Source organism: Brevundimonas sp. DW-iso22 (genome assembly GCF_058725425.1).
Genome location: NZ_JBZXEB010000003.1, coordinates 1 through 57671 on the forward strand (window position 1 = coordinate 1; position 57671 = coordinate 57671).

Genomic DNA, 57671 nt, shown 5'->3' on the forward strand with positions numbered 1-57671 from the left:
CGCCGCCCGCCTTCGGAAACGAGGGCGGGCGGTGTCGTTTGGCGCGGGTGGTCAAGGACATGAAACCATCGGCTCCCGATCGCCGTATAGGATGAGGTGACGCCCCGTCGCAGGAGTCTTCCTATGGGCACTCGTCTTTCCGCCGCTCTATTCGCCATCGCCGTAGCGGCATGTTCTCCGGGAGAACCGGCCCAGAGTGCGCCCACATCTGCAACCGGCACTCAGGCTAACGACAGTGGGCGCCGGGAAGTGGCTGTCTTCGCCGGGGGATGCTTCTGGTCGGTAGAGGCCAATTTCGAGGCGATACCGGGCGTCGTATCTGCCGTTTCCGGCTTCTCTGGGGGACGCGTTGCAAACCCGACCTATGACCAGGTGGTCCGCGGGAATACGGGCCACCTCGAAGCGGTCCAGGTGACGTTCGACCCGGCCCGGATTACCTATCGCCAACTGGTTGATCGGTTCTGGCGAACGATAGACCCTACCGACCCGGACGGCCAGTTCTGCGACCAGGGCGCGCCCTATGCCACGGCTGTGTTCGCGACCGCCGCCCAGAAACCGGCAGCCCAAGCCTCACGCCGCGCCGCCGCGCCGCCGCGCCGCCGCGCAGCTTATCGGCAATGCGCGTTTTGTCACACCCGTGCGTGATGCCGCACGCTTCTGGCCCGCAGAAGCCTATCATCAGGATTTCGCACGCCTGAATCCCACACGCTATGGCGGTTATACCCGGTTCTGCGGCCGTGCCGCACGGCTTCGGGCCGTATGGGGCTCGGCGAATCGTTAGGCGTTCAAGGGGGTGTGGCCCTTCGGCAACCCCCGGTCACTGTCACACCGCTGTCACATGACTGTCGTCGCAGCTTCCCATCCCGGCCCTAGACGGAGCGTGATTTAGACGGGCCGGTCAGCGGCGCGTGGGCGCTTTCGCCCGAGCCATCTGGGGATAGATGATAATGATGAACCGCAAACGCGCGTTCTGGGCGACGACCGCCCTGTTCAGCGGCCTGCTTATGGCCGGTGCCGCTTCGGCCCAATCGACGGGTTCGGAAACGACAGAAGCCACCGAGCTGAGTGAAGTCGTTGCGACGGGTACGCGCGGACCGCGCAATATCGACGGCCTGGCCACAGCCGAGACCGTTTCGAAGACCCGTAACACGATCAGCCAGGAATTCATCTCGACCCAGACGCCGGGCCAGACGATCCTGCAGACGCTGAACCTGACGCCGGGCCTCAGCTTCACCAACACCGACTCTTACGGTTCGTCGGGCGGCAACATCCGCCTGCGCGGCTTCGACGGCAACCGCGTCTCGCTGACGTTTGACGGTATCCCGCTGAACGACACCGGCAACTATGCCACCTACACCAACCAGCAGCTGGACCCGGAACTGATCGAGCGCGCTACGGTCAACACCGGTTCGACCGACGTCGACAGCCCGACGGCTGCGGCCACCGGCGGCACCATCAACTATGTGACCCTGCGTCCGACCGCCGATTTCAGCGGCTGGGGACAGGCTTCGTTTGGCGATTTCGACTACCGCCGGTATATGTTCCTGATCAACTCTGGCGAGTTCGGCCCTTGGGGTACCTCGGCCTGGTTTGCCGTCTCCAAGACCGACTACGACAAGTTCAAGGGTCTGGGCGATCTGCAAAAGACGCAGTTCAATGCCCGCATCTATCAGCCGCTGGGCGACAACGGCGACTTCCTGTCGCTGTCAGGTAACTACAACGAGAACCGCAATAACAACTACCTCGGTCCGAACCTCGGTACGGCGACCGGCTCGATCCTGCCGCAGGTTGAAACCGACCCGCGCGGTTGGGACGTCGATTTCGACACGACCTACATCGCGCCAACCTTCCGCAACGGCTTGGCAGACAACGACGCCAACGGCTCGAACTTCTACGGTCTGCGCGTCAACCCCTCGAACACCGGCAGCATCCGTGGCCAGTCGCGCTTTACCCTTGCTGAAAATCTGGTCCTGACGGTTGACCCGTCATTCCAGTACACCTTGGCAAACGGCGGCACCCAGCAGGCCGTCCTGGCAGAAAATGACGCCCTGCTGCGCGGGTCCTTCGCCACCGGCGGCGTAGACCTGAATGGTGACGGGGACATTCTGGATCGCGTTCGCGTCATGACGCCGTCCAACACGAACACCCACCGCTATGGTCTGAACACCTCGCTGATCTGGGACCTGAACGACAACCACCGTCTGCGCGCCGCCTATGCGCTCGACTTCGGTCGTCACCGCCAGACCGGTCAGTACGGCCGCGTGAACTTCTCGAACCCGACCAACCCTCGCTTCGTCGACTGGTTCGGCGGTCGCAACGACGAGAATAACCGCGTGGTGAACCTCGACGGCTACGAGCTTCGGTCGCGTGACCGTCTCTCGATCGCCGAGTTGAACCAGTTCTCGGTTGAGTACCGTGGTCAGTTCATGGATGATGCTCTGACCCTGAACATCGGTGTCCGCGCTCCATTCTTCACCCGTGAGCTGAACAACTTCTGCTACACGCAGAACTCTTCGTCGAATGTGCGTTGCACCACCGAAACGCCAATCACGACCTTCCTGCCGGTTGGCGGCGTAGCCGCTCCGATCCCGTTCGGTGACGTCCGCTTCGGCACAAGCAATACAGTCTACATTGCGCCCTATTCGCGCGAAGTGAAGTACGACGACATCCTGCCCAACTTCGGTGCCTCGTACCGTTGGGGCGAAGGTCACTCGGTCTATGTGAGCTACGCCGAGACCCTGTCGGCTCCGCGTACGGACAGCCTCTACGGCGTTCGCCGCTTCGCCGACGGCTCGATCGGTAACCCGACCGTTCAGCCGGAGAATGCCCAGAACTTCGACCTGGGCTACCGCTACTCGAACCCGACCCTGGTCGGCACCGTCTCGGTGTTCGCCAACAACGAAGAGAACCGTATCGTCAGCTCCTTCGATGAGGATCTGGGTCAGTTCGTCGACCGTAACGTCGGTGCGGTCGAGCGTATCGGTGCCGAAGGCTCCATCGGCTGGTCGCCGATCGAAGCCCTGAGCCTGTATGGTTCGGCCACTTGGATCAGCACCGAAGTGCAGGACGATTACGTCAACAACACCGTTGGCGGCGTTCCGCAGATCGTTGCCACCAAAGGCAAGGAACTGGTCGAGACACCGGAGTGGATGCTGGCAGCACGCGCCAGCTACCAGTTCACCCCGTATCTGGAAGCCGGCATTCAGGCCAAATATACCGGCGAACGCTGGGTGACCGACGTCAACGACTTCAAGGTTGACGCCTTCACCACCGTCGACGCCAACGTCCGGTTCGACCTGGCGCAGTTCGGCTACGAAGGAACGTTCATCCAGGTGAACGCCGACAACATCTTCGACGAGCAGTACTACGCCAACCTGGGCACGCGCGCCTCGGCGACCCCGGGCACGCCCGGCTTCAGCCAGCCCTTCGCTTCGGTCGGCGCTCCGCGCACGATCTCGGCGACCCTGCGGGTGGCCTTCTAAACCAACCCAAACGTCGACTGAATGAACTGAGGCGGTCCGGAAACGGGCCGCCTCTTTTCTTTGCGCTGATGCCTGCCACGGGATCGCCCGCAGACCGCGCGAGTTGAAGTCCCGGGCTGGGGTGTCTATCTGGCGCAGTCCGCACACGGTCTGCCCGCCGACGTTCCAAGGATCAGCTTTCGCCATGACCACCCCCATACCCGCCGAATGGGCACCGCACCGGGCCATGTGGGTCGGCTGGCCCAGCCATGCCGAGCTGTGGGTGGACAATCTGGAGGAGGCACGCGCCGAGGTGGAGGCTCTTGTACGGGCTCTGGCGGGACCTGGACGCGAGCAGGTCAAGCTGATGACCGGACATCCGGATGTATTTCCTGAAACGAAGGCGCGGTTCGCCGATGTCGCCAATGTCGAGGTCGTGGACGGTCTGTTCGGGGACATCTGGCTGAGGGACACCGGCCCGATCTTCAAGGCGGGATCGACCCGTGCAGCCGCGTTCCAGTTCAACGGCTGGGGCGGCGAGTTCGAGATGGAGCACGACGACACGGTCGCCACCCAGATCGGGGCGGCCTCGGGCGTGCCGCTGGATCGCAACGACTTTATTCTGGAAGGCGGGGCACTGGATCATGACGGTCAGGGCACCGTCCTGACCACACGCCAATGCCTGCTGAACCGCAATCGCAATGCCGACTGGACCGAGGAGAAGGCCGAGGCGGCGCTGGCCGAGGCGATTGGCGCACGCAAGGTACTGTGGCTGGGCAACGGCTTGCTGAACGACCACACCGACGGCCATGTCGACAATCTGGCCCGGTTCGTCGCGCCGGGCGTGGTCGCGCATCCTGTGGCCTGGGGCCGGGGCGATCCCAATGACGACGCCTATGCCGATCTGGCGCGGACGCTGTCGACCATGACGGATGCCGAAGGTCAGCCGATCCGCCTGCTGCCCCTGCCCTCGCCCGGCTTCGTCGCCGATGCCGACGGCAGGCCCGTGCCGGCCAGCCACATGAACTTCCTGATCGCCAATGGTGCGATAATCGTGCCGACCTATGGCGACGCCCGCGCCGCTAACCTGGCGTGTCAGGGACTGGCGACGGTCTTCGCCGACCGCGAGATCATTCCCCTGCCTTCGATCAACATCCTGACCGGCGGCGGGTCGTTCCACTGCATCTCCCAGCAGGAGCCCGCCTGATGCCCCGCACGATTTCCGTCGCCGCCATCCAGACCTCCTATGGCACGGACATGCAGGAGAACATCGACAAGACGATCGCTCTGATCCGTCAGGCCGCAGCCAAGGGCGCACAGGTCATCCTGCCCAGTGAACTGTTCCAGGGGCCTTATTTCTGCGTCAGCCAGGAGGAGCACTGGTTCGCCACCGCCTATCCGTGGCGCGAGCATCCGGCGGTCGTCCAGTTGCAGCCGGTGGCGCGGGAACTGGGCGTGGCCATCCCCGTCTCGATCTTCGAGAAGGAGGGCCACCACTATTTCAACTCTCTGGTCATGCTGGACGCCGACGGCGAGGCACTGGGCGTCTATCGCAAGAGCCATATCCCCGACGGCCCAGGCTATCAGGAGAAGTACTATTTCCGGCCAGGCGATACGGGCTTCAAGGTCTGGGACACCCGCTTCGGCCGGATCGGCGTCGGTATCTGCTGGGACCAGTGGTATCCGGAATCGGCGCGGGCGATGGCCCTGCTGGGTGCCGACATCCTGATGTATCCTACCGCCATTGGCTCGGAACCGCATGACGAGACCCTGGACACCGCCCTGCCCTGGCAAAGGGCGATGCAGGGTCATGCCGTGTCGAATGTGACGCCCGTGGTCGCCGCCAACCGCATCGGCCATGAGACGGTGACCGAGGTGGGTCAGACCTTCTACGGCCACTCCTTCATCGCCGATCACCGCGGCGATCTGGTCGAGCAGTTGAAGGATGAGGAGGGCGTGCTGGTCCACACCTTCGATCTGGATTTCCTGGATCGTTACCGCGCGGCCTGGGGCTTCTTCCGCGACCGCCGTCCAGAGTTGTATGGGGCATTGTCCAGCCCACGACCGGCCTGAGACCTAGTCCCCCAGAATAGCCTGACCCTGCGCCAAGGCCAGACCTTCAGAGGCACACCCGGGGTTGGTCAGGCCCTCGGCACGCGCAGCGATGAGCTCGGCACGCGCCGCCTCCAGATCGAGCGCGAAATCGTCCTCGGTCGATGAAGCCTCGTAAAGAGCGACGCCGAGGGCATGGCCTACAGCGACATCAGAGGGCCAGTTGGTCGCGCAGACGGCACGGCTGAAGCCGATCTCCTGTCCCATCTGACGGGCGGTAAGAGCACGGTCCGGGGCCAGGTCGGCGAACATCTCGCCGTAGGCCGCGCCTGCGACGGCGGCTACGGACGGATAACTGGTGGCCCCTAAACGGCTTGCCTCGTTCAGCCGCTGGCAGGATCGTCGCTCCGGCACAGCGAGCGGTCGCAGCCGTGGATGGCGCGCAACCAGATCAACGGCAAGACGCTTGGAATCGACCAGCAACCGCCCCATTACGCGGTCGAGCGCGGGGCGCGGCTGTTCGGCCAGACGCGTGCCCAGGGCGCAGTCGAAATGCTGTGCCGCTTCCGGCGGCCGGACCTCGGCATGGGCCGTAGCCATCCACCAGCGGTCTGTGTCTTCCAGCGCGCGAAAGCGCTGGGATAGAGCGATATCGCGGGCCTGTTCCGGGCTGTTGGCGGATGGGGCTTTGGGTACGGTTTCTGCGAGCGCAGCGGACTGATCCGCGCTCAAATATCCTGCCACCCAGTCAGTCTGACCCAGGGGGGTCGAAGCACAACCGGCGACCAATACCGCCCCAATCAGCGGCACCGCCAGTCGGCCCGCCAAGGGTTTCACCGCCCGGCGGTCCAGCTCAGTTGCACATTGGTGGGACCATCTTCGCCTGGCGTGGCGACAACGCTCAGCAGTTTGCCGGTCCCGTTGGCACCGTCTCCGGCTGAATAGGCCCGAGCCCCGCCCTGGTTCATCGAGGCAATGGTTGTCAGGCCCGTCGCTTCGGCCTGCTCACGATAGAAGGTCACAACCGCATCAGGTTCGGCCTCAGTCGTGAATGTCAGTATGCCGCCCGGCCCAGTCGGTCCGCGAGCGATCGTTGCCGGGCCGACTGTCGTCGCATCAGGGTAGAGGACGGCAAAGTCCGGCGCGTTGGGTGCTGCGGGCACGGCCGCAGAGACCGCAGTCGTGCCGGAGGAGGCTTCTACAGTGGAAGTCGCGGCTGCGGGGGTCGCCACATCATCCGTCGCAGGGGCCTTGGGTTCGGCATCTCCGCCACAGGCTGTCACGGCCAGGGCCGCCAGTACTGCGCTGCCCGCGAAAATGCGCTTCATTCCTTACGTCCCTGGTTATTCTATTGTTCCGCTCACCGTGGCCCAAGGGTGGGGCGGCGGCAAGGCGGCTTGGCGTTCGCGCGGTGTCTGGATGCTGACGGCGCGGCGAGTGTGTTCAGCCGGTCGCAGCGTCGGCTTCGCCCTTGGCGGATTTGTCGTCGCCGGTGTTGTTCACAGGGTCCGGGTCTGCCGGGCGGTCAGCATTGCGCTCTGCCGAGGCCCGGCCTTCACTGGCCAGCGCCTTGTTGATGATGTCAGAGTCCGGATCGTCATCCGAACCGGACGCCGCGCCGCCTTGCAAAGAACCCGCACGCGTATCGGAGCCCGAATCCGTTCCTGACAAGGCCCTGTCCAGGGCCTCGCGCATGCCGTCGGGCGTGCGTCCCAGATCGGGTTTCTCGCCCATGGAGTCGGCCTCAGCGGCGTCGTCGGTCTGGGGCTTGGGATCGGGCTGTTGATCGGTCATGGCGCGCTCCTTGGTGTCTCCGACAAAGCGCGATGGCAGCGCAGGGGTTCCCCTCAGGCGGCGACCTTGCGCCTCAGTCGCGCGATCCGGCGCAGGCGGCGCCAGAACCGGCCACGGTCAGGCTCAGGATAGGGCTGCAGGTTCTCGACGAACTGCTCCGCCGAGGCCCGCCAACTGAACTTTTCGGCATAGGCGCGGACCGTCGCACGATCACACTCCAGAGCCTTGAGGCAGGCAGTCTTCAGATCATCGTCGATGGCACCGGCGCTGGAGCCCGGGATAATGTCAATGGGGCCGTGGGCCGGATAGGCGGCAACCGGCGTGCCCGTGCCCATCGCCTCCAGGATCACCAGGCCGAAGGTGTCGGTCCAGCTGGGGAAGACAAAGACGTCGGCGTCACGGAAGCACCGCGCCAGCTCTTCGCCGAACTTCGCGCCCAAGAACTTGGCCTGCGGGTATTTTTCTTTCAGCTCGGCGCGCGCCGGGCCGTCACCAACGATGATCTTGGTGCCGGGCAGATCCAGCTCCAGGAAGGCTTCGATGTTCTTCTCGACAGCGACGCGGCCGACGTTGAGGAAGAACGGGCGCGGCCAGTCCTTGCCTCCCAGTTCGTCATAGATGCGTTCGAGGTCCGGATTGAACTGTTCGGTATCCACGCCCCGCGTCCAGGGCGAGACGTTGCGGAACCCGTGCGCCATCAACTCATCGCGCAAGGTTGGCGTCGCCACCATCAGCCGCCCGGACGGCTTGTGGAACCACTTCATATAGGCGTAGCCGACCTGCACCGGGATCGGGAATCGGGCCGAGACGTACTCCGGGAATTTGGTGTGATAGCTGGTCGTGAACGGCAGTTTCCACTCCACGCAGATGCGCCGCGTGGCGATCCCGATAGGCCCTTCGGTGGCGATGTGGACCGCCTCGGGCTCAAAGGCGCGCAGGCGTTCGCGGATCTCTTCTTCAGCACCCAAAGCCAGGCGGATTTCCGGATAGGTCGGGCAGGGAATGGTCTTGAATTGACTGGGCTCGATGACCTCGACCTCATGGCCCATGCCGCGGCATTCCGCGATGGTCCGGGTCAGGGTACGGACGACGCCGTTGACCTGGGGCTCCCAGGCGTCGGTGGCCAGAACGATGCGCATGTGGGCCAGTTGGCTCCGCCGTTGATCGGAGGGACGGTCTAGCGGTTTGCGGTGACGTTGGCGAGACTGGGTCAAAGCGGCAAGGCCGTCGTCGACTTCACCTCTTCGAGGACGGCATAGGTTCGCGTCTCGCGCACGCCCGGCATCTTGACCAGAACGTCTCCCAGAAAGGCGCGATAAGCCTCCATGTCGCCGACGCGTGCCTTGATCAGATAGTCGAAACCGCCCGCCACCATATGGCACTCCAGCACTTCGGGCTGACGGCGTATGGCCTCGGCGAAGGCTTCGAACATGTCGCCCGTCGTGCGGTCCAGCAGCACCTCGACGAAGATCATCAGGCCGCGCCCGACCTTGGCCGGGTTGATCAGGGCCGCATAGCCGGTGATGACCTTCTTCTCGCGCAGCCGCCGCATCCGCTCGAAACAGGCGGCGGGTGACAGGTTACAACGCCGGGCCAGCTCCGCATTGGAGATACGGCCATCGTCCTGAAGGACTCGCAACAGGCGGCGGTCCACGGCATCCAGAGCTTCCATCGGCGAGAGACCCTTTTGCCGGAACATCCTTCGTTTCAGCCGCTTATCATACGATGCACATTCGGTCATCTCCGCCATATATGCGCCGTGACACCAGGACAATTTCAAGCATGACCACCGCCGACTTCTCCCCCTCAAGCGTCGCCGGATGGGACACGCTGGACCACGGCAAATTCTCCGATGAGCGAGAGGCCGTGGCCGCCAATCTCGCCCGTATTCCTCTAGACTCCGCCGAGCGGGCCAAGGTGCTGGAGGTCGCGACCCGACTGGTCGAGGGCGCACGTGAATCGGCCGATCAACAGGGCGTGGTCGAAAGCTTCTTGCAGGAGTTTTCGCTGGGGACCCGCGAAGGGCTGGCGCTGATGTGTCTGGCAGAGGCCCTGCTGCGCGTGCCGGACGAGGAGACCCGCGACCGGCTGATCGCCGAAAAGATCGGCTCGGCCGACTGGGCCAAACATCTGGGGCAGTCCGACAGCCTGTTTGTCAACGCCTCGACCTGGGGCCTGATGCTGACCGGTCGTCTGGTCGATGTGGATGAGGATGCCCGTCGCGACCTGCCCGGCTTCCTGCGGCGCGTGGCGGGCCGCATCGGCGAGCCGGTGATCCGTCAGGCCGTCGCCGCCGCCGTGCGCATGATGGGCGAGCAGTTCGTCGTCGGCCGCACGATCAACGGGGCGCTGAAGCGGGCCAATCGTGAGAAGTGGCTGTGCAGCTTCGACATGCTGGGCGAGGGTGCCCGCACCGTTGCCGACGCCGAACGCTATGAAAAGGTTTATGCCGAGGCCATCCACGGCGTCGGCAAGGCCATGCCGTCGCGGCCGGACATGCGCGGGCCCCAGACGGGCCACGGCGTCTCGGTCAAGCTGTCGGCCCTGTCGCCCCGCTATGAGGCCACGCACGAGGCGCGCGTCTGGGAAGAACTGTATCCTCGCGTCAAACGCCTCGCCCTGATCGCGGCCTCCTATGACATCAACTTCTGCATGGATGCCGAGGAAGCCGACCGTCTGGCCCTGTCGTTGAAGCTGCTGGACAGGCTGGCCAACGACCCGGACCTGGGTGAGTGGAAGGGACTGGGCCTGGCGGTCCAGGCCTATCAGAAGCGGGCCCCCGAGGTGATCGCGCGCGTCGCCGCCCTGGCCGAAACCTCGGGTCGCCGGATCATGGTGCGGCTGGTCAAGGGGGCATACTGGGATACCGAGATCAAGCGGGCCCAGGTCATGGGCCGTATCGATTATCCCGTCTTCACGACCAAGGCCGCGACCGACCTGAACTATCTGGTCTGTGCCCAGGCCATACTGGACGCCTCGCCGCATCTGTATGGCCAGTTCGCCACCCACAACGCCACGTCCCTGGCCGCCGTCCACTACATGGCCAATCGCGCCGGGGTGAAGATGGAGTTCCAGCGCCTGCACGGCATGGGCGAGGCGCTTTACGATGCCGCAGCCGAGATGTGGGGCGCGGAGAAGATCGTCGTGCGCGGCTATGCCCCCGTCGGCGGGCATGAGGAACTGCTGCCTTATCTGGTGCGCCGTCTGCTCGAGAATGGGGCCAACTCCTCCTTCGTGCATGCCCTGCTGGACGAGCGCATCCCTGCCTCCACCGTCGCCGCCGACCCCATCTTCGAGGTCGAGGCCCATCCCGACCGCCACGCCAAGATCCCCACCCCCAAGGACATGTACATGGACCGCCAGAACTCGCTGGGCCGCGACTATTCACAGAGCGCCGACCGCGAGCGCCACGCCCTGGCTCTGGCCGAGGTCGACAGCGAGAAGTTCAACTCGGGCCCGCTCATCGGCGGTCGGCTTCAGGCCGGGACCGACCCTCAGGACGTAACCAATCCACTGGATCGCCACCAGGTGCTGGGCCATGTGTCCGAGGCCACGCCGGCAGAAATCGACACGGCCCTGAACGCCGCTGCCAAGGCCCAGGTCGCCTGGGATCGCAAGGGCGGCGCAGGCCGCGCCCCGATCCTGCGCGCCATGGCCGATGCGCTGGAGGCCGACATGGACCGGCTGATCGCCCTGCTGGCCCGTGAGGCGGGCAAGACCCTGAACGACGGCGTGGCCGAGGTGCGCGAGGCTGCCGACTTCTGCCGCTACTACGCCATGCTGGCCGAACGTGATTTCGGCGGACGCGAGGAGCTAAAAGGTCCGGTCGGGGAGATCAACCAGCTGGTCCTGCACGGTCGCGGTATCTTTGCCTGCATCAGCCCCTGGAACTTCCCCCTGGCCATCTTCACCGGCCAGATCGCAGCCGCCTTGGCCGCCGGGAATGCCGTCCTGGCCAAGCCCGCAGAACAGACCCCTCTGATCGCTGCCGAGGCCGTACGCCTGTTCCACAAGGCGGGCCTGCACCCCGACCTGCTGGCCCTGGTCCCCGGTCGTGGCGAGACGGTGGGCGCGACGCTGGTTTCCCATCCGGCCATTGACGGCGTGGCCTTCACGGGCGGCACCGACACCGCCTATGCGATCAACCGCGCCATCGCCGCGCGGCCCGGTGCCATCATTCCCTTCATCGCCGAGACCGGTGGTCTGAACGGCATGTTCGTGGACTCCACCGCCCTGCGCGAACAGGTCATCGACGACGTCATCAACTCGGCCTTCGGCTCTGCGGGCCAGCGCTGCTCGGCCCTGCGCATCGTCTATGTGCCCAAGGAGGGTGCCGATGCCCTGATCGAGGGGCTGAAGGGCGCTCTGGCCGTTCAGGTCGTAGGCGACCCGACCGATCCCGCCACCGACATCGGCCCGGTCATCGACGCCGAGAGCCGCGCCCTGCTGGAGGCCCACGTCGCCCGCCTGCGCAAGGAGGCCAAGGTCATCGCCCGCGCCACCCTGCCCTCAGGTTCGGAACGCGGCGACCTCTTCGCCCCGACCATAGCCGAGATACCCACGCCAGACTTCCTAGAGCGCGAGGTCTTTGGCCCGATCCTGCACATCTATCGCTATGAGCCCAAGGACCTGAAGACCGTCGCCGGCAAGCTGGCCGCGCGCGGCTATGGCCTGACGCTCGGTGTGCACAGCCGTATCGAAGCCTTTGCCGAGGAAGTGATCCGCCTGGTTCCCGCCGGCAATGTCTACATCAACCGCTCGATCACCGGCGCGGTCGTGGGCGTCCAGCCCTTCGGCGGCGAGGGCCTGTCCGGCACCGGTCCGAAGGCCGGCGGCCCCAACAGCCTGATCCGCTATGCGGCGGAAAAGGCGATCAGCAACAACATCTCGGCGCAGGGCGGCGACCCGGCGCTGTTGAATCTCTGAACGACGAAAGCCGGCTCCACTGGCGTGGAACCGGCTCCCGTCATCCCTTGACGCACACCACCTGACGCAGGGTGTGCACGACCTCGATCAGGTCGCTCTGTGCCGCAATGACCGCGTCGATATCCTTGTAGGCCATCGGCGTTTCATCGATCACCTCGGCGTCCTTGCGGCACTCGACGCCTTCGGTGGCGCGGACGTGGTCCTCGATCGTGAAGCGGCGCTTGGCCTCGGTCCGGCTCATCGCCCGACCAGCACCGTGTGAGCAGGTGCAGAACGAGTCCGCATTGCCCTTGCCGCGCACGATGAAGGATTTCGCCCCCATCGAGCCGGGGATGATGCCCAGTTCATCCAGCTTGGCCGACACCGCACCCTTCCGGGTCAGGAACACGTCCTTGCCGAAGTGGCGCTCCTTCGAGACGTAGTTGTGGTGGCAGTTCACCGCTTCCTTCGTCGTCTCCAGATCCGGCCAGAACGCGCGCAGCACGTTCAGGACGCTGTCCATCATCACCTCGCGGTTGGCGCGGGCATACTTCTGCGCCCACGACACCGCCTTGACGTAGTCGTTGAAGCCCTCCGAGCCTTCCGGGAAGTAGGCGAGGTCCTGATCCGGCAGGTTCAGAAACCAGCGCCGGGCTTCATGCTTGGCCCGCTCGATGAAATAGGTCCCGAACCGGTTTCCCACCCCGCGCGAGCCAGAGTGCAGCATCACCCACACGTCGCCCGCCTCATCGAGGCAAAGCTCGATGAAGTGGTTGCCCGTGCCCAGAGTGCCCAGGTGGCCAAAGCCACGCGGATGCGCGGCCTTGGGGTGTTTATCCACCACGGCGTCGTAGCCGGCCTTGAGGTCCGCCCAGCGGGTGACCGCCGAAGCCGGCGGCCCGCCGGCCCATGCACCCTTGTCGTTTCGCCCGCCATTATCGGTACGGCCGTGCGGAACAGCCGCCTCGATGGCGGAGCGGATGCCCGACAGATCGTCCGGCAGGTGTTCGGCGCGGATCGAGGTCCGCACAGCCATCATGCCGCAGCCGATGTCCACGCCCACGGCGGCCGGGATGATGGCCCCCACGGTTGGGATCACGGATCCCACAGTCGCGCCCATGCCCCAGTGCACATCGGGCATGACCGCGACGTGTTTGTGGATGAACGGCAGCGAGGCCACGTTCTTCAGTTGTTTGAGCGCCGCATCCTCGATGGGCACCCCACGGGTCCAGGCCTTGATCGGCACATGGCCCGGGTCGTCGATCACGTCATAGCCACGCATGGCCGACGTCTCCTTCTCTGTCTGATCCTCTCGGACCGACCGTCAGGCGCCTTGCGGATACAAGAAACCCCTCCGGCCGATGGCGAGAGGGGTTGCTGGAAAAACCGAAGTCGATGGACCTCTGTTCCTATGCTTCCTCCACACGCGCGCCATTGCCCTCGACCGGCTGGCGGTCGAGCTGCATAGGCAGGCTTGCATTGGAGCGATAGATGAACATGGTCGTCTCGTTTTCGGGAGGCCGCTGATATCCGAAGCCTGTTGAGAAAGCCAGCCCGAAAATCCTTCAGCCATTCGGCCAGCCCCCGGCCCGACTGAGCGCGCTCGGGGCCGGGCGGCCGATCTTGTCGCCGATCCAGCGGGCCGTCTCGATCAGGGCATTCAGATCGTAGCCGGTGGTGAACCCCGCACGCTCCAGCATATAGACCAGGTCCTCGGTGGCGATATTGCCGGTGGCCCCCGGCGCGAAGGGACAGCCGCCTATGCCGCCAACCGAGGCGTCCAGCACGTCCACTCCGGCCTCGACACCTGCATAGGCATTGGCCAGACCGGTGTTGCGGGTGTCGTGGAAATGCAGTCGCAGGGTCGTATCCGGCGCGGCCTTGCGGGCCGCCTCGACCATGCGGGTCACGGCCCACGGATTGCCCACGCCGATCGTGTCGGCCAAGGCGATTTCGGCGACGCCCATGGCCGCGATCCGGCCGACGAGCTCGGCGACCTGATCCACCGAGACCTCGCCGTCGAACGGGCAGCCCCAGACGCACGACAGGGTCGCCGACAGGGACGGCGTCCCGCCGGACGAGCTTTCGCCATTGGCGCGGCCGGCGACGATGTCGGCCAGCATCTGGACCTGCTGATCCACCGACAGCCCCTGATTCTTGAGGCCAAAGCCGTCGGTGGCACTCATGGCCACATTGACCTCGTCCACCGCCGTACCGAGCGCGCGGTCATAGCCCTTGCCGTTCAGTACCAAGCCGATGCGGCTGCGTCCCGGCTGATGAGGCAGGGCGGCCATGACCTCTTCGGCCCCGGCCATCTGCGGCACATACTTCGGATGGACGAAGCTGACAGCTTCGATCCGCCGCGCGCCCGCCCCCTCGAGCCGTCGGACCAGATCGGCGCGGACAGCGGGTTCCAGCACCGCCTTTTCGTTCTGAAGTCCGTCGCGGGGACCGACCTCGACGATAGTGACAGGCCGGCTCACCGAGCGGACTCTGGCGTGGCAGCGGGCGGCGGAGCCGGTGTTGGTCCCGCAACAGGAGCCGGGGCCGGTGCAACGGCCTGACCCGGCGCAGGCACGATGACCACAGGAGGCTCGTCCGGCCCGGGCGCAGGCACCAGGGCAGTCTCGGGCGGGTCTTCGGTGATGGAGGCCGGATCGACGCCGTCCTCGGTGGTCGTCTCGACCTCCAGCGGTGTCGGAGCGGATCGCCGCAGGGTCGGCCGGACCCGTTCCGGCGGCGCATAGACGGTCAGAGTCACGTCATCGCCCTGCGAATAGTTGTGGCCGCGCACGACCCCGACCTCCCGCCCGGTGACGTTCAGGGCAGTGCTGGCGGCCCGGAAGGCATCGGCGTCGTGGGCCTCAACGATGACAGGTCGCCCCTCGGCCAGGGCGGCAGCGGCCCCCGCCGCGTCCGTCAACTCGGTATCTTTCCCGGTCAGGAAGACGAAGCTGGGCTCGTGAAAGCCGGTGATGGCGACCGGCCCATTACGACCCTGACTGGGCAGCAGGTCGGCATTGCCCAACACCTCGACCAGTTGCGGCGCGATGGCCAGCGGTTTGAGCTGGCGGATGGTCCCAGCCAGCCCTGCATGGGCCACCAGGCCCAGGGTGATCGAGATCAGCACCGCCGTCACCGCCGCCCGGTGCATCAGCAGGAATGCCCCGACCAGGGCCGCAAGAGCCGCAAAGACGATGGTCAGGGTTGCCCAGGTCTGGGCCGTCGACCGTCCGAACTCTGTCAGGCCATAGACGGTGATGAGGACGACGACCAGGCCGGCTAACAGCGCCAGCGCTGCCCCCGTGATGCGCGACACCTTGCCGATCGGCTGGGTCAGGGCGGCCGCCGCCAGCAGGGCGATCGCGCCGAAGGTCGGCAGGGTGTAATGCGCCAGCTTGGTCGGCGTCAGCTCGAAGATCAGCCAGGCCGGCACCAGCCAGCAGACCAGGAACCGCACAGCGGGCTCGGCGCGTCGATGCCAGCAGGTCGACAGGGCCGCGGGCAGTACCAAGGTGGCCGGGAACAGCAGGACCGGGGCCAGCAGCAGGAAATAGCCCGGCCAGGCCCCGTGGCTTTCATGTCCGCCCGCGATCTTGGGGGCCAGGTCGCCGACGATAGCCTCGCGCCAGAAGCCGCCATCGGTGGCGATGGTGATGGCGATGGCCCACGGCCCGACGATCAGGGCGACCAGCGGCAGACCCCAGCCCCAGCCCAGGCTGCGCAGCCATTTGAAGTCGCGGTCCCAGATCGACAACGCGATTATGGCCGGCGCTACGACAATCAGGCCGATCGGCCCCTTGATCAGTATCGACAACCCCAGCCCGAACCAGAACATCAGCTTGTGCGGTCTCAGGGGTATCTCGCCCGCCCGCCGCGCCAGATACACACGCGCCAGACCCGCCATCGACAGGGTCACGGCGGCGCAGAGCATGGCGTCGGTCTTGGCGATCCCCGCTTCGGTCGACAGCAGGAAACTGGCCCCCAGCATCGCTCCGGCCAGGAACCCCGCGCGCTGGCCGAACATCGCCGCCCCCGCCCAGGCGCACGCGGCCGCCGCCAGCATGGCCGCCAGCAGCGAGGGGATGCGATAGGCCGAGATGTCTCGTGCCTCGACGCCCGAGGTGACAGACACGGCCACCGCCTGCATCCAGTAGATGCCGACCGGCTTTTTCCAGCGCGGATCATCCTGAAAACGGATGTCGACATAGTCACCGCTTTGCAGCATCTGCGACGTCGCCTGGGCATAGCGGCTCTCATCGCGATCCAGCGGCGGCAACAGCATGACCACCGGCAGGCCGGCGAACAGGGCCACAAAGGCTGCGAGCAGCGGGCCACGCCAGCCGGCGATGTAACGATCAAAGTCGAGACGCATCATGATGAACGTCCTTACACGCCCCTCCGGCCTTCGTCATGCCTGCACATTCCGGCCCCTCCCCCACGCGCCCGAACTCGGCTAGACACGGTTGATGAACGAAGCCCTGCCCGACATTTCCGTCGTCGTCCCTGTCCATAACGAACAGGGGGCGGCCGCGCCGCTGGCCCGCGAGATCGCCGAGGCCTTCGAGGGCCGATCCTACGAGATGGTCTTCGTCGACGATGCCTCACGCGACGACACCCTGGCCGAACTGCGCAGCCTGATGGCCGAACTGCCGACGCTGCGGGTGCTCAGCCACGCGACCAATGCGGGCCAGAGCCGGGCCGTGCGTACGGGCGTCCTGGCGGCTCGCGCGCCCATCGTGGTGACCCTGGACGGCGACGGCCAGAACCCCCCGGCCGATGCCCCCCGACTGGCCGACCTTCTGGCCGCATCACCCGCCACCGTCGGCCTGGTGGGCGGTGTGCGATCAAATCGTCAGGATTCGGAGGCCAAACGCTGGGCCTCGCGCTGGGCCAACCGCATCCGCAAGAAGCTGCTGGCCGACGATGCCGACGATACGGGTTGTGGGCTTAAGGCCTTTCGGCGCGACCTCTTCCTGCGGCTTCCCTATTTCGATCACATCCACCGCTACCTGCCGGCCCTGATGATCCGCGAGGGCTATCAGAACCTGTATCTGGACGTGGACCACCGTCACCGCGAGGTCGGCCAGTCGAAATACACCAACTGGGGACGGCTGATGGCCTCGGTCTCGGACCTGATGGGCGTGGTCTGGCTGAAATCGCGCTCGCGCCAACCGGGGTCGATCTCGGAGTTTTGAGGCCAATGGCGAAGGGCATCGCCTTGCGTTAAGCATGGCTCTTGGACGCGGCGCTCGCGTCCATGCTCGGGGAGCCTGTCATGCTGATCGCCCTGCCGCTGCTGGTCATTCCGGTGGTGCTCTACAACATCGTGGTCCTGAGCGGACTGATGGGCGACGGCGGCATGGGCGCAGGCGCAGATGCCATCCTGCGCGATCCGATCTTCTCCATCCCCATGGCCTCGGGCGCGGACTGGAGCGTGGGTGCCGGCGATCTGATCCTGCTGCTGTCGCTGGTGCTGCTGTTCTTCGAGCTGTTGAAGTCGACGTCCAGCCAGCGGATCGCCATCGTCAATCACGCCCTGTCGATGATCCTGCTGGTGGTCTGCCTGGTCGAGTTCCTGCTGCTGCGCGGGTTCGCGACCTCGACCTTCTTCCTGATCGGAACGATGGTCCTGCTGGACGTGCTGGCCGGGTTCATCGTAACGATCATCTCGTCGCGCAAGGACCTGGACTTCGGCGCGGGTCGGTGACGCTGCGCAGTCGCCCTCAAGTAGCCGCTAGGCGATAGGGCTAAATCAAGAAAAGCCGACGAACAGCACCGCAACCACGGTCACATCAAAGGCGCGGGCGAGGAAGGTGAGCATGGCGGGTGTCCGGCAGATGGGCGATCAGCCCCATCACCAGCAAGGACCGTGCCGCGATCAGATGTCGGTGTCGGTTGCCTTGCCCGGCAGCGGCCGCCGCTCCGACGGTCCCGAATATTCCGCGCCCAGATAGGTGTTTCGAGCCGCGCCCAGCACAGGCGGGCCACCCTTCAGCCCACGCTTCTGACCTGACTGGCCCAGCAGCTGGGCGGCAAAGGCGGCAGGCGACGCATCGACGGGCGACGTAGGGGCAGGTCTTGCCGGGCTGGGTTCGTGATCCATGACGGGTCCGACCGGAACCACCTCACGGCGCGCCTGCATCGCTTCGGCCCGGCGCTCCTCGCCCCGTCGCTGGCTGGATCGACGCTCGCGCGGCTGGACCGCAGAGATGGGGCGAACGTCGTCGCTCATGTCATTCCGCCTTGCCCGGCTTTACCCCCGCCAGTCGATCCAGTTGATCGCGCATCTCTTCCATCTGACGCTGCATCATGGCCAGGGGGTCGGTCATGGGCGGCGGGGTTTCGGAGGCGGCCGGAGCCTTGGGCATGACGGCACCGAAACCGGGCCACATCTTCATGGCCTCGCTGAACATGGCCATGTTGCGCTTGACGGCCTCGTCCATCAGGCCTGCGCCCGGCGTCGCCCCGAAGGCCTTGGAGAACTGACCCCTGATCTGCTCCTGCTGGCGGGTGAAGCTGTCCAGCGACATCTCCAGATAGCTGGGCAGCACGCCCTGCATCTGGCCGCCGTAGAAGCCGATCAACTGACGCAGGAACTGTACGGGCAGCAGAGCCTCGCCCCGGCTCTCTTCTTCGAAGATGATCTGGGTCAGGATCTGACGGGTCAGGTCGTCCTCGGTCTTGGCGTCATAGACCACGAACTCGACGCCATCGCGGACCATCTTGGCCAGATCTTCCAGCGTCACATAGGCCGAGGTTGCGGTGTTGTAGAGCCGACGGTTGGCGTATTTCTTGATGATGACGGTGCCGTTCTTGTCGGTCCCGGATTTCTTGTCGGCCACGCTGCGTTCCCTGACATTTTATTGTTCTGGCGCGCACTATCCCGCAGCGCGAAGGCCAGCGCAAATCACCTGACCAAATCGTGTGCCGATGCGATCAGGTGCCGAGCGCAGCCGGGGCCAGGACGACCCCAACCAGAACCGCCGCCCAGTGCGTCATCGCCCCGGTCACGACGAAGCCATGCCAGATGGCGCGACGGAACTTCACCTTCGGGCTGATGAAGACGAAGACGCCCGCCGTATAGATCAGGCCGCCCGCCACCAGCAGGCCCAAGGCGATCGGATGGACTGTCTCCATCATGGGTTTCAGCGCCAGCACCGCGACCCAGCCGAAACCGACATAGACCGCGCTCCAGATCGCGTCGGACAGTCGCGGCAGAGCCAGTTTGGCGAATACGCCCCCGAACGCGATCGCCCAGACCAGAACCGAAAATCCGATCGACCAGGCTCCCTCGAAACGCTGGGTCGTGAAGGGGGTATAGCTGCCGGCGATCATCAGAAAGATCGCTGCCTCGTCCAGCCGCCGCAGGATCGGCCGCGCCGCGCAGGGCCTGATCTGGTTATAAACCGTCGAGATCGACAGCATGGCGATCAGGCACAGTGCATAGATCGCCGTCGCCACCGTCGCCCCGATGCCGGAATAGGCCGCCGCCAGTACAGCCAAAACGATACCGCCGATGGATGCGAGGACCAGCCCAACGATATGGACCCACAGGTCGGCCCGTTTCTCGGCAGGCGTCCTGTAATGCTCGACCATGTCGAGCTCATCGGGTTGGCACACCCGGGTGAACAGTCGTTTCAGTCTCATCAGCATGGCTCCTTCAAGCCGCCGAGCGCTGGGTTCGTTCCCTCAAAGTCTCACGACGTGGTGACTGGCTGCTGAACGGGTCATGTCGCACGTGACGAAGGCGCTGCGATGCGGCACAAGCGCCACACGTCTTTTCTCCCCGAAAGGAAAACTCATGACCGACGTCGTCATCGTCTCCGCCGCCCGCACGCCCGTGGGATCCTTCCTCGGCGGGCTGTCCAGCCTGCCGGCCTCCAAACTGGGCGAGATCGCCATCAAGGCCGCGCTGGAGCGCGCCGGTGTGTCCGGTGACGAGGTCGACGAAGTGATCCTGGGCCATGTGCTTCAGGCCGCCGCCGGTCAGGGCCCCGCGCGTCAGGCCGCCGTCGGCGCGGGCGTGCGCAAGAAGGCGGCGGCCTGGAGCCTGAACCAGATCTGCGGCTCGGGCCTGCGCGCCGTCGCCATCGCGGCCCAGCAGATCGCCCTGGGTGACGCGAAGATTGTCGTCGCCGGGGGTCAGGAAAGCATGAGCCAGGCCCCGCATGCCCAGGCGCTGCGCAACGGCCACAAGATGGGCGACGTCAGCCTGATCGACACCATGATCAGCGACGGGCTGTGGGATGCCTTCAACGGCTATCACATGGGCCAGACGGCCGAGAACATCGCTGACAAATGGTCGATCAGCCGAGAGGCCCAGGACGATTTTGCCCTGGCCAGCCAGCACAAGGCCGAGGCGGCCCAGACTGCGGGCAAGTTCGACGCCGAGATCGTCCCGGTCGTCATTCCCGGCCGCAAGGGTGACGTCACCGTCGACAAGGATGAATACATCCGCCACGGCGCGACCATCGACGCCATGCAGAAGCTCAGACCCGCCTTTGCCAAGGAGGGCAGCGTCACCGCCGCCAATGCCTCCGGCCTGAACGACGGCGCGGCCGCCTTGGTGCTGATGAGCGCGGACGAGGCGAAGGCGCGCGGGCTGGAACCGCTGGCCCGCATCGTCAGCCACGCCACCGCCGGGGTCGATCCCTCCATCATGGGCACCGGCCCCATCCCGGCATCCAAAAAGGCGCTGGAGAAGGCGGGTTGGACTGTCGCCGATCTGGACCTGGTCGAATCCAACGAGGCCTTCGCCGCCCAGAGCCTGTGCGTCGTCAAGGAACTGGGCCTCGACCCGGCCAAGGTGAACGTCAACGGCGGAGCCATCGCCATCGGCCACCCTATCGGGGCCTCCGGCGCGCGTATCCTGACCACCCTGCTGCACGAGATGAAGCGGTCAGGAGCGAAAAAGGGCCTGGCGACCCTGTGCATCGGCGGCGGCATGGGCGTGGCCATGTGCGTGGAGCGCGACTGACCCGGCCTGCCCCCCCGTTATTGAAAAGGCCCCGCCTCCAGTCCGGAAGCGGGGCCTTTTCCTGATGTCAAGGAGAGGGGTTACTTTCCGAACAGCTTCGCCCAGCGGCGCTTGTCGCGGGTCTTCCAGGCACCCCGATGATACGCGTCCGAGCCGATCAGCGGCACCACCGTGGTCGCCTCGGCGAAGACCATCTGTTCGTGGGTGGTCTGAACCTTGCCCCAGGAGGCGGCCTCCTTGAGCGTCGAGGACGAGCAGGCTCCGTCGCGCACGTCGGCGACCGTGATCTGGACCGCATAGCGGTGCATCTCGGCCTCGATGCCCAGGATTTCGGCACAGACGACCGTGTCCTGGGCGAAGTTCTTCGGAACGCCGCCGCCGACCATGAACAGGCCGGTGACGCCCGCCGCGATCTTGATGTCGGTCAGTTCGCGGAAGTCGGCGACTGCGTCGATCATCAGATAGGGCTGGCCCGCCGCGATCCGCTCCTTCTGGTGCTTGACCAGGCCGAAGCCGGCCGATGAGTCGACGAAGGCCGGGCAGAAGATCGGCACGCCTTCTTCATAGGCAGTCTGGATCAGGCTGCCTTCCTTCTTGGCGTTCCCTTCGGACAGCCACTTGCCCATCTCCCAGATGAACTCGCGCGAGGAATAGCCGCGCGGCTCCAGCCGGTTGCAGATCTCCAGGATGGTGTGGTCGCAGGCCTGGAGTTCTTCCTCGTCGATATAGGTGTCGTAGATCCGGTCGATGTAGTTTTCGCGCAGAACGTTGTCGTCCACCTCGCCGGCGGCCTGGTAGTGTTTGCAGCCCAGGGCCTCGAAGAAATCCATGTCGACGATGGAGGCACCGGTGGCGACCACGGCGTCGATCATGCCGAACTTCACCATGTCGCGGTACACATGCATGCAGCCGCCGGCCGAGGTCGAACCGGCGAGGATCAGCCAGGGCGAGCAATCCGCATCCTCGATGGCCATGGAGAAAATGTCGGCAGCGCGGGCGGTATCGCGGCTCGAGAACGACATCTTGCGCATGCTGTCGATGATCGGCCGCGCGTCAAAGGACGTGATGTCGATGTGCTCGACCACATTCTGGAGGAGCTGCGCCTTGGCGTTGGACGGGACGGGTGCGTTCATCTCTCGGGTTTCCCTCTGGTGAGCGCCCGTCGTCAACAAAAACAGCGGCCCGGACGGAGCGACGGGCCGCTGTTGTCTAGTGTGCACGGATGACGGTTTAGCGCCGACGCTGCTTGCGCTGACCGGCCTTGCCCTTGGGACGGCTCAGACGAACCACCTTGCGCGCCTGCTCTTCCGCCGTGGTGCGCACGGTCGGAATGGAGCGGGGAGCCAGGCCGTACAGCGACGCCATCGGGGCATCCTCGACCGCAGCCAGCTCATGCTCGCCATAGCCGTTGAAGCCCGTCGACATGGCCACGCCGTAAGCGCCCAGCATGCCGATCTCGATGAAGTCGCCTTCCTGCACATCGGCCGGCAGCCAGAACGGGCCGGGCATGTGGTCGATGCTGTCGCAGGTCGGGCCGTAGAAGCGGAAGGGCTTCAGCTCATTGGCACTGTCGCCGTCCCGGACCAGCTTGGTCGGGAAGGGCCAGCGCGAATGAGTGGCATCGAACAGCGAGCCGTAGGAGCCGTCGTTCAGATACAGGGCGTCGCCCTTGCGCAGATCGACGCGGCACAGGACCGAGGACGACTCGGCCACCAGCGCCCGGCCAGGCTCGCACCACAGCTCGGTCGTTTCCGACACCGGCATTTCGTTAAAGCCGCGATGGATGGCGTCGGCATATTCCTGCATGTCCGGCGGGACCATGCCCGGATAGACCGAGGGGAAGCCGCCGCCGACATCGACGATGTCCACGAACACGCCTGCACGGCTGATCGCGCGGCCGACCTGGGCCATGGCAGCCTCATAGGCGGACGGACGCATGCATTGCGAGCCAACGTGGAAGCAGACGCCCATCAGGCCGTCGGTCACCGCCTGGCGCGTGGCCAGCAGCAGCGATGGGGCGTGATCCGGCGTGATGCCGAACTTGCCCGACAGCGAATAGGCCGCGCCGTCCGCCGAGACCGCCATGCGGACCAGCAGGTTCAGATCGGTCGCACCGCCCGTCGCGTCGATGATCTTGGCCAGCTCGTCGTGGCTGTCCAACGAGAAGGTGCGGACGCCATATTCGAAATATGCCTTGGTGATCGCGCCGCGGCTCTTGACCGGATGCATGAAGGCCAGGCGCGCGTCGGCGCTGACCGAACGCACCAGTTCGATCTCGGCGATGGAAGCGACATCGAAGGCCGTGACGCCAGACTCGACCAGGGTCTCGATGACCCAGCGCGAGGGATTGGCCTTCACAGCATAGAAGACGTCGGCCTTTAGATTATCCTGGAACCAGCGCGCCGCTACGGAAACCGAACGCGGCCGCACGAGGGCGACGGGACGTTCAGGGGACCGCTCACGGACCAGGTCCAGGGGAAATTGGTACGTGCGCAATTCACGTAACCCCCTGCTAATTGTTAAACCCAGACCGGCGTTAGCGGCGCAGACAGGACCTACGGGGTCCGCCGGAAGACGCGATATGGGGATATCGCACTGTCATGTAAAGCGGTTTTTTGAAGGCAGGCCTGAGCGCGGTGCCTGTCAGCGCGGCAAAAACCTCCGGATTCGGACCGCGTTTGAAACCTTGGCCGTTCGGGTGGGTTAGCCCGTTGCGCGGCATGACTTCGTGCGTGGGGGATGACGATGAACCGCTGGCTCTACTACTGGAAACGGCTGACAGGACAGCTCTGGGCGACGGTCAGCCTCTACGGACTGGCGGGCGTCCTGCTGGCGCTGGCTGCCGTGCTGTTCGCACCGTTTGTGTCCGAGGAAGCGGCTGACCGGTTTGGCAAGTTCGAGGCGGTCGAGGCTCTGCTGACGATCCTGGCGTCCAGTCTGCTGGCGGTGGCGACGTTCTCGCTGGGGGCGATGGTCAGCGTCTATACGGCCGTCAGCACCGCCGCCACACCACGGGCCACCGCCCTGGTCGTGGCCGACCCTCGAACCAAGAAGGCGCTGTCGACCTTCATCGGCGGCTTCCTGTTCTCGATCGTCGCTCTGGTGGCGGTCGAGGCCGCCTATTACGGCGCCCAGGGGCGTGCCATCATCTATTTCGGAACCTTGGCCCTGATCATGGTTCTGGCCTGGACACTGCTGCGCTGGACCGATCATCTGGGCCGGGTCGGGCGGATGAGTTACATCCTGGATCGTGTCGAGCGCGAAGCCGCCTCTTCGATGGACGACCGCATCGCGGCACCGCGGCTGGGAGCCTGTCCGATCGATCCCGCCGAAGCCGCCGTCTTTGATCAAACCATCAGCGCCACCGCCACTGGCTATGTCCAGAATATCGATACCCCCCGATTGCAGGACCTCGCCGAACGCCACGACCTGATCCTGAAACTGACCTGCCTGCCCGGCACCTTCGTGACGGACCAGCATGCGGTAGCGCGGGCTTGCGGCACCGTTTCAGACGATGTTGCGGAGGAAATTCAGGCGGCCTTCTCCATCGGCCATGCCCGCACCTTCGATCAGGATGTGCGCTTTGGCCTGATCGTTCTGGGCGAGATCGCGGGCAAGGCGCTGTCGCCCGCCGTCAATGACCCGGGCACGGCCATACAGGTGACGGGCATCGCCGTCCGATTGCTCAAGCGTTGGGGCGAGGCCCGAACGGAGCCCTGCGAAGTGCGCCACTCGCGTCTGCGAGCCCCGGTATTGAAGTCATCGGATCTGCTGGACGATGTCCTGGGCCCGATATCGCGCTTCGGAACGTCAGACGTGGCCGCCTCAGTCCGCCTGCAGAAGGCTCTGGTCGTGCTGAAACACAGCCCGGACACCGATCTGGCGCAGGCGGCGACACACATGGCGCGCGTCTCGCTGGAGCGCAGCCGGGCCAGTCTGGTCGTCAGTGACGACATCGACCGCATCGCCCGGGCGGTCGCCGACGAGCACGCCGACCTGAGCTGAGACCCGGGGTCGGGAACGGATCGTAGCCCCGGAACCACGGGCGCTGGACGTCATCGCGCCCGGCGTGTCATTAAGACTTGCCTCGCACCCGGTTTTCGGGCGATGCGGCGCGCCCTTTGTTCAATGGCCTCCAGCGAGATCCATGACCGCATCCACCGCCGTCGCATCCGTCAGGGATGTGTCCAAGACATTCGGTGCCCGCAAGGCCCTCAACGGCGTGTCCGTCGAGGTGGCCGCCGGCGAAATGGTAGCCCTGATCGGGCCGTCCGGTTCCGGCAAATCGACCCTGCTGCGCTCCATCACAGGCCTGCAGTCGATCGACAACGGTCCCGGCGTGATCGAGGTGTTCGGCACCGTGGTCCAGAAGAACGGCCGCACCACAAGTGCCGCCCGCGCTGCACGCCAGACCCTGGGCATGATCTTCCAGCAGTTCAATCTGGTCGGACGGCTGTCACTGTTTTCCAACGTCATGCTCGGCGCGCTGGGCCGCGTTCCCGGCTGGCGCGGTCTGGCCGGGGCCTGGCCTTCGGAAGACAAGACCCGCGCCATGGCGGCTCTGCACCGCGTCGGCGTGGCCGACTATGCCGCCCAGCGCGCCAACACCCTGTCGGGTGGCCAGCAGCAGCGTGGAGCCATCGCCCGCGCCATCGTCCAGGGAGCCAAGGCGATTCTGGCCGACGAGCCCGTCGCCTCCCTCGATCCCGTCTCGGCCCGCAAGGTCATGGAACTGCTGGTCGAACTGAATCAGCGCGACGGCCTGGGTGTCATCGTCACCCTGCACCAGGTCGACTATGCCATCCGCTACTGCAACCGCGTCGTGGCGCTGAAGGCCGGGAAGATCGTCTATGACGGCCCATCCAGCGGCCTGGACACCAAGACCCTCATCGACATCTACGGTCCCGAGTTCGAGGATGCGTTCTGGGAGGCCAAGGCATGAGCCGTCTTCGTAGCCTGGCCGCCGGCATCCTGGCCGGTGCCACCCTGCTTCTGTCAGGCCTCGCGCCCGCCGTCGCCCAGACCGAACAACCGCGTCAGCCCGACAAGCTGGTCTTCTCCATCCTGTCCGCCGAGGGTCAGGCCAACTCCGGCCCACTGTGGCAGCCCCTGCTGGACGATCTGGAGCGCGCCATCGGCGTGCCGGTCGAGCCGGTGTTCGGCTCCAACTATTCGGTCCTGGTCGAGGCCATGCGCGCCGACCAGGCCCAGATCGGCTGGTTCTCGGCCCTGCCCGCCGTCCAGGCCATCGACCGCGCCGAGGCCGAGGTCATCGCCCGCACTGTCGATGTCGAGGGCAAGGATTCCTATGTTTCGTCGCTGATAGTTCAGCGCGGTTCTGGCATCACGATTGACGACGTGGCGGCGTGCGGGAAAAAATACACATTCGGCATCGGCGACGCCCAGTCGACGTCCGGCACTCTGGCACCGCTAACCTATTTCTTCGGGCCCCGGAACATCAACCCGACCACCTGCTTCTCGACGGTACGATCCGCGAGTCATCAGGGTAATTCATTCGCTGTCGCCAACGGACAGGTTGATATCGCGACCTCGAACTCGGTCAACACCGTCTTCCTGACGCGTCAGAATCCCGAGGTCGCCCGCCAGATCGAGGTGATCTGGGAATCACCGCCCATTCCGGAGTCCGGCATCCTGGTGCGGGGTACTCTGCCTCCCGAACTGAAGGCCCGAATCCGCGAGTTCTTCGTCAACTACGGCCAGGGCTTCGGCCCCGAGGCCGACCGCCAGAAGGCGGTCATGGACCAGCTGAACTATTCCCAGTTCCGCGCCGCCGACAACAGCTACCTCAACCCCATCCGCGAGATGAAAGCCGATCAGGCGCGACGCGAAAACCGGCCCTCGGATGTCGCTCCGCCCGTCGTCAGCCCCTCGCAGAGGATCAAACAGGTTGGCCCGTTCGCCCTGATCGGCCTGCTCGTGCTTGGCGCGATGCTGATGAATCTGCGCAGGAAAAGGGCTCCGGCAGCTCTGGCCGACGGTCAGATTCCGGCACCGCCAGAGAAGTCCGCTGCCGCCTGGTCGCTGGACATCCTGCTCTGGGGCGGGTTCGCGATCATTCTGATCGCAGCCTTTGGCACGGTGGGCCTGCCCAATATCGGCAACCTGTTCTCCAATCCGGAGCGCATGCAAACCTATGGCCGCGACTTCCTGAACCCGGACTTCAGCGAGTGGCGTCAGCTGGTCGGCCTGATGTGGCTGACCGTCCAGATCGCTCTATGGGGTACGTTCCTGGCCGTTTTCCTGGCCGTGCCGCTCAGCCTGATGGCGTCGCGCAACCTGTCGCCCGCCTGGCTGGTCTGGCCGGTGCGCCGGGTGATGGACATTATGCGGTCCATCCCTGACCTGGTCATCGCCACCCTGTTCATCGTTGCTGTGGGCCTGGGCCCTCTGGCCGGTGTACTAGCCATCGCACTCAACACTGCCGGTGTTCTAGCCAAGCTGTTCTCCGAAGCGGTCGAGTCGATCGATCAAGGCCCCATCGACGGGGTCAAGGCGACGGGGGCCGGGCGTCTGCATGAGATCACCTGGGGCGTCATCCCGCAGGTCGCACCGCTGTGGACCAGCTTTGCCCTGTATCGCTTCGAATCCAACAGCCGGGCGGCTACCATTCTGGGCCTGATCGGCGCGGGCGGTATCGGCCAGGCCCTGTTCGAGAACCTGCAAGCCTTCGAGTATCGGACGGTCTCGACCATCGCCATCATCATCATCGTGGCGGTCACCCTGATCGACATGCTGTCCCAGGCGATGCGCAAGCGCCTGCTGTAGGCAAGGGCGTCCCATGACCGACCGCGCCGTCCGCCACTCCCGCCGGGGGTTGATCATCCCCTTCCTGATCGTCGGCCTGGCGCTGGCGGTTTGGAGTGGGTGGTGGCTGTATCTGTCCGATCAGGTGCGGACGCGGCTGGACACTCAGGTCGCGGCCCTGCGCAGCGACGGCTGGATCATCACGCATGACGCCACGGACATCAGCGGCTACCCGTTCCGTGTGCGGGTCGCCCTGCCGCAGGCCGACATCCTGGCCCCGTCCGGCCACGGTATCGCCGCGCCGGAGCTGGTAGCCGAGGCCAATGCCTGGAACCCCGACCACTGGGTCATGATCGCGCCCGATGGCCTGACCCTGACCCGCGCCGCCAAGGGCCGGGTGAAGATCGGCAGTGACGGCCTGCGGCTCAGCATCAGCGACCTGCGCGCCCGCTTCCCCGACCTGCGCGTCGAGATGATCCGCCCGACCTTTACGCCCCTGCTCGGTGCCGAACCCTTCCCCATCGCCTCGGCCCGCCACATCCAGCTGGAGACCCTTCCAGCTCAATCACCGACGGCGGGTGACGATTCTGTCGACGTGCTATTCCGTCTGGTCGAGGCCAAGGGCCGTCCCGGCGGCCCGGTCGAGGGCGCGACACGCCAAGGCGAACTCAGCCTGGATCTGGAGACCACGATCGTCGGGGCCAGCCGCCTGCGCGCCATCGACGGCCGGGGCGTCTTCGCCGCCTTCACCGATGCGGGAGGCCGTTTCGCGCCCGTGCGTGGCGAGATCCGCGCCGGAGACAGCCGCGCGCGCCTGTCCAGCGAGACCTTGTCCGCCGATGCCAACGGTCGCCTGACCGGCACCCTGGCAGTCGTCGCCGAACAGCCCATGCAGGCCATCGCGGGTCTGGCAGGATCTCAGACTGGGGCCGTCAACCGTCCCGCCGCAGCGGGCGCCGCCGTCGCTGCCGGAGCCGAACAGGCCACCCAAGGCGAGGAACCGGTCGAACTGACCATCGACTTCCGCGATGGCCGCACCTGGCTGGGCCCCTTCGCCCTGGCCCCCGCGCCCAAGCTGTTCTGATGAACCGCGCACCATGCTGACGGAGCCGCAGACCGACGCCACTCTTATGGCACTGGACAGGGCGGTGGCCGAGGCCGTGCGCAACCGCCTGGCCGCTCCGACACACGTCCATCCAGACGCCCAGGCCATCACCCTGCGTCAGACCCTAGCCGATCTGACGGCCGCCCAGAGCGCCACCGTCCGTGCCGTCCTGGGCCGCATCGACGCCGGACAGGGCTTGCCGCTGGTCGTCTGGGGACCCTCGGCTCAGGTTCTGGCTGCTGACCGGTTCGGCCTGAGCGCCCGCGTCGCCGCCGAGCCGGAACAGGCGCTGGCCGCCGTTCGTTCCGGCTCCCGCGCCCTGCTGGACCTCACCCCCGCCAAGGCCTGGTGGGGTCGCCTGCTGGCCGAGCCAGCCTTGCGCATCGTCGTTGCCCTGCCCGACGACCGGCACGGCACGCCCCGCGCCCTGATGGTGCAACAGACCCCGCCTGGCCCCACCGGCGACGACCGCACCTTCTGGGTTACTGACAGCGCGGCTCCGGACGCTCGCATCGTCGAGACCCTGTCGGCCTCGGGCCTTGCCGCGACACTGCTGATCGCGGCGGGCGGGTTGAAGCTGTTCACCTTGGCGGGCTATGTGCAGGCCGAAGACGTCCGGTTGATCGACGCACCGGGCACACTGAACGGCATCATCGGTGCCGCCCCCCTGTTCTGATTTCTCGAGGATCGCATGACAAACAGCCCTGCTCCAAAGCCCGGCATCCTCGACATCGCGCCGTATGTGGGCGGCAAGTCCGCCATCGCCGGCGTCGCCGAGCCGATGAAGCTGTCGTCCAACGAGAATGCCCTGGGTGCCGGCGAGAAGGCCCGCGCCGCCTATGAGGCCGCGCTGAAGAACATCCATCTATATCCCGATGGCCGCGCCGGAAAGTTGCGCGACGCCGTCGCCGAGCATCATGGTCTGGAGCCCGAGCGGCTGATCTTCGGCAATGGCTCGGACGAGGTCTTCGCGCTGCTGAACCAGGCCTATCTGACCGCCGGGGACAATATCGTCAGCGGCCAGTACGGCTTCCTGGCTTATCGTATCAGCGCCCTGGCCAACCAGGCCCAGGTCAAGCTGGCCCCCGAGCCCGAGTTCAAGGCGACGCCCGAGGCCCTGCTGGCCCAGGTCGATGACCGCACCCGCATTGTCTATGTCTCCAGCCCGGCCAATCCGACCGGCAGCTACAATACCGCCGAGGAAATCCGCCGCCTGCACGAAGGCCTGCCCGCCAATGTGATCCTGGTCGTGGACGAGGCCTATGCCGAGTTCGTCACCGCGCCGGATTGGGAAACCAGCTTCGGCCTGGCCCGCGACGCGTCCAACATCGTCGTCACCCGCACCTTTTCCAAGATCCACGGCCTGGGCGGGCTGCGCATCGGCTTCGGCTATGCGCCGCTGGCGATCTGCGAGGCGATCGACCGCATCCGCCTGCCGTTCAACGTCTCGGTGCCCGGCCTGGACGCCGCCACCGCCGCCATCGGCGACGAGGCGCACCAGCAGGCCTCACGCGACCTGGTCGAGACCTGGCGGCCCCGCCTGACCCAGGCCATCAAGGGCTTCGGCTTCGAGGTCTTCCCCTCCGCCGGCAACTTCGTGTTGGTCCGCTTCAAGGATGCCGAGCAGGCCGCCGGGGCCAACGACTATCTCAACACCAAGGGCATCATCGTCCGCGCCGTCGGCGGTTACGGCCTGCCGGAGGCGCTCCGCATCACCATCGGCACCGAGGACCAGAACCGGGCGGTGATTGACGCCCTGAGCGAGTTCGCGGCGGGGTGATCCTTGTCCTCCCCGTCGCCACTTGGCGGTGGGGAGGGGGACCGCGCGTAGCGTGGTGGAGGGGGCAGCTCGGTTGAGAGGGCTTAGCGACAGGCTGGCAACCGCCTGCGCCGCCCCCTCCGTCACGGCGCGTATTCGCACCGCGCCACCTCCCCATCGCCAAGAGGCGACAGGGAGGAGAACACATCAACTTCGCCGGAACACCCTGCTCGCCGCCCAGCCGGTGAAGGCGGCCAGCAGGACGCACAGAATCCCGTAGGTCCACGGCCGGTTCTGCGAGAACTCGTAGATGTCCCGTTCGATGCCGACCTTTTCGACGGTCAGGTCCATCTGGGTCGCGCTGACGGGCTGGCCGTCCTGGAACAGCCAGACCTCGGCCTCGTACTTGCCGGTGGGGGCGACGGCGGGCAGTTCGATCTGGGCCCGGAACAGGCCGCGGTCCACGAATGTGACCCCGGTCGGATCTGTATTGTACAGCGCCGCATCTTCCCGCAGGCGGATCACCGCGCGGCGCCAGTCCAGATAGTCTTCGCCCAGACGGCTGACGACCACGTCGCGCACGCCATAGCGGGTAACCGTGCGGCTCTCCTCCGGCGCATTGATGCGCAGATGGTCCAGCCCGATGCCCTCGCGGCGCAGCTGGCCGAAATCGGCGATGTCGGACAGGGGGCGGCTGGTCGCCGTCATGTAGAAGCCCGGCGCGCCCTCGAACAGAACGGGTCGGCTGTTCAACCAGACGCCCGTGTTGCGGGTCTTCTTGACCAGACGGACCGGACCATCCGGGCCGCGCACCACCACCACGACATCGGCGGGCGTATCCGTCGGATTGAACACCGCGCCGTACAGGACGATCGACGCCCCGCGAAAACTGGAATCGACCCGCACCTCGGCATTGGTCAGGGCGGCGGCGACGCGGACCTGATCGGTTGTGGCGATAGACGGCGAGGGCGAGGGCGCGGGCGCTTCGACGGCGGGCGGCGGAGGCGGCAGTTGCATCATCACACCCTCCTCAGTTCACGCCGGGGGCAAAAGCGAACAGGTCACTGGGCCGCACGAACAACTCCAGCCCCATCTGGATGCCGACCAGCAGGACGATCAGCCCCAGGACGGCCCGCAGCTCCTCGGCCCGGAACTTGCCGGACCAGCGCGCGCCATACTGGGCCCCGACGACCCCACCCAGCAACAGTATGGTCGACAGGACCACATCCACCGTCTGATTGCGTCCGGCCTGAAGGACGGTGGTCATGGCGGTCGTCACGATGATCTGGAACAGGCTGGTCCCCACCACCACGCTGGCCCGCATGCGCAGGACGTACAGCATCGCCGGCACCAGGACGAAGCCGCCGCCCACGCCCATGATGGCCGAGAGGATGCCCACCAACAGACCCAGACCCAGCGGCGGAATGGCACTGATGTACAGGCCCGAGCGGGGAAACCGCATCTTCAGAGGCAGGCCGTACAGCCACAGTGGACGCCGCCGCTCCTTGTGGGGCACCACCTCGCCGCGCACCCGGCGCAGGATGGCCCCCAGGCTTTCGTACAGCATCATCAGCCCGATGGCGCCCAGGAACAGCAGGTAGGACAGGGCGACCGCCAGATCCGCCTGACCCAGCAGGCGCAGGTAGCGGAATATTTCGACCCCCAGCAAAGCACCCAGGACCCCGCCCACGGCCATGACGCCGCCGATCTTGAAATCGATGGCCTTCTTGCCGGCGTAGTTGATCACGCCCGAGGTGGAGGAGGCCACGACGTGGCTGGCCTGGCTGGCAACGGCCACGGCGGGGGGGATGCCCATGAAGATCAGGATGGGGGCCATCAGGAAGCCCCCGCCGATGCCAAACAGCCCGGACACAAAACCGACCGTCGCACCCAGCAAAACCAGGAACGGCCAGTTCACCGAAACCTCGGCGATCGGCAGATAGATATCCAAAGGACGCGCCTTCGGCTGGAACGAAAAATCAAACGCCCGAAAGCGACGGTGAAGGTCTCAAACGCATAGACGCGTCAGATGTTTACCGCCACCCGTCGCGCCCGGAATATCAGCCCGGAACCTCAGCCCAGAGGTTCGACCTGAAACCGCTCGGCCTCGGCGCGCGCCTGGCCGCGAATTTCGGTCGGCACTGTCGCCTTTAGACGCTCGACCGAAGCCTGGGCATCGCCGTCACCGGAACGCGCCGCGATCAGATACCATTTGTAGGCTTCCGACAGGTCCTGGCCGATTCCGTTCTCGCCGGTCTCGTACAGTTTGGCGACATTGTACTGGCTGTCGACCAGACCCTGATCCGCCGCGCGACGCAGCCAGGTCAGGGCGGACGGTCCGTCCTGGGTGCCGCCGAAGCCTTCGAACAGATACATGCCATAGGCGTGCATGCCACGGGCGTCACCGCCTTCGGCGGCGCTCTTGGCCCAACGACGCGCCTCGACCGGGTTGGTCTCCACGCCCTTGGCACCGTCCTGATACAGACCCGCCAGATGCAGTTGCGCCTGGCCGTATCCCAGTTCCGCCGCCTGTTTCAGGGTCTCTGCCCCCGTCGCGTCGTCGGCGTCCAACTGGGCGATAGCCTCGCCATAGAGCGTCTCACCTCGCGCCAGATCGGCGGCTGAAGGGGCCGCAGGCGTCATGGCCAGGGCCGCCGTCGGCGTTACGGTTTCGCCACCGCCGGTGAACCGGTCCAGACCGGGGATGGCGATGCCATTGCCGGTCATCTGGCCATAGGCGACCACGCCCGCCACAGTCAGGGTCGCAGCCAGGGCCGACGCCCCCAGCGCCTTGCGCACCGTGCCGCCCGACTGCTTGTCCATCCGCTCCTGCAGCCGGGACTTGCCGCCGCGCTTCAGGCCAAAGGCGGAACGCGGAGCCTCGACCTCTGTCGGGGCCATGGCCGCGCGGGCTGCATCAATGGTCTGGCGGGTATCGGACGGACGCACCGCCCGATCGGTGACGAAGTCCGTCCCGGCATCGAAATCCGCGCCGAAGTCGTCGACGTCGTCATCCAGAATGTCTGGCGCGGTCGCGGCCAGAGCGTCCGTTACATCGGCACCGCCGAAGCCCTGCCCGAAGGGCGTGGCGGCTGGCCGAGACGGGGGTGCGCTCTCGAACGTCGGCAGGACAGGCGAATCGACTTCGACGGCTTGATCGCTCTCGGCCTCGAATGCCTCGTCCCGGTCATGGGCCAGCGGGCCGTGCAGCACGGCATCCAGAAGATCGTCGGACACCAGGGCTGCAGACGATCCGGTTGCCGGAGCGATCTGGTCATCGATCTCGGGCTCGACGGTCGCCGATGACGGTGCGTCGGCCTCGAACGTCTCGTCGGCCCACGCGGACTGCGCGGCCGGTGCCTCGTCCTCGAACATGGGATCCGCGAACGGCGAGTCCACGCCACCGAAGTCCGCCTTGCCAAAATCGGAGTCAGGGAAGGCCGCGTCAGGGAAACTTGCTCCGGAATAGGCTGCGCCGCGCCAGTCAGGCTCGGCCTCGCGCACGAGAGACGCAACCGTCGGCTTCGGCTCAACCCGGCGCAGCAGGGTGTCGCGGGCCTCGCTGAGCAATGCAGCCGTCCGCTCTTCTGACAGCCGCATGCGCTCGGCCAGTTCGCCCGAAGCGCGATCGTAACGCTGCTCGATGCGGCCAGAGCTTTCGCTCAACCGCTGACCGATGTCGTCCAGAGCCTGGGCCGAGCGGCGTTCGGACTGGGCGATGCGTTCGCTCAAGCGGTCTGAGATGCGGGTAATCTCACCGCCCAGGGTTTCAAGCGCCAGCGCATGACGGTCGTCCGAGGCCGTCAGACGACGCTCCATCCGCTGATCCAGCGACTGGGTCAGGGCGTGCGAAAGCTCTCCAAGATCGGTCTCGACCTTGCGCGTCGCCGCCAGGCTGGCCGCCTCGACGATCCGGTCCAGACGACCCGGTGCCTCAAGCTCGACAGCCTCAACCCTGCCATTCAGGTTCTGGGCAATCTTCAGGACTTCGCGACCCATGGCTTCGACAGCGCGGGCGGCGCGTTCTTCAGAGGCCTTGACCTGATCGCCGATGGCCTGGACGGCGCGTTCGATGCGGTCGATCCGCCCCTCGGTCTCGGCAGTGTCCAGACGCCGCATCATTTCCGAGCGGCTGGCCTCGACTTGACGGCTCAGGGTCTCGGCCAGCTTTTCAAAGCGGGCGGCTTCGCGAACCCCTTCCGGCTCGACCCGACCCTCGGCGGCACGCATGCGCTGATCCAGCCCGGCGAAGGAACGCTCCAGCCCACGCAGAGCCTCGGTCGTGCGGGCCTGTGCCTCGTCCAGCCGCGCGCCGACCTGAGCGAGCAAATCGGTACCGACCCCAGGACCAGCGGCCTTCTCGATGGCTTCCATGCGGCGGCGCAGGTCTTCGGTGCCCGCGCGCTGACGCTCTTCGATATCGTAAAGGCGACCCGTGATCGCCCCGACCGACGCCTCGACCTTGCCGAAGGCATCAGCCGTCTGAGGCCCGACTTCCTGCTCGAACCTGCGCAGCCGCTTGTGCCCCTCGCGCAGTTCCTCGGCGATGTCGTCGATACGGCGAGCGTAAGTCTTGCCGGTCGCGTCCTGCCCGTCGAGACGACGCACCAGTCCGCTGACGGCCTGATCCACGCCTTGGATAGCCACAGTCGATCGACGCTCTGCGGCTTCCAGACGGGCGGCGATGGCGTCGATGGAGGCCCCCAGACGCTGCCAGCCCTCGTCGCCTGCACCGTAAGCATCGTCCAGGCGGCGGCTGCGCCCGCGGCGCTCATAGGTGTCGGAGACGTGCGGGCGGCGCGCCAGCGGCACGACGCCGTCATCGTCGTCGCCGTCTTCCAGGATCATGGTGTTCAGCCATTCGCCCAGGGTCATGCCAGAGCGACGCGCCAGGTCCTTGGCGATCTCACGGGCCTTGGGTTCGATCCCCTTAACGCTCCAAGGCGCCGCTGCGCTCACTGATTCGTCTCCCCACCTTCACGCCGAACGCTAATCGTCCAGATCGTGGGTGTAAATGCGTGGTTAACCGCTAGATGTTGCGTCGTCACCAACTTCCTGTGGACACCGACCCGCAAGGACGATTTCTCGCGCTGATGCGGTTAATGCGTCGTAAAGATTAACCCCCCGGCAAGGATTTGCGCCCTTGCGTGAAAGCAGGTCACACGCCACTTCGCCGCCATGCCCCTGAGCGTCACCCTCGCCCTGATTGCTGCTGCCGTGGCGCTGACGGTCTTCGCCGGCTGGCGCGGAGCGAGGCCCTGGGACCCGCGCAAGGGCGTTCGCATGATCCCCTGGCGCATTGTCATGTTGCTGTCCGCGACCGCCGTCTTCATCCTGGTCATCCATCTGGCCGCCCTGATGGGCATGCCTCAGAGAACGTATTGAGCGGAACCATCGCTGGGCTTGAACCCTTCTCCAGTCTATCCCCGAACGATCAGGAGACCGCCATGAGCGACAAGACCCTCACCGCCGCCGAAGCCGAAACCGAGTTCTGGAAACACCTGAAATCATCCAACACCGGCATGCTGGGGCTGGACCGTCCCGGCTATCACAGCCAGCCGATGACCGCCTTCCGCGACGAGGAGACCAGCACCATCTGGTTCTTCACCCGCAACGACACCGACCTGGCCCGCGACGTCTCGGGTGGTGCGCAGGATGCCATGTTTACCTATGGCTCCAAGGATCAGGAAGTCTGGGCCTGTTTCCACGGCAAGCTGTCGATCGATCACGATCAGGGTGTCATCGACCGAAACTGGAACCCGATCGTCGCCGCCTGGTATCCCGAGGGCAAGGATGACCCGCATCTGACCCTGCTGCGCTTCGAGGGCGACGACGGTCGCGTCTGGGTGTCGAAGAAGGGTCCCGTCGGCTTCTTCTACGAAATCGCCAAGGCCAATCTGACCAAGACCACGCCGGATGCGGGCGGCGTCACGGACGTCAATCTGCGCTGATCGGTCGTCGGGGGCTGGTCTCGACTAGCCCCCGAAACACCAGGCCAGCACGGCCTTCTGGGCATGGATGCGGTTCTCCGCCTCGTCCCAGACCAGCGAGCGTGGGCCGTCGATGACGGCGTCTGACACCTCTTCGCCCCGGTGTGCGGGCAGGCAGTGCAGGAAGACCGCGTCGGGCGCGGCCGCGTTCATCAGGGCGTCGTCGACCGTATAGCCATCAAACGCCTCCAGCCGATCCTCATAGTCCCCGTCGCCCATCGACACCCAGGTGTCGGTGACCACGACATCGGCACCCTTCACCGCTTCACGTGGATCGCTGGTCAGGGTCACATGCGCCCCGCCCTTGGCCAGGTCGTGCAGGTCGGGATGGTAGTCCGCCGGGCAGGCCACCTGGAGATGGAAGTCCAGTTTCGCCGCCGCATGCATGAAGCTGTGGCAGACGTTGTTGCCGTCCCCGACCCAGGCCACCGTCTTGCCTGCGATCGGCCCGCGATGCTCCTCAATCGTCAGGATGTCCGCAAGGATCTGGCAGGGGTGCGAACGATCGGTCAGGCCGTTGATCACCGGCACGGTCGAGACCCGCGCGAACCGCTCGACATCCTCGTGGTCATTGGCCCGGATCATCACCGCATCGACCATGCGCGACAGAACCCGCGCTGTATCCTCAACCGGCTCACCACGGCCCAGCTGCATGTCTCCGGCATTGGCGATGATCGACGACCCGCCCAGTTGGCGGATGGCGGCGTCGAAGCTGAAGCGCGTGCGGGTAGAATTCTTCTCAAAAATCATCGCCAGCACGCGATCCTTCGCCGGCGTAGCGGCATCGGCGCGCCCCTTGGGCCAGCCCTGGCGCGCGGCCTTTCGGGCATGGGCGTCATCGAGGATGGCCCGCAGGTCCTCGGCGGACAGGCGGTGGATGTCGAGGAAGTGTCTTGTCATGGTCCAGTCCCGGATTCAGGAGCGATGTCTGTGACAATCAAATATCGGGCTTCGCAAAGCTCGTGGGTCGCGTGATCACTGCCGATCTGAATCTTGGCCAGGGCGGCAATGTCGTCAAATACACCCAAGCGTCCGCTTACCCGAACTCGGCTCGCTGGTAACGGCTCGGACTGGCGAGTTTCGGGCCGGATTACCTGTATGCAATCCTGATTGGACCCGCGGCTGCGGCTCTCAAGCGTGCTGTAGAGGCGCAAGCCAAGACCGGTCGACAAATAGCCCTCTAAAGCCACGGCTTCTGCGGGCTGGCTCGGCAAACTCGACATCGGCGCACAAGCGGCAAGCCAAAGCGCACAGAGCATGATCGCCCCTGCCCGAACGCCAATCCACACGTCAGGCCGCTGCCATCTTGCCGCGCGCGACCACGCACGCCTTTTCGAACCGCTCGACCACCTCGCGCGCCTCGTCCAGCGTCAGGTTCAGCGGCGGCAGTATGCGCACCAGATTGTCGCCGCCACCCGCCACCAGCAGATGCGCCTCGTCCCGCGCCCAACCCATGAACTCGCGGTTGTTGGGGATGAGCTTGACCCCCATCAGCAGGCCCTTGCCGCGCACCTCGACGATGACGTCGGGATAGCGGTCCTTCAGCCCGTTCAGCTGCTGTTTCAGATAGCCCGCGATCTCGTTGACGTTGGCCAGGGTCTCTGGCTTCGAGACTTCGCCGAACGCCGCCAGTCCGACCGCCATGGCCAGCGGATTGCCGCCAAAGGTCGAGCCATGCACGCCCGCGACCATGCCGCTGGCCGCCTCGGTCGTCGCCAGACAGGCTCCGATGGGGAAGCCGCCGCCCAGCGCCTTGGCGATGGCCATGATGTCGGGGGCCATGCCGCCCCACTCATGCGCCCACAGCTTGCCGGTCCGGCCCATACCGCACTGGACCTCGTCGAAGATGATCAGCACGCCGTGCTCGTCGCACAGCTCGCGCAGGCCCCGCAGGCAGACCTCGGGGATGGCCCGGCATCCGCCCTCGCCCTGCACCGGCTCGACGATGATGGCGGCCGTGGTCGGGTTGGCGATGGCGGCTTTGATCGCGTCGTGATCGCCGAACTTCAGCTGGTGAAAGCCCTCCATCGGCGGACCGAAGCCGTTGGTATAGCTGGGGTTGGCGGCGGCATTGATCGCGCCATAGGTCCGGCCGTGGAAACTGCCGTCGAAACCATAAATGTCGATCCGCTCGGCATGGCCCTTGGCCGAGTGATATTTGCGTGCCGTCTTGATCGCGCACTCGACGGCTTCGGTGCCGGAGTTGGTGAAGAAGACCACATCGGCGAACGACTTTTCGCACAGGGCGTCGGCCAGTGCCTCCTGGCCCGGGATGCGGAAGATGTTGGACACGTGCCACAACTTCTCGGCCTGATCCTTGACGGCCTGAACCAGCACGGGATGAGCATGGCCCAGGGCATTGGTCGAAATGCCCATGACGCAATCCAGATATTCGGTCCCGTCCTTGGCCCACAGACGTGCGCCCTGACCGCGATCGACCTCCAGCGGCGCGCGGTTGTAGACACCCATCAAATGTTCGGTGGACACGGAACAGACCTCCAGAAGCGCGACGGCCCCGGCGCGGGAGGCGGCGGGACCGTTAGAAAAAAGGGTCAGACCTTGTCGAACGCAGGGGCCACATAGTCAACACCGCGTGCGGGGACTTCAGGGGCGCGATGCCGCCGCGTCCGCATCTGGCGAACCCGCTGGCGGTATGGCCCATTCCCCGCGCCAGTCGTAGGACAGCTCGACGCAGTGGCGATAGCCACCGTCCGGCCAGCGCCCGACGGCATGCAACGTCAGGGGACGCCCCAGACGCACCCGCCCCAGAACCAGCCAGGCCTCTTCGGCACTGGGGCACAGGGCGCGGCTCAGGCCACGCCCGCCGCCTTCCGGGGTGATCGTATAGACGCTGGTCTCGCGTGCGCCGTCCGGCAGGGCGCCTCGCACCGCATCAGGCCCGCCACGGCGGATATCCGCCGAGCCGCGGTTGGATGTGGAGATGATCCGCCGCACGCTGATCGCGCCGAACAGGCCTCGATCCGCCTCCAGCGTCACGCCGCGCGTCAGGGCCTGGGTGACACGGTTGGAGGCGTCGAAAGCCAGATAGCGCGTCTCGGCCATGGCCGGCCCGGCAATAGAGACGAAGGCCAGAAGCGGGATCAGGATGCGTTTCATCAGGCTTGATCCTCAATGCATGAGGCGAAACGGAGGCACGTCGCCGTGCCTCCGTACCGATATCACTAGTCCAGCGTGCGCTTGATCTCTTCGACGGTGAAGCACTCAATGTAGTCGCCGACCTTGATGTCGTGGAAGCCCTGGAAATGCATTCCGCACTCCTGGCCCGACGGCACCTCGTTGACCTCGTCCTTGAACCGCTTGAGCGTCGCCAGCGTGCCCAGCTCCAGAACCACGACGTCGTCGCGGATGATCCGGACCTTGGCACCCTTGCGGACCACGCCCTCGGACACCCGGCAACCGGCGATCTTGCCAGTCTTGGAGATGTCGAAGACCTGCAGCACGGCGGCGTTGCCCAGGAAGGTTTCGCGTTGCAGCGGAGCCAGCATGCCCGACAGGACGCCCTTCATGTCGTCCAGCAGGTCGTAGATGATCGAGTAGTAGCGTATCTCCACGCCCTCGCGGTCGGCCAGATCCTTGGCCTGTTTCGAGGCCCGGACGTTGAAGCCCAGGATCGGCGCACCGGCCGACTTGGCCAGCTGCACGTCCGACTCTGTGATACCGCCAGCACCCGAATAGACGACGCGCGCGCGCACCTCGTCGTTGCCCATCTTCTCCAGCGAGCCCTGAATGGCCTCGCCCGAACCCTGGACGTCGGACTTGATGAGGACCGGCAGCTCCGAAATCTTCTTGGAGCCCAGCTTGGCCATCATATCGACCAGGCTGACCTGGTTGATGCCGCCGGTCGCCTTCTCGCGCTTGATGCGGGCACGGTATTCCGTCAGCTCGCGAGCGCGGGCCTCGTTCTCGACCACGGCCAAAGGTTCGCCGGGCGAAGGGGCCTCGTTCAGACCCAGGATTTCCACGGGTACGGACGGACCGGCCTCGCTCAGTTGTTCGCCACGCTCGTTCAGCAGGGCGCGAACGCGACCGAAGCTGGAGCCGGCCACGACCAGATCGCCCTTCTTGAGCGTGCCGCGCTTGACCAGGATAGTGGCGACCGGGCCGCGACCCTTGTCCAGCTTGGCCTCGATGACCACGCCTTCGGCGGTGCGTTCCGGATCGGCCTTCAGGTCCATGACCTCGGCCTGCAGCAGGATAGCCTCGATCAGGCCGTCCAGATTGGTGCGGGCCTTGGCCGAGACCTCGACGATCTGGGTGTCGCCACCCAGGGCCTCGCCGATGATTTCGTACTGCAGCAGTTCGTTGACGACCTTCTGCGGATCGGCATCCGGCTTGTCGATCTTGTTGACCGCCACAATGATCGGGGCTCCGGCCGCCTTGGCATGCTGGATGCTTTCGATCGTCTGCGGCATGACGCCGTCGTCGGCCGCCACCACCAGGATGACGATGTCGGTGACATTGGCACCGCGCGTCCGCATGGCGCTGAAGGCCGCGTGGCCTGGCGTGTCGAGGAAGGTCACGGCGTCGCCCGACGGCGTCTTCACCTGATAGGCACCGATGTGCTGGGTGATGCCGCCGGCTTCGCCCGCCGCCACATCCGTAGTGCGCAGCGCATCCAGCAGCGAGGTCTTGCCGTGGTCGACGTGGCCCATGATGGCCACGACCGGCGCGCGCGGCGTGACCGCCTCATCGTCGATCGCGTCGGACAGGAAGCCGGTCTCGATATCGGATTCCGAAACACGTCGCACGGTCATGCCAAATTCGTCGGCCACCAGCTCGGCCGTATCGGTGTCGATGACGTCGTTGATCTTCATCATCAGGCCCTGCTTCATCAGGAACTTGATGATGTCGACACCGCGAACGGCCATCCGGTTGGACAGCTCCTGCACGGTGATGACGTCAGGGATAACGACTTCGCGCGGACGGTTCGGCGCGTCGGTCGAGCCTCCCTTGCGCTTTTCCTTCTCGCGTTCGCGGGCCCGGCGAACCGACGCCAGCGAGCGCATCCGCTCGGCGGTATCTCCATCACCGGCCAGGGCCGAGATGGTCAGGCGGCCTTCGCGGCGCTTGGGCTCGCCACGTGTGCGCGAGACGGCCTTTCCGGCGTCGGAGAAGCGTTTGTCGCGGTCGTCCTCGCGGCTGACCGGACGGGCAAAGCCGCCGCCGGGCGCACGACTGGGACGCGCAACCTCGGCCTGGGCCGGCGGGGCGTTGGGGGTCGAGCGTCCGCCGGGACCGGTGCGAGCCGTACCCGGACGGGCCGCGCCCGGTGCCGGGCGTGGGTTCAGGGCCGAATAGCGAACCGGCTCGGCAGGCTTGGCACCGGCGGGACGCGCATTGGCGGGACGGTCGGAATAGGATTTCTCGCCACCCCCCATCGCCTCTTCACGGGCGGAGCGGCCACCGAAGGCAGGACGCTCGGCTGGGGCACGCGACGGATTCGGGGCCTTGGGCACACGCTGGCCGAAATTGACCACCGGACGCGCAGGCGGAGCCGGACGGATCGGAGCGGCAGGCGCAGGGGTCGGTGCAGCAGCCACCGGGGCAGGCGCTGGCGTCGGAGCGGCCGCCACAGGCGCAGCCGGCTTGGCGGCAGGTTTTGACGGCGCGGGCGCGGCAGCGGCCAGCTTGGCGGCCTCGGCGCGGGCGGCTTCGGCAGCGGCGCGCGCTGCTGCAGCCTCGGCCTGGGCGGCGTTGGACGCCTGTTCGGCGGCTGCGGCCTGTTCGCGGGCGGCGGCATCGCGGCGCGCCTGTTCGGCGGCCTGGGCACGCGCTTTTTCGGCCTGGGCCTGGGTGGCCAGTTCGATGGCGCGGCGACGGGCTTCCTGTTCCTCGTTGGACAGGCGGCCTCCGGCAGGACCAGTCGAGGGCGCAGGTGTAGGACGCGGCGGCGGGGCAGCCTCGGTCCGCGGACGCGCGACATCAAAGCCCTGCGGACGCTGATGCCCAGGTGTGGCACCCATGCGGCGCTTGGTCTCGACCACCACGGTCTTGGTGCGGCCGTGGCTGAAGCTCTGCTTGACGGTGCCGGCCGAAACCGCTCCCGCCTGGCGTGGCTTCAGGCTCAGAGGCGCGCGCGGTCCCGTCTGGGAGGGGGTCCCGGTCGGAGCCTGCGGTGCGCCTTCGTTGGTCTTGTCGTTCTCGTCAGTCATTCGGTCGCTTTACTCGGGGCAGCAGGACATCCGCCACCCTCTCGTTCAAACACAAAAAGCCGCGCGTCGCCCCGCCCCCTATGAGGGAACGGAACTCCGCCCGTCTGAATCCTTGCTCGGGCCTTCAGCCGCTCCGACACCCCATTCCGTGGGTATCAGCGATCGAAATCCCGCCAGCCGCTCGACCTCTATGGTCCATCGATCGGCCCGCCCGCCTGTCAGCAGGACGGCGTGTATCGCATTTTCCAGCCCAAGGGCCAAACTCAAATCGTCGGCGCTGAATGTGCCGCACACTTTCGGGGGCGGCGACATGTGCCCGGCCAGGGCCAGAAGCTTGCCTCGGCCATCGGCAGAGCCGTCAGACGCCTCCACGATCCAGGCCGCTTTTCCGGCCCGGATATTGGCCAGCGATTTTTCGAAGCCAGAGATAAGCACGCCCTCGCGCCGGGCAAGACCCAGCTGGTCCAGACAGCGCTTGGCCAGCAGGCTTTCGACCGTGTCGGCCAGATCGGCCGCCGGTTTCAGCGGGGCCTTGGCCGCGCGGCTGAACAGGTTCTTCTTGACCGCTGCCTGGATGGAGGCGCGATCGGCGGCGACCCAAAGGCCGCGCCCCGGCAACTTGCGCGCCAGATCGGGGGCGACCGAACCGTCCGGGGCGGCGACGAAACGGATCAGACGAGATTCATCCATGACCTGGTGCGTGACCAGGTCCCGGCGGTCTCTATCGATCGTCGCGTCGCGCAACCCCATGAACGATCCGGTCTCCCATCATGCGTCGCGCGTGTCGTCGGAGTCCTCGGCGAGGACCTCGTCGGCATCGGCGTCGGTGGTTTCAACTTCGGCTTCGGCTTCGGGCGCATCACCGAACACGGCGTCGGCGTCGTATTCACCCTCGGCGTATTGGACCTCTTCCTCGTATTCCGGCTCGGGCGGTTGCGGCAGTTCCGACGCATCGATCCAGCCGGCGGCCACGCGGGCCTGCAGGATCAGCATTTCGGCATCCTCCTGGGCCAGGTTGAAGCTCTCCAGCACGCCGGGCACCTTCACCCGTTCGCCGTTCTTCACTTCATAGCCGCCACGGATTTCGTCGGTGGCCAGATCGGCCAGGTCCTCGACCGTCTTGACCCCACCCTCGCCCAGGGCGACGGCGATGGCACCGGTGACACCCGGTACGGCCAGGACAGCATCCTCGACGCCCAGTTCGACGCGCTTGGCGTCCAGAACAGCCGCCTGTTTGTCCAGGAAGTCGCGAGCACGGGCCTGAAGTTCTTCGGCGGTGTCCTCGTCGAAGCCTTCGATTTCGGAGATTTCATAGGGCTCTACGAAGGCCAGGTCCTCGACCGTGGCAAAGCCTTCGGTGACCAGCAGCTGGGCGATGACCTCGTCCACGTCCAGGGCTTCCTGGAACAGGACGGTACGCTCGCCGAACTCCTTCTGGCGACGCTCGGAATCCTGGCTTTCGGTGATGATGTCGATCTGCCAGCCGGTCAACTGGCTGGCCAGGCGGACGTTCTGGCCGCGACGCCCGATAGCCAGCGACAGTTGCTCGTCGGGGACGACGACCTCAACGCGGTCGGCCTCTTCGTCCAGCACGACCTTGGAGACTTCGGCGGGGGCCAGGGCGTTGACGATGAACGTCGGTTCGTCGGCATTCCATTGGATGATGTCGATCTTTTCGCCCTGCAGTTCGGCGACGACCGCCTGAACGCGCGAGCCGCGCATACCGACGCAGGCCCCGACGGGATCGATGGAGCTGTCGTTCGACAGCACGGCCATCTTGGCACGCGAACCGGCGTCGCGGGCGGCGGCGCGGATCTCGATCACGCCGTCGTAGACCTCGGGCACTTCCTGGGCGAACAGCTTGGCCATGAAGCCGGGGTGCGAGCGCGACAGCATGACCTGCGGGCCCTTGGCCTCGGCGCGGACGTCATAGATGTAGGTGCGGATCCGGTCGCCGATGTTGAACACTTCGCGCGGGATGGAGTCGTTGCGGCGCATGATGCCCTCGCCCCGGCCCAGATCGACGACGGTGTTGCCGTATTCGACGCGCTTGACGGTGCCGTTGACGATCTCGCCGACGCGGTCCTTGAACTCTTCGTACTGGTTGGCGCGCTCGGCGTCACGAACCTTGCCCATGACGACCTGGCGAGCCATCTGGGTCTGCACCCGGCCAAAGTCGAACGGCGGCAGGTCCTCGACATATTCCTTGCCGACCTCGGCTTCCGGATCGCGCTTGGACGCGTCGGTCAGGCGCACCATGGCGCTGTCGTTGAACTCTTCCAGCTCGTCTTCCGGCTGCCAGTCGTCGGCCACGATGGTGACGTGGCGCGTCAGGCTCAGTTCGCCGGTCTTGATGTCGATCTTGGCGCGGATGTCGTGATGAGCGCCGTAACGCGACTTGGCACCCTTCTGGATCGCCTCCTCGATCGCCTCGACGACGACCTCCTTGTCGATGTTCTTCTCGCGCGCGACCGCATCGGCGATCTGCAGCAGTTCAAGACGGTTCGCGGAAACGCCGGCAACAGCCATGTCTTTAGTCCTCGGTCTCGGTTGTATCGTTGTCATTGCGGGCAGCGCGCTTCTCGGCCCCCGCCTTCATCAGTTCGTCGGTCAGCACCAGCTTGGCATCCACCAGCCAGTCGAAGGGGATCAGGGCTGTGTCCTCTTCCCCGTCCAGATCGATGGCGATGTTCTCGCCCTCCGTCCCGGCCAGAATACCCTTGAAGCGCTTGCGGCCCTCGACCATCCGGTCGGTTTCCAGTCGCGCCTCATAGCCTTCGAACAGGTCGAAATCGGACTGGCGCGTCAGAGGCCGATCCACGCCCGGCGACGACACTTCCAGCAAGTACTCGCCCGCGATCGGATCGGCGGCGTCGAAAATCTCGGACACCGCGCGGCTCAGGCGGGCGCATTCCTCGACGGCGATGTCGTGGTCGCTGGGCCGCTCGGCCATGATCTGCAGGCGGCGACGCAGAGTGCCGCCCATCAGCCGCACCCGCACGATGTCGAGACCCAGGCTTTCGGCCACGGGTTCGATCAGCTCCAGCAGAGCGCGGTCTTCGACGGTCTTGGCCTTCAAGGCTCTGGTCTCTCGGGGTCGTAAGCAGGGCAATAAAAAAGCGGCGGGCCATCCGGGGCCGCCGCTTGGAACGACGCCGTTTGACGCCGGTCTAACGATGTAGAGCGCCATATAGCCCTCCCGAACGGCTTTGTCAGCCCCTTCTCGCATCAGGCCGACGACGGTCATTGCCTTCGCTGCCCCGCGCCGCCAGAAAGCGCCGATGAAAATCCACTGGATCGGACTGAACACCACCGGCCGCCTCGGCGTGTCGCGCAAGCCCGACGGGGGCGAGGCCCTCGACGAACAGATGGCCGGCCTGTCGCACGGCATGGTCGATCATGTCATCAGCATGCTGGAGCCCGCGGAGGCCCAGAAGCTCGGCCTGGCCGACGAGGGCGGGGCGGCCACGCGGCACGGCGTCGGCTTTCACAACTTCCCCATTCCCGACCACGGCCTGCCCGCCGATGTCGCCGCCTATCGCAAGCTGGCCCAGGCCATCGACCGGCGGCTGCGCGCGGGACAGGCCATCGTGATCCACTGCCGCGCCGGCCTGGGGCGCGCCCCGTCTCTGGCCATATGTGCCCTGATCGTCGGCGGCATGGACCCGGACGAAGCCGTCCTTCGCGTCGGCAAGGCCCGCGGTCGCCCCGTGCCCGAAACCGACGAACAGTTCGCCTTCATCCGCACCTTCGCCGCCCTGCGCGACTGAAGCTGAATGACCTCCTCCCCTATGGCATTGCGCCTCGCCGCCGTCGTAGCCTTCGCCGCCCTGATGGCCCTGAGCGCCCAGATCGCCGTGCCGATGGTGCCGGTGCCGATGACGCTCCAGACCTTCGCCGTGCTTCTGTCCGGGGCGGTCATGGGTCCGCGCTGGGGCGTGGCCAGCGTACTGCTGTATCTGGCGGCGGCCATGGTCGGCCTGCCCGTACTGTCGGACGCCGCCTCCGGCATTGCGCGCTTCACCGGCCCGACGGCGGGCTATCTGGTCGCCTTCATCCCTGCGGCCTTCCTCGCGGGCTGGCTGGCCCGCAATGGCCGGCTGACGCGGCTGATCCCGGCCACGGCCTGGATGGTGGCGCTGCATCTGCTGATTCTGGCCTGGGGCAGCGCCTGGCTGGCACTGGACGTCGGCATGGAGCCGGCCCTGCGCAACGGGGCCCTGCCCTTCATTCCCGGTGCCGTGATCAAGTCGCTGCTGGTCGTGCTGGCAGCCCGCGCATTGACCCCGGCGCTGGCCCGGTTCGTACCGGTCAGACCCGCCTGAACTCCATGAACAGCGGCGTGGTGTCACCCAGCCGCTTTTCTTCATAGCGGGTGGTGACGTGGTCGTCCCACGGCACGCTCCAGTCGTCGCCCATGCCTTCTTTTGTAGGCGACGGCACCCGCGCCAGCCCCGGCGTTCGCATCAGCCGCTCCAGCGCCCAGCCCGCATAGTCTTCCCAGTCGGTCACGAACCGCACCACCCCGCCGGGCTTCAGCAACCGCGCGATCTCGGCGGCCGTCTCATCCTGCAACAGGCGCCGCTTGTTGTGCCGCACCTTGTGCCAAGGGTCGGGGAACAGGATCATCACCCGGTCCAGCGAGGCGTCCGGCAGGGCCGTCATCACTGCCCGCGCATCGTCGGCATGGACCCGCACATTCTCCAGCCCGCCCTCGTCGATATGCCGCAGGACCGAGGCCACCCCGTTCAGGAACGGCTCGCACCCGATCATCAGCACGTCCGGATGCCGTCCCGCCTGGGTCGCCAGATGCTCGCCCCCGCCGAATCCGATCTCCAGCCAGACACCCTCGGCCCCCGGCATCAGCGCCTGCGGATCGATCGGCCCCGCCGCCGGATCGCGCACGGCAATGCGCGGCAACAGACTGTCGAACAGCGCCGCCTGCTTCGGCTTGATCGGCCGCGCCTTGATACGACCGAAGGAGCGTAGGGGGCGGTGTGTGGGGTCAGGAAGGTCGGACATCGGGGCGCTATACCTCTCCCTCCCCTTCGTGGGGAGAGTGGTCGCGCTGCGACCGGGTGGGAGGACTAGGGCAAATCTGCCTTCTAGCCCGCCAGCGCCTTCAACTGATCCACCAGATCGGTCTTCTCCCAGCCGAAGCCGCCTTCCGCATCCGGCTCGCGGCCGAAATGGCCATAGGCGGCGGTGCGGGCATAGATGGGCTTGTTCAGGCCCAGGTGCTGGCGAATGGCGCGCGGCGTGGCCCCGCCGATCAGGCCCAGCAGTTCGCGCTCCAGCACGCTCTCGTCGATCCGGCCCGTGCGGTGCAGATCGACGTGGATCGACTGGGGCTCGGCCACGCCGATGGCATAGCTGATCTGGATGGTGCAGCGATCGGCAAGACCCGCCGCCACCACATTCTTGGCCAGATAGCGACAGGCATAGGCCGCCGACCGGTCCACCTTGGTCGGGTCCTTGCCGCTGAACGCCCCGCCGCCGTGGGGCGAAGCTCCGCCGTAGGTATCGACGATGATCTTGCGCCCCGTCAGGCCAGTGTCCCCATCCGGTCCGCCGATCTCGAAGATGCCGGTCGGATTGATGTGCCAGACGGTGTTCTCGTCGGTAAAGCCCTCGGGCAGCACCTCCAGGATCAGCGGCTTGACGAAGGCGGCGACCTCATCGGCCCGCCCCACAGCATGCTGGGTCGACAGGACGATGGACGTCGCCCGAACCGGCTTGCCATCCACATACTGGATGGTGACCTGGCTCTTGGCGTCGGGTTCCAGCAGGGTGCCGCCCGCGTGGCGCACCTCGGCCAGTTTCTTCAGGATGGCGTGGCTATAGGCCAGGGTCGCCGGCATCAGTTCGGGCGTCTCGTTCGAGGCATAGCCGAACATGATGCCCTGATCGCCCGCGCCCTCGTCCTTGTTATCGCCAGCATCCACGCCCACGGCGATGTCCACCGACTGGCCGTGCAGATGGTTCTGGAACTCGAAAGTCTTCCAGTGGAATTTGTCCTGCTCATAGCCGATGTCGCGCACGGCGGCCCGCACGGCGGCCTCGATCTCGGCCTCCAGCCCTGCAGCCCAGGTGCCGTTTTCCCAGATGCCCTTGCCGCGGATCTCGCCGGCCAGCACCACCAGATCGGTCGTGCACAGCGTCTCGCACGCCACTCGCGCCTCCGGGTCACGCGCCAGGAACAGGTCCACGACGGTGTCTGAAATCCGGTCCGCGACCTTGTCGGGATGGCCTTCCGAAACGCTTTCGGACGTGAACAGGAAGGTGGAACGGGACAAGGCGGACTCCAGTCGGGCCGAAAGGGCCAGCAGACATATAAGGACATCCTTATATGTTCAACCCGACCCGCAACTTTCAGGCCGGGTCGGGACGCCCATCGTTACGTGTGCATGTGGCGGGGGGATGCACGCGGGGCAAGACCTGCAGCGGGCTCATCCAAACGCTTGCCCATCCGCGCGACCCGCTTCAAACCTGCCGCATGACGACGCAATCCCTGATCATCGACTGTGACCCCGGCGTGGATGACGCGGTGGCGCTGATGCTGGCGTTCGGCGCGGCGCGGCTGGAGTTGCTGGCGGTGACCACGGTAGGCGGCAATGTGCCGCTGAAGAAGACCACCCGGAACGCCCTGATGCTGCGCCAGATCGCGGGGCGCGAAGACGTTCCGGTGCGCGGCGGAGCAGACCGGCCTCTTCGCCGCAAGCCCGCCAGTGCCAGTGAGTTCCACGGCGAAGAAGGGCTGGGCTATCTGCCGCCGTTCACGCCCGATCGTGGCATCGCCGACGGACATGGCGTGGACGCCATCATCGACAACGTCATGAGCCGCCCCGAAGGCTCCGTCGCCCTGGCCATCCTGGGGCCCATGACCAATCTGGCGCATGCCCTGCGCAAGGAGCCGATGATCCAGAAGCGGCTGGGACCCGTGGCGGTGATGGGCGGCGCCCGCAGCGAAGGCGGCAACATCACCCCCTCTGCCGAGTTCAACATCTGGGCCGATCCGGAGGCGGCGGACGAGGTGCTGCGCAGCGCCTGTCCGGTGGTGATGTTCGGCCTGGACGTGACGCATCAGGTGCGGGCGACCGATGCGCGGATCGCGCGCCTGGCTGCGCTGGGGACCGCACGCGGAGATACGGCAGCGGCGATGATGCGGTTCTCGCAGGACGTGGAAAAACGGATCGTCGGCTGGGACGCACCACCTATCCACGACCCCTGCCCCGTCGCCTGGCTGATGAACCCCGACCTTTTTGAACTGAAGCCCTGCCGGATCGCGGTGGAGGTCCAGAGCGAGCTGACGCGCGGTCACACAGCGGTGGAGTTCCGGGTCGATCCGGAAACGGCTCCGCATCGCTGGGCCACCGGGGTCAAGGCCGACGGCGTCTTCGATCTGATCGCGGAGAGCTGTGCGTGAGGATCACCGTCGTCGGCTCCATCAATCTGGATTTCGTCGCGACTGCCCCCCGCCTGCCCCGTGCGGGCGAGACGGTCACCGGCGCGACCCTGGCCCGCCACCCGGGTGGCAAGGGGGCCAATCAGGCGCTGGCCGCCCAGCGCCTGGGCGCCGAGGTCTGCATGATCGGGCGGGTCGGGCGCGACGGCATGGCCGAGGAGGCACTGGCGCTTCTTCTGGCCGACGATGTCGATACCGGCGGCGTGCTGACCGATGCCGAGGCCCCGACGGGCGTGGCCCTGATCGCCGTCGACCCGGACGGAGAGAACCAGATCGTCGTCGCCGCCGGTGCCAACCACAGCGTCATGCCCGAACAGCTTCCGGCGCGCATCGAGGGTCCTTTGATCCTTCAGATGGAACTGCCCGTCGAGACGGTGGAGGCCGCAGTCGGTCGGGCCACCGACTTCGTCTGCATCAACCTGGCCCCCGCCGCGCCGGTGTCGGACCAGATGCTACGCCGTGCCGACCTGATCGTGGTCAATGAAAACGAGGCCGCCTTCTACGGCGATCTTCTGCATCACGGGGGCGGACGGGTGGTCGTCACGCTCGGTGCACGCGGGGCCGAAATGTACCAGCGTGGAGCCCTGATCGCCTCGGCCACGCCGCCCAAAGTCAAGGCGGTCGACGCCACCGGGGCCGGCGACTGTTTCGTCGGCGCGATCTGCGTCGCCCTGCTGGAGGGCCAGTCGCCCGAAGCCGCCCTGACATTCGCCTGCGCCGCCGGAGCGATCGCCGCGACACGGCCAGGGGCCCAGCCCTCCCTGCCCACGCGGGAAGACGTCGAGGCGATCATTACAAGTTCGTAACTAGGGCTGGCCGATGCGCGGGATAGGGTCTCGGTCCTGTTCAGAGACGACTTGGGGAAATGCCACATGACACGTACTGCCGCGCTGCTGGGCGCCTCGCTTCTGGCCCTCGCCACCCCCGCCTTTTCCCAGACGCCGGCACCGGCACCCATCGTCGTTCCGCCGCTGGAATACACCCACCGCGAGCTGGCCAACGGGCTGGACATCTATGCCATGCCGGATTCCGGCGCAGGCACGGTGACCGTGACTCTGTGGTATGACGTCGGTGGCAAGGACGACCCCCAGGGCCGTTCAGGCTTCGCCCACCTGTTCGAACACATCCTCAGCCGCAAGACGGTGAACACCGCCTATGGCGAGATCGCCACCCTGGTGGCCGATGCTGGCGGCACGCGCAACGCCTCTACGGGCCAGGATTTCACCAACTATTACGAGACCGTGCCGCCCCAGTATCTGGAGGCGATCCTGTGGACTCACGCCGAGCGGATGGCCCGGCCGGTGGTGGACGTGGAGACCTTCAACAACGAACGCGACATCGTGAAGGAGGAGCTGCGCCAGCGGGTCTATGCCCCGCCCTATGGTCGGTTCCAGCGGTTCGTGATCGGCGACAACAGCTTCGACGAAAGCGTCTATCGCCGCAGCGTGATCGGCTCGATCGAGGAGCTGGACGCCGCCACCATCGACGAGGCCCGCGCCTTTCACGAGGCCTACTACCGCCCGGCCACCGCGACCCTGATCGTGTCCGGAGCTTTCGAGCCCGGCCAGCTGGATCGCTGGGTCGATCAGTATTTCGCCGACATCCGGAATCCTGACCGCCCGGTGCCGGTCATGGAGCGCCCGGTCGAGACGCCGCGCACCCAGCCGCGCCTGGTCGAGGCCTATGCCCCGAACGTGCCTCTGCCCGCCGTCGGGACCATCTATCCGGGACCGAAGGCGACCGATGCCGATGCCGCCGCCCTTGAGGTCTTGTCGGTCATCCTCTCTGACGGTGATAGCTCGCGCCTGCACCAGGCCCTGGTCTATCGAACCCAGTTGGCCACCAATGCCAATATCGGCGTCAACGCCATGGAAGAGGACGGCGTCATCGTGGCCACCGCCACGGTCGCGCGCGGCAAATCCATCGCCGATGTCGAGGCCGCCCTGGCCGCCGAGCTGGCCCGGGTACGCGATGAGCCGGTGACGGCCGAGGAGCTGGCCGAAGCCAAGACCGAACTGGCCGCGTCTGACCTGCGCCAGCGGGAAACGTCATCGGGCCGCGCCTTCATTCTGGGCCGGGCCATCGTATCGGAGAACGATCCCGCAGCACCGGACGCGCGTCTGGCAGCCATCCAGGCGGTAACGGCTGCAGACGTCCAGCGCGTGGCCCGCACCTGGCTGAACGAGACGGCGCGGGTCCAGGTCCGTTATCAGGACAACGCCGCCCGCCCCGAGGGCGTGGCCGAGGACGCGTATCTCAACCCGGCCCCCATGCCGACCTTCCTGAGCGTACCCCCGGCCATACTGCCGGCCAATGAACTGGCCCCCGAGGGTCAGCGGATGGCGGCACCGGCCGCCGGCCCGGCACGCCCGATCGCGACGCCCCAGGTGGTCGAACGGCGGCTGTCGAACGGGCTGAGGGTCGTGGCCGCCAGGTCCACGGACCTGCCAATCATGAATGCGCAACTGGTGCTGGGCGGCGGAGCGGCTTCCGACCCCGACGGCAAGGCTGGCCTGGCCTCCATGACCGCCAGTCTCGCGACCCAGGGCGCGGGCGGGCGCTCAGCTCCCGAGATCGCCGCCACACTGGAGCGTCTGGGCGCAGGGATTGGCGGGGGAGCCGGACCGGACGGAACGACCCTGTTCGTTTCCGCGCCTGTCGCCTCGGCCGAGACGGTCGGCCAGGTGCTGGCCGATGTGGTCCAGCGGCCGGACTTTGCCGAGGCGGAGCTGGAGCGCGGCCGGGCCCAGACCATCAACGCCCTGACCGTCAACCTGCGCCAGCCGGGACCGCTGGCGGGGGCGGTGCTGAACCGGATCGCCTATGGCGGGGCCGCCTATGGCCGACCCTCGTCGGGCACACCCGAGAGCGTGGCGACCCTGACGCGCGAGGACGTGGTCGCCCATCACCGCCAGTGGTGGCGACCGGACAATGCCACAGTGGTGATCACCGGCGGCATGACGCCGGAGGACGCCTTCACCTTCGCCGAACGGACCTTCGGCGACTGGACCGCCAATAGTGGTGCGCTACCCACACTGCCGAATCGAGCGGGACAACCCTTGCCCCCTCGCGTGGTTGTCGTGGACCTGCCCGGCGCGGGCCAGGCAGCCGTCACGGCGGCGGTGCGCGCGCCCTTGCGGTCCGACGACGACTGGCACGCGCTGGAGGTGGCCAATGCCGTCATGGGCGGCGGCGGCACTGCGCGGCTGTTCATGGAGATCCGGGCCAAGCGCGGCCTGTCCTACGGGGCCAGTTCCTCGCTGGGCGCGCGGGTGGACGGAGGACTGCTGACCGCGACGACCCAGACCAAGAACGAGAGCGCGGCCGAGGTCGTAGGCCTGGTCCTGGCGGAGTTCGACCGCCTGGCGCGCGAACCGGTGGCCGACGCAGAGGTCACCAACCGCGAGACCTTCCTGACCGGCGGCTATGCCCGCTCGCTGGAGACCACCAGCGGCCTGGGCGGCGTGCTGGCCCAGGCGGTGACCAACGGCCTGCCGCTGTCGACAATCGAAACCTATCCGGCACAGATCGCGGCCACGACCCCGGCGTCCCTGGCGCAAGCCGCCGGTCGGGTCAGTGCGGACCAGGCTTATGTCGTTGTGGTCGGCCAGGCCGCCATGTTCATCGACGCCCTGCGTGCAGCCCATCCAGATGTGGTGGTGATACCGGCCACCGATCTGGACCTGAACAGCCCGACGCTGGGGCTTTAGGCGGGTTGATCTCCTCCCCACGCTTGCGTGGGGAGGACCCGAATTGAGGGTGGAGGGGCAAGCGCCGCCTGTGCCCTCAGGCTTTTGTGCGAAACGTCCTGATCGCCTCAACCGTCTGGCGGACGCTGGCCTCGATCCCGGCCCAGTCGCCCGCCTTGACTGCGGCGTCCGTCACCAGCTTCGACCCCATCCCAGCCGCCACGATGCCCGAGCCGAACCATTGGGCGATGGAGGCCGCGTCAGGGTCGACGCCGCCGGTCGGCATGATCTTTGTCCAGGGCATGGGCCCCATGACGGCCTTGACGAAGTCCGCTCCGCCGACGCTGGCACCCGGAAACAGTTTGACGATCTCGCAGCCCAGTTCCTGGGCCTTCAGGATTTCGCTCACCGAGCCGCAGCCGGGGAAATAGGCGGTCATGCGCCGGTTGCAGGTGCGCGCCACCTCCTCCACCAGACCCGGACTGACCACGAACCGCGCGCCCCGGTTCAGGAACAGGGCGGCGGTCCCTGCATCGACGACCGAGCCGATGCCCAGCACGATGTGCGGATCGGTCTTCTGCAGTTCGCGCGCAATCTCGCCGAACAGGTCGCAGGCAAAGTCACCGCGGTTGGTGAACTCCACCACCGGCGCGCCGCCTCGGGCGCAGGCGCGGATGACGTTCAGGCACACGTCCGCGTCAGGGTGATAGAAGACGGGCGCGACGCCTTGCGCTTCGAGAGCAGTCAGGACGGAAAGACGGTCGTGGCGCATCGGCGTTCAGGCTCCACCGGATTTCGGGACAGACCTGCTTACCCACCGCACGGGCCGTGTCAAAGCGGGCTGCCCAAACTTTGTGTTTCGCGCTTCAGGCGGCGTCGAGCTTCTCGTGCCGGGTCGCCTGGCACAGGTCGCAGAACTCGATCCCGGGACGGCGTCTGTCGGGACGCCAGCGATGGCGTTTGCACTTCAGTCTACGGACAAGGCGGCGCAAGGCGCGAAACATGGCGTCTCTGGTCAACAATCAAGGGTATGTCGGGTGTACGACGCACTTCAAAACGGCGGTTTGCCTTCAAGGTCAAGCTTTTGCGGTCAGATTGACGATGCGGCGCGTCATCGCACTTCCGGAATCGAACAGAGGCTCCAGCACTGTGAAGTGGTTGGCACCTTCGACGGCCTCGAACCGCGTCTCGACCCCCTGCCCGCCCCAGAGGTCGGCCATCATGCGCGACTGGCGGATGAACTCTGCGCTCTCGTCGCCGCCGACCACACAGTCCAGCACCGTTCCACCGGGCGTGGATCCATTGGGCACCGGCCAGTGGATCGGCGACAACGCCGCCGCCTCGCGTGCGTCCAGACCCAGGGCTGCGTTCAGACTGGTCGGGATCAGCGGGGCCAGGTCGAACACACCGCTGATGGCGACAGCTGCGCTGGCCCGCCCCTCGGACAGCATACAGGCCGCCATATGGCCCCCGGCTGAGTGGCCAAAGACGACCGGGCGGGCGCGGTTGGGCGACAGGTCCCGCACCGCCTCCACCGCCTCTCGCACCTGCGACAGGATGCGACCGAGGCGAGCGTCCGGCGCCAGCTCATAGGAAGGGATGGCCAGACTCACGCCATGGGCCAGCAGCGACGGCGCGATACCGCTGAACCACTCCCGCCCCAGAGCCTGCCAGTAGCCACCGTGCAGGAAGACGGCGATGGGCGCACCCGGTGCCGCCTCGAACAGGTCCATGACCTCCCGCTCGCCCGGGCCATAGGCAACCGGACGCGGCGGATGCGCCATCCGCGCGACTTCTGCTCGCACGCGCCAGCCCTCCATCACCGCCGGATGGTCCGGCACCAGGGCGCGGTTGTTGTACTGGGCTTCCAGATCGATCACGTCTGATCCCTTACCTGTCACGTCACCATCCGCTAAAGGTCCGGCACGCTGCGCAAGGGACCTCCGCCATGATGACCGCCATCTTCGTCTTCATCAAATGCGAGTTGGGGCACGCCAATGACGTGGCCGCCGACATGGTGGACAATGTCGAGCATGTGTCTGAGGTCTATTCGACGTCAGGGCAGTACGACCTGCTGGCCAAGTTTCAGCTGCCGAAGGACATGGACATCGGCACCTTCGTGACGAAGTCGGTTCAGACCCGGCCGCACATCCGCGACACATTCACGGTCATCACCTTCTCGCCGTTCCTGCCGTCCAAGGGTTGAACCTAGTTCGAGACGAACGACAGCCGCACCGCGACCCGCGGCAGGGTCCAGCGCGCGGTGTCCAACCGGGCCTGACGCATGGCCGACAGAGCCATTCGCCCAAAGCCCAGCTCGGCCGGCTGATCCTCGGTGGTCCGGCAGTCCGACAACGCGCCCGTCGTCTCGACAGCACAGTCGATCGTCACCACACCACGATCCACCCCTCGCGACAGCGCAGCCGCCGGGTATTCGACCTGCGGGCTGCGGGTCCATGGCACGTCCCTGAAGGGAGTCAGAGGCGTGGGCGCAGCCTCCTGACTGCCGACAAGGCTAAGCAATGCCGCGACGACCAACATCACTTCGCCGGGGCCGTCATCGGCGTCAGAGCCGAAGCGATCGCGCGCTGTGCGGCCAGTTGGTCGGCGGGCAGCGGCACCAGGCCACGGTCCTGCAGATAGCCGCCGCGACCGGCCGAGGCGTCCGACAGATATTCCTGCACGAACTGCTCCAGGCCCGGCGTCACGCCGACATGGGCCTTCTTCACGTAGATGAACATGGAGCGGGAGATCGGATATTCACCAGAGGCGATCGTATCCAGCGTGGGCATCACGCCGTTGACGCTGTGCGCCTTCACCGAGTCGGAGTTCTGCTCGAGGAAGGAATAGCCGAAGGCTCCGGTCGAGCCGGGCGTCCGGCTCAGGGTCTGGACGATGGCATTGTCGTTCTCGCCGGAATCGATCCAGCCGCCGTCTTCACGCAGCGTATGGGCCAGGGTCTCGAACCGGTCGGAATCGCTTTCGGCCAGGGCCGCCAGCGCGGGGATCGCCTTGGCCGACGGGGCCATGGCCAGCTCGACCCAGGAATCGCGCGTGCCCGAGGTGGGGGGCGGGCCATAGACCATGATGCGGGTCGACGGCAGGCCGGGGTTCACGTCGCTCCAGTTGACGTTGGGGTTGGCGACATAGGTGCCGTTCGGCCCCGGAACTTCCTTGGCCAGCGCCAGATACAGGTCGTCACCTTCAAAACCATAATCGGGCGCGTTCAGCGCCGTGGCGATGACCAGGCCGTCATAGCCGATCTTCAGCTCGATGATTTCGGTCACGCCATTGGCCTGACACATGTCGAACTCGGACTTCTTCATCTGGCGCGAGGCATTGGCGATGTCGGGCGTGGCCGGGCCGATGCCCTGACAGAAGGCCTGGATGCCGCCGCCGGTGCCCAGCGATTCGACGCGCGGTGCCGCCCCGCCAGACATACGGGCATAGTTCTCGGCCACGCGGGTCGTGAACGGGAAGACCGTCGAGGAGCCTGCCGCCCAGATGCCCGACCGCGCCGTCTGCGACCCCGC

Annotated in this window: 52 protein-coding genes (1 of these 52 running past the window's edge); 23 read left to right on the plus strand and 29 right to left on the minus strand. The window is 66.3% G+C overall.

All coding sequences use genetic code 11. The features are described 5' to 3' along the window. Positions 1–249 precede the first annotated feature (249 nt). From msrA to aguB, 5 genes are all read left to right on the plus strand, one after another. On the plus strand, positions 250–645 hold the full coding sequence (gene msrA, locus AC4PRM_RS03620; protein ID WP_492038825.1) for a peptide-methionine (S)-S-oxide reductase MsrA: 396 nt from the start codon (positions 250–252) through the stop codon (positions 643–645). Then, a complete protein-coding gene (locus AC4PRM_RS03625) occupies positions 638–781 on the plus strand; it encodes a peptide-methionine (S)-S-oxide reductase (protein WP_492038826.1) in 144 nt (47 codons plus the stop codon). Before msrA ends, AC4PRM_RS03625 begins: the two co-directional genes overlap by 8 nt. 166 nt (positions 782–947) lie before the next feature. After that, a complete protein-coding gene (locus AC4PRM_RS03630; protein WP_373257079.1) occupies positions 948–3482 on the plus strand; it encodes a TonB-dependent receptor in 2535 nt (844 codons plus the stop codon). Positions 3483–3666: 184 nt separating this feature from the next. Beyond that, positions 3667–4668, plus strand: a complete 1002-nt coding sequence (locus AC4PRM_RS03635) for an agmatine deiminase family protein (RefSeq protein ID WP_492038827.1) — start codon at positions 3667–3669, stop codon at positions 4666–4668. After that, positions 4668–5534, plus strand: a complete 867-nt coding sequence (gene aguB / locus AC4PRM_RS03640; protein ID WP_492038828.1) for an N-carbamoylputrescine amidase — start codon at positions 4668–4670, stop codon at positions 5532–5534. The genes AC4PRM_RS03635 and aguB overlap by 1 nt, the downstream gene beginning before the upstream one ends. A gap of 3 nt (positions 5535–5537) precedes the next feature. Here the strand turns inward: aguB and AC4PRM_RS03645 are convergent, their stop codons facing one another. The 5 genes from AC4PRM_RS03645 to AC4PRM_RS03665 form a co-directional block, all read right to left on the minus strand. Then, positions 5538–6350 carry a phosphatase PAP2 family protein gene (locus AC4PRM_RS03645; RefSeq protein WP_492038829.1) on the minus strand — a complete coding sequence of 271 codons (813 nt, stop codon included), beginning with the start codon at positions 6348–6350 and terminating at the stop codon, positions 5538–5540. Further along, positions 6347–6841, minus strand: coding sequence for a hypothetical protein (locus tag AC4PRM_RS03650; RefSeq protein ID WP_492038830.1), 495 nt, complete (start codon positions 6839–6841; stop codon positions 6347–6349). Before AC4PRM_RS03650 ends, AC4PRM_RS03645 begins: the two co-directional genes overlap by 4 nt. 115 nt (positions 6842–6956) lie before the next feature. Continuing rightward, complete coding sequence (locus tag AC4PRM_RS03655) at positions 6957–7307, minus strand: ribonuclease (RefSeq protein WP_492038831.1); 351 nt, start codon at positions 7305–7307, stop codon at positions 6957–6959. A 53-nt stretch (positions 7308–7360) separates the two neighbouring features. Continuing rightward, the gene (locus AC4PRM_RS03660) at positions 7361–8446 is read right to left on the minus strand and encodes a glycosyltransferase family 4 protein (RefSeq protein WP_492038832.1); all 1086 of its coding nucleotides are present in this window, start codon (positions 8444–8446) and stop codon (positions 7361–7363) included. A 71-nt stretch (positions 8447–8517) separates the two neighbouring features. Next, the gene (locus tag AC4PRM_RS03665) at positions 8518–8979 is read right to left on the minus strand and encodes an Lrp/AsnC ligand binding domain-containing protein (protein ID WP_492039182.1); all 462 of its coding nucleotides are present in this window, start codon (positions 8977–8979) and stop codon (positions 8518–8520) included. 110 nt (positions 8980–9089) lie between these two features. Between AC4PRM_RS03665 and putA the strand changes: the two genes are divergently transcribed. Then, a complete protein-coding gene (gene putA / locus AC4PRM_RS03670) occupies positions 9090–12233 on the plus strand; it encodes a bifunctional proline dehydrogenase/L-glutamate gamma-semialdehyde dehydrogenase PutA (protein WP_492038833.1) in 3144 nt (1047 codons plus the stop codon). 40 nt (positions 12234–12273) lie between these two features. Here the strand turns inward: putA and AC4PRM_RS03675 are convergent, their stop codons facing one another. The 3 genes from AC4PRM_RS03675 to AC4PRM_RS03685 form a co-directional block, all read right to left on the minus strand. After that, positions 12274–13494 (minus strand): RtcB family protein, encoded by a 1221-nt coding sequence (locus tag AC4PRM_RS03675; protein WP_492038834.1) that lies wholly within the window; start codon positions 13492–13494, stop codon positions 12274–12276. Between the two features lie 283 nt (positions 13495–13777). Further along, positions 13778–14695: a hydroxymethylglutaryl-CoA lyase gene (locus AC4PRM_RS03680; RefSeq protein ID WP_492038835.1), complete on the minus strand. Its 918-nt coding sequence runs from the start codon at positions 14693–14695 to the stop codon at positions 13778–13780. Further along, positions 14692–16590 carry an ArnT family glycosyltransferase gene (locus AC4PRM_RS03685; protein ID WP_373257065.1) on the minus strand — a complete coding sequence of 633 codons (1899 nt, stop codon included), beginning with the start codon at positions 16588–16590 and terminating at the stop codon, positions 14692–14694. Before AC4PRM_RS03685 ends, AC4PRM_RS03680 begins: the two co-directional genes overlap by 4 nt. A 91-nt stretch (positions 16591–16681) precedes the next feature. On the opposite strand from AC4PRM_RS03685, the gene AC4PRM_RS03690 reads away from it, so the two are divergent. Together AC4PRM_RS03690 and AC4PRM_RS03695 are read left to right on the plus strand one after the other, a co-directional pair. Then, positions 16682–17410: a glycosyltransferase family 2 protein gene (locus AC4PRM_RS03690; RefSeq protein ID WP_492038836.1), complete on the plus strand. Its 729-nt coding sequence runs from the start codon at positions 16682–16684 to the stop codon at positions 17408–17410. Between the two features lie 80 nt (positions 17411–17490). Then, on the plus strand, positions 17491–17922 hold the full coding sequence (locus AC4PRM_RS03695) for a hypothetical protein (RefSeq protein ID WP_492038837.1): 432 nt from the start codon (positions 17491–17493) through the stop codon (positions 17920–17922). 171 nt (positions 17923–18093) lie between these two features. On the opposite strand, the gene AC4PRM_RS03700 is transcribed toward AC4PRM_RS03695, so the two are convergent. The 3 genes from AC4PRM_RS03700 to trhA all read right to left on the minus strand — a co-directional run bounded on the left by AC4PRM_RS03700 (position 18094) and on the right by trhA (position 19862). After that, entirely contained in the window at positions 18094–18447 is a 354-nt protein-coding gene (locus tag AC4PRM_RS03700) for a hypothetical protein (RefSeq protein ID WP_492038838.1), read from the minus strand. Between the two features lies 1 nt (position 18448). After that, complete coding sequence (gene phaR / locus AC4PRM_RS03705; RefSeq protein ID WP_487921059.1) at positions 18449–19057, minus strand: polyhydroxyalkanoate synthesis repressor PhaR; 609 nt, start codon at positions 19055–19057, stop codon at positions 18449–18451. A 94-nt stretch (positions 19058–19151) separates the two neighbouring features. Continuing rightward, positions 19152–19862, minus strand: coding sequence for a PAQR family membrane homeostasis protein TrhA (gene trhA / locus AC4PRM_RS03710; RefSeq protein ID WP_487921060.1), 711 nt, complete (start codon positions 19860–19862; stop codon positions 19152–19154). Between the two features lie 154 nt (positions 19863–20016). Between trhA and AC4PRM_RS03715 the strand changes: the two genes are divergently transcribed. Next, positions 20017–21192, plus strand: coding sequence for an acetyl-CoA C-acetyltransferase (locus tag AC4PRM_RS03715; protein ID WP_492038839.1), 1176 nt, complete (start codon positions 20017–20019; stop codon positions 21190–21192). 80 nt (positions 21193–21272) lie between these two features. On the opposite strand, the gene AC4PRM_RS03720 is transcribed toward AC4PRM_RS03715, so the two are convergent. Further along, positions 21273–22325, minus strand: a complete 1053-nt coding sequence (locus AC4PRM_RS03720) for a 1,9-bis(guanidino)-5-aza-nonane synthase (RefSeq protein WP_492038840.1) — start codon at positions 22323–22325, stop codon at positions 21273–21275. A gap of 97 nt (positions 22326–22422) precedes the next feature. Further along, complete coding sequence (locus tag AC4PRM_RS03725; protein WP_487921062.1) at positions 22423–23688, minus strand: type III PLP-dependent enzyme; 1266 nt, start codon at positions 23686–23688, stop codon at positions 22423–22425. 249 nt (positions 23689–23937) lie between these two features. Here AC4PRM_RS03725 and AC4PRM_RS03730 point away from each other — a divergent pair, with 249 nt between their 5' ends. The 6 genes from AC4PRM_RS03730 (at position 23938) to hisC (ending at position 30842) form a co-directional block, all read left to right on the plus strand. Further along, positions 23938–25197, plus strand: a complete 1260-nt coding sequence (locus tag AC4PRM_RS03730; RefSeq protein ID WP_373257056.1) for a DUF2254 domain-containing protein — start codon at positions 23938–23940, stop codon at positions 25195–25197. Between the two features lie 142 nt (positions 25198–25339). Further along, positions 25340–26134 carry a phosphonate ABC transporter ATP-binding protein gene (gene phnC / locus AC4PRM_RS03735; RefSeq protein ID WP_492038841.1) on the plus strand — a complete coding sequence of 265 codons (795 nt, stop codon included), beginning with the start codon at positions 25340–25342 and terminating at the stop codon, positions 26132–26134. Continuing rightward, positions 26131–27978, plus strand: a complete 1848-nt coding sequence (gene phnE, locus AC4PRM_RS03740; RefSeq protein WP_492038842.1) for a phosphonate ABC transporter, permease protein PhnE — start codon at positions 26131–26133, stop codon at positions 27976–27978. The genes phnC and phnE overlap by 4 nt, the downstream gene beginning before the upstream one ends. A gap of 13 nt (positions 27979–27991) precedes the next feature. Beyond that, positions 27992–29041 (plus strand): DUF2125 domain-containing protein, encoded by a 1050-nt coding sequence (locus AC4PRM_RS03745; RefSeq protein WP_492038843.1) that lies wholly within the window; start codon positions 27992–27994, stop codon positions 29039–29041. Positions 29042–29054: 13 nt separating this feature from the next. Continuing rightward, on the plus strand, positions 29055–29738 hold the full coding sequence (locus AC4PRM_RS03750; RefSeq protein ID WP_492038844.1) for a hypothetical protein: 684 nt from the start codon (positions 29055–29057) through the stop codon (positions 29736–29738). A gap of 15 nt (positions 29739–29753) precedes the next feature. Beyond that, complete coding sequence (hisC, locus tag AC4PRM_RS03755; RefSeq protein ID WP_492038845.1) at positions 29754–30842, plus strand: histidinol-phosphate transaminase; 1089 nt, start codon at positions 29754–29756, stop codon at positions 30840–30842. A gap of 186 nt (positions 30843–31028) precedes the next feature. Here hisC and AC4PRM_RS03760 read toward each other — a convergent pair whose 3' ends face one another. From AC4PRM_RS03760 to AC4PRM_RS03770, 3 genes are all read right to left on the minus strand, one after another. Continuing rightward, positions 31029–31841: a TIGR02186 family protein gene (locus AC4PRM_RS03760; protein WP_492038846.1), complete on the minus strand. Its 813-nt coding sequence runs from the start codon at positions 31839–31841 to the stop codon at positions 31029–31031. Positions 31842–31851: 10 nt separating this feature from the next. After that, positions 31852–32772, minus strand: a complete 921-nt coding sequence (locus tag AC4PRM_RS03765; RefSeq protein WP_492038847.1) for a sulfite exporter TauE/SafE family protein — start codon at positions 32770–32772, stop codon at positions 31852–31854. A 122-nt stretch (positions 32773–32894) separates the two neighbouring features. Continuing rightward, entirely contained in the window at positions 32895–35780 is a 2886-nt protein-coding gene (locus AC4PRM_RS03770) for an SEL1-like repeat protein (RefSeq protein WP_492038848.1), read from the minus strand. Between the two features lie 219 nt (positions 35781–35999). Here AC4PRM_RS03770 and AC4PRM_RS03775 point away from each other — a divergent pair, with 219 nt between their 5' ends. Continuing rightward, positions 36000–36206, plus strand: a complete 207-nt coding sequence (locus tag AC4PRM_RS03775) for a hypothetical protein (RefSeq protein ID WP_373257047.1) — start codon at positions 36000–36002, stop codon at positions 36204–36206. A 62-nt stretch (positions 36207–36268) separates the two neighbouring features. Next, positions 36269–36772, plus strand: a complete 504-nt coding sequence (locus tag AC4PRM_RS03780; RefSeq protein ID WP_492038849.1) for a pyridoxamine 5'-phosphate oxidase family protein — start codon at positions 36269–36271, stop codon at positions 36770–36772. A gap of 24 nt (positions 36773–36796) precedes the next feature. Here the strand turns inward: AC4PRM_RS03780 and argF are convergent, their stop codons facing one another. From argF to rimP, 7 genes are all read right to left on the minus strand, one after another. Then, positions 36797–37711 carry an ornithine carbamoyltransferase gene (argF, locus tag AC4PRM_RS03785; protein WP_492038850.1) on the minus strand — a complete coding sequence of 305 codons (915 nt, stop codon included), beginning with the start codon at positions 37709–37711 and terminating at the stop codon, positions 36797–36799. A gap of 390 nt (positions 37712–38101) precedes the next feature. Continuing rightward, entirely contained in the window at positions 38102–39298 is a 1197-nt protein-coding gene (locus AC4PRM_RS03790) for an aspartate aminotransferase family protein (RefSeq protein ID WP_492038851.1), read from the minus strand. Positions 39299–39415: 117 nt separating this feature from the next. After that, a complete protein-coding gene (locus AC4PRM_RS03795; protein ID WP_492038852.1) occupies positions 39416–39928 on the minus strand; it encodes a hypothetical protein in 513 nt (170 codons plus the stop codon). 65 nt (positions 39929–39993) lie between these two features. Further along, a complete protein-coding gene (gene infB / locus AC4PRM_RS03800; protein ID WP_492038853.1) occupies positions 39994–42984 on the minus strand; it encodes a translation initiation factor IF-2 in 2991 nt (996 codons plus the stop codon). A 78-nt stretch (positions 42985–43062) separates the two neighbouring features. Continuing rightward, a complete protein-coding gene (locus tag AC4PRM_RS03805) occupies positions 43063–43734 on the minus strand; it encodes an RNA-binding protein (RefSeq protein WP_487921075.1) in 672 nt (223 codons plus the stop codon). Between the two features lie 18 nt (positions 43735–43752). Beyond that, positions 43753–45513 (minus strand): transcription termination factor NusA, encoded by a 1761-nt coding sequence (gene nusA / locus AC4PRM_RS03810; RefSeq protein WP_492038854.1) that lies wholly within the window; start codon positions 45511–45513, stop codon positions 43753–43755. 4 nt (positions 45514–45517) lie between these two features. After that, positions 45518–46063 carry a ribosome maturation factor RimP gene (rimP, locus tag AC4PRM_RS03815; protein ID WP_373257039.1) on the minus strand — a complete coding sequence of 182 codons (546 nt, stop codon included), beginning with the start codon at positions 46061–46063 and terminating at the stop codon, positions 45518–45520. A gap of 202 nt (positions 46064–46265) precedes the next feature. Between rimP and AC4PRM_RS03820 the strand changes: the two genes are divergently transcribed. Both AC4PRM_RS03820 and AC4PRM_RS03825 read left to right on the plus strand, forming a co-directional pair. Further along, positions 46266–46754 carry a protein-tyrosine phosphatase family protein gene (locus AC4PRM_RS03820; protein WP_373257038.1) on the plus strand — a complete coding sequence of 163 codons (489 nt, stop codon included), beginning with the start codon at positions 46266–46268 and terminating at the stop codon, positions 46752–46754. A gap of 6 nt (positions 46755–46760) precedes the next feature. Next, positions 46761–47309, plus strand: a complete 549-nt coding sequence (locus tag AC4PRM_RS03825; protein WP_492038855.1) for a biotin transporter BioY — start codon at positions 46761–46763, stop codon at positions 47307–47309. Here AC4PRM_RS03825 and trmB read toward each other — a convergent pair. Both trmB and metK read right to left on the minus strand, forming a co-directional pair. Continuing rightward, positions 47296–48006 (minus strand): tRNA (guanosine(46)-N7)-methyltransferase TrmB, encoded by a 711-nt coding sequence (gene trmB / locus AC4PRM_RS03830; RefSeq protein ID WP_492038856.1) that lies wholly within the window; start codon positions 48004–48006, stop codon positions 47296–47298. The two genes, AC4PRM_RS03825 and trmB, sit on opposite strands and share 14 nt — an antisense overlap. Before the next feature lie 83 nt (positions 48007–48089). After that, positions 48090–49280 (minus strand): methionine adenosyltransferase, encoded by a 1191-nt coding sequence (gene metK, locus AC4PRM_RS03835; protein WP_492038857.1) that lies wholly within the window; start codon positions 49278–49280, stop codon positions 48090–48092. A gap of 200 nt (positions 49281–49480) precedes the next feature. Between metK and AC4PRM_RS03840 the strand changes: the two genes are divergently transcribed. The 3 genes from AC4PRM_RS03840 (at position 49481) to AC4PRM_RS03850 (ending at position 54159) form a co-directional block, all read left to right on the plus strand. Next, positions 49481–50410, plus strand: a complete 930-nt coding sequence (locus AC4PRM_RS03840) for a nucleoside hydrolase (RefSeq protein WP_492038858.1) — start codon at positions 49481–49483, stop codon at positions 50408–50410. Continuing rightward, positions 50407–51255 (plus strand): ribokinase, encoded by an 849-nt coding sequence (locus tag AC4PRM_RS03845; RefSeq protein ID WP_373257033.1) that lies wholly within the window; start codon positions 50407–50409, stop codon positions 51253–51255. The genes AC4PRM_RS03840 and AC4PRM_RS03845 overlap by 4 nt, the downstream gene beginning before the upstream one ends. Positions 51256–51321: 66 nt before the next feature. Next, positions 51322–54159 carry a M16 family metallopeptidase gene (locus AC4PRM_RS03850; RefSeq protein WP_492038859.1) on the plus strand — a complete coding sequence of 946 codons (2838 nt, stop codon included), beginning with the start codon at positions 51322–51324 and terminating at the stop codon, positions 54157–54159. Positions 54160–54235: 76 nt separating this feature from the next. Here the strand turns inward: AC4PRM_RS03850 and AC4PRM_RS03855 are convergent, their stop codons facing one another. Further along, positions 54236–54910 carry a bifunctional 4-hydroxy-2-oxoglutarate aldolase/2-dehydro-3-deoxy-phosphogluconate aldolase gene (locus AC4PRM_RS03855; protein WP_492038860.1) on the minus strand — a complete coding sequence of 225 codons (675 nt, stop codon included), beginning with the start codon at positions 54908–54910 and terminating at the stop codon, positions 54236–54238. Positions 54911–55214: 304 nt separating this feature from the next. After that, complete coding sequence (locus tag AC4PRM_RS03860; RefSeq protein WP_492038861.1) at positions 55215–56018, minus strand: alpha/beta hydrolase; 804 nt, start codon at positions 56016–56018, stop codon at positions 55215–55217. Between the two features lie 68 nt (positions 56019–56086). On the opposite strand from AC4PRM_RS03860, the gene AC4PRM_RS03865 reads away from it, so the two are divergent. After that, positions 56087–56344, plus strand: coding sequence for an Lrp/AsnC ligand binding domain-containing protein (locus AC4PRM_RS03865; RefSeq protein WP_373257029.1), 258 nt, complete (start codon positions 56087–56089; stop codon positions 56342–56344). A 2-nt stretch (positions 56345–56346) separates the two neighbouring features. On the opposite strand, the gene AC4PRM_RS03870 is transcribed toward AC4PRM_RS03865, so the two are convergent. Both AC4PRM_RS03870 and AC4PRM_RS03875 read right to left on the minus strand, forming a co-directional pair. Further along, complete coding sequence (locus AC4PRM_RS03870; protein ID WP_492038862.1) at positions 56347–56679, minus strand: hypothetical protein; 333 nt, start codon at positions 56677–56679, stop codon at positions 56347–56349. After that, positions 56679–57671, minus strand: partial view of a substrate-binding domain-containing protein gene (locus tag AC4PRM_RS03875; protein WP_492038863.1) — the 3' portion only. It continues 72 nt past the right edge of the window; only the last 993 of its 1065 coding nucleotides appear in the window; its start codon lies off the right edge, out of view; its stop codon occupies positions 56679–56681. The genes AC4PRM_RS03870 and AC4PRM_RS03875 overlap by 1 nt, the downstream gene beginning before the upstream one ends.

What these genes read in the sequence shown, in the direction of transcription:
- AC4PRM_RS03825 (WP_492038855.1), top strand. Translation starts at nt 46,761, where the DNA reads ATGACCTCCTCCCCTATGGCATTGCGCCTCGCCGCCGTCGTAGCCTTC.
- putA (WP_492038833.1), top strand. Translation starts at nt 9,090, where the DNA reads ATGACCACCGCCGACTTCTCCCCCTCAAGCGTCGCCGGATGGGACACG.
- AC4PRM_RS03700 (WP_492038838.1), bottom strand. Translation starts at nt 18,447, where the DNA reads ATGAGCGACGACGTTCGCCCCATCTCTGCGGTCCAGCCGCGCGAGCGT.
- AC4PRM_RS03720 (WP_492038840.1), bottom strand. Translation starts at nt 22,325, where the DNA reads ATGAACGCACCCGTCCCGTCCAACGCCAAGGCGCAGCTCCTCCAGAAT.
- AC4PRM_RS03635 (WP_492038827.1), top strand. Translation starts at nt 3,667, where the DNA reads ATGACCACCCCCATACCCGCCGAATGGGCACCGCACCGGGCCATGTGG.
- argF (WP_492038850.1), bottom strand. Translation starts at nt 37,711, where the DNA reads ATGACAAGACACTTCCTCGACATCCACCGCCTGTCCGCCGAGGACCTG.
- AC4PRM_RS03675 (WP_492038834.1), bottom strand. Translation starts at nt 13,494, where the DNA reads ATGCGTGGCTATGACGTGATCGACGACCCGGGCCATGTGCCGATCAAG.
- AC4PRM_RS03795 (WP_492038852.1), bottom strand. Translation starts at nt 39,928, where the DNA reads ATGAAACGCATCCTGATCCCGCTTCTGGCCTTCGTCTCTATTGCCGGG.
- AC4PRM_RS03665 (WP_492039182.1), bottom strand. Translation starts at nt 8,979, where the DNA reads ATGGAAGCTCTGGATGCCGTGGACCGCCGCCTGTTGCGAGTCCTTCAG.
- AC4PRM_RS03855 (WP_492038860.1), bottom strand. Translation starts at nt 54,910, where the DNA reads ATGCGCCACGACCGTCTTTCCGTCCTGACTGCTCTCGAAGCGCAAGGC.
- AC4PRM_RS03690 (WP_492038836.1), top strand. Translation starts at nt 16,682, where the DNA reads ATGAACGAAGCCCTGCCCGACATTTCCGTCGTCGTCCCTGTCCATAAC.
- AC4PRM_RS03820 (WP_373257038.1), top strand. Translation starts at nt 46,266, where the DNA reads ATGAAAATCCACTGGATCGGACTGAACACCACCGGCCGCCTCGGCGTG.
- AC4PRM_RS03805 (WP_487921075.1), bottom strand. Translation starts at nt 43,734, where the DNA reads ATGGGGTTGCGCGACGCGACGATCGATAGAGACCGCCGGGACCTGGTC.
- AC4PRM_RS03870 (WP_492038862.1), bottom strand. Translation starts at nt 56,679, where the DNA reads ATGTTGGTCGTCGCGGCATTGCTTAGCCTTGTCGGCAGTCAGGAGGCT.
- trmB (WP_492038856.1), bottom strand. Translation starts at nt 48,006, where the DNA reads ATGTCCGACCTTCCTGACCCCACACACCGCCCCCTACGCTCCTTCGGT.
- trhA (WP_487921060.1), bottom strand. Translation starts at nt 19,862, where the DNA reads ATGAGACTGAAACGACTGTTCACCCGGGTGTGCCAACCCGATGAGCTC.
- AC4PRM_RS03745 (WP_492038843.1), top strand. Translation starts at nt 27,992, where the DNA reads ATGACCGACCGCGCCGTCCGCCACTCCCGCCGGGGGTTGATCATCCCC.
- phnC (WP_492038841.1), top strand. Translation starts at nt 25,340, where the DNA reads ATGACCGCATCCACCGCCGTCGCATCCGTCAGGGATGTGTCCAAGACA.
- phnE (WP_492038842.1), top strand. Translation starts at nt 26,131, where the DNA reads ATGAGCCGTCTTCGTAGCCTGGCCGCCGGCATCCTGGCCGGTGCCACC.
- AC4PRM_RS03660 (WP_492038832.1), bottom strand. Translation starts at nt 8,446, where the DNA reads ATGCGCATCGTTCTGGCCACCGACGCCTGGGAGCCCCAGGTCAACGGC.
- nusA (WP_492038854.1), bottom strand. Translation starts at nt 45,513, where the DNA reads ATGGCTGTTGCCGGCGTTTCCGCGAACCGTCTTGAACTGCTGCAGATC.
- AC4PRM_RS03715 (WP_492038839.1), top strand. Translation starts at nt 20,017, where the DNA reads ATGACCGACGTCGTCATCGTCTCCGCCGCCCGCACGCCCGTGGGATCC.
- AC4PRM_RS03685 (WP_373257065.1), bottom strand. Translation starts at nt 16,590, where the DNA reads ATGATGCGTCTCGACTTTGATCGTTACATCGCCGGCTGGCGTGGCCCG.
- AC4PRM_RS03780 (WP_492038849.1), top strand. Translation starts at nt 36,269, where the DNA reads ATGAGCGACAAGACCCTCACCGCCGCCGAAGCCGAAACCGAGTTCTGG.
- infB (WP_492038853.1), bottom strand. Translation starts at nt 42,984, where the DNA reads ATGACTGACGAGAACGACAAGACCAACGAAGGCGCACCGCAGGCTCCG.
- AC4PRM_RS03865 (WP_373257029.1), top strand. Translation starts at nt 56,087, where the DNA reads ATGATGACCGCCATCTTCGTCTTCATCAAATGCGAGTTGGGGCACGCC.
- AC4PRM_RS03730 (WP_373257056.1), top strand. Translation starts at nt 23,938, where the DNA reads ATGAACCGCTGGCTCTACTACTGGAAACGGCTGACAGGACAGCTCTGG.
- aguB (WP_492038828.1), top strand. Translation starts at nt 4,668, where the DNA reads ATGCCCCGCACGATTTCCGTCGCCGCCATCCAGACCTCCTATGGCACG.
- AC4PRM_RS03630 (WP_373257079.1), top strand. Translation starts at nt 948, where the DNA reads ATGATGAACCGCAAACGCGCGTTCTGGGCGACGACCGCCCTGTTCAGC.
- AC4PRM_RS03750 (WP_492038844.1), top strand. Translation starts at nt 29,055, where the DNA reads ATGCTGACGGAGCCGCAGACCGACGCCACTCTTATGGCACTGGACAGG.
- AC4PRM_RS03775 (WP_373257047.1), top strand. Translation starts at nt 36,000, where the DNA reads ATGCCCCTGAGCGTCACCCTCGCCCTGATTGCTGCTGCCGTGGCGCTG.
- AC4PRM_RS03840 (WP_492038858.1), top strand. Translation starts at nt 49,481, where the DNA reads ATGACGACGCAATCCCTGATCATCGACTGTGACCCCGGCGTGGATGAC.
- AC4PRM_RS03695 (WP_492038837.1), top strand. Translation starts at nt 17,491, where the DNA reads ATGCTGATCGCCCTGCCGCTGCTGGTCATTCCGGTGGTGCTCTACAAC.
- AC4PRM_RS03760 (WP_492038846.1), bottom strand. Translation starts at nt 31,841, where the DNA reads ATGATGCAACTGCCGCCTCCGCCGCCCGCCGTCGAAGCGCCCGCGCCC.
- AC4PRM_RS03850 (WP_492038859.1), top strand. Translation starts at nt 51,322, where the DNA reads ATGACACGTACTGCCGCGCTGCTGGGCGCCTCGCTTCTGGCCCTCGCC.
- AC4PRM_RS03655 (WP_492038831.1), bottom strand. Translation starts at nt 7,307, where the DNA reads ATGACCGATCAACAGCCCGATCCCAAGCCCCAGACCGACGACGCCGCT.
- hisC (WP_492038845.1), top strand. Translation starts at nt 29,754, where the DNA reads ATGACAAACAGCCCTGCTCCAAAGCCCGGCATCCTCGACATCGCGCCG.
- AC4PRM_RS03650 (WP_492038830.1), bottom strand. Translation starts at nt 6,841, where the DNA reads ATGAAGCGCATTTTCGCGGGCAGCGCAGTACTGGCGGCCCTGGCCGTG.